The organism is Rugamonas sp., from assembly GCF_025354735.1.
Classification (GTDB): Bacteria; Pseudomonadota; Gammaproteobacteria; order Burkholderiales; family Burkholderiaceae_D; genus Rugamonas.
In genome coordinates this window covers 1-56,819 of record NZ_JANXMI010000230.1, presented here as the reverse complement: position 1 = coordinate 56,819, position 56,819 = coordinate 1, and the positions used below count along the sequence as shown (strand labels likewise).

The window sequence follows — 56,819 nt, the reverse complement described above, 5'->3', positions numbered from 1 at the left end:
AAGGCCAGTTCGATGGTCTTCTCGTACTGCGCCACGGCGATGTCGCGCTCGGCCCGGGCCACGCCCAGGTTGGCGCGGTTGCGGCCGCCGTCGAAGAGGGGCAGCGTCAGCTGCGGCAGGAAACTCCAGGGCGGCTGCCGGCATCGAACAGGCCGGACAGCTCGTTGCTGGCCGAGCCGAACGAGCCGGTCAGCGTGATGCGCGGGAAGAAAGCGGCGCGCGCCACGCCGATGTTGGCGTTCGCCGCGCGCAGCACGGCTTCCTGCTGGCGTATGTCGGGCCGCGCCGCCAGCAGGTCCGACGGCAGGCCGGCAGGCAAGTCCGCCATGACGTGGTCGGATAGCTGCACGGCTTGCGGGCCGGCTTGCCGGGCGGCCGGCGTGGGCGACTGGCCGGCCGTCAGCGACTGGCCGATCAGCACCGTCAGCGCGTTGTCGTCGCGGGCCCGCTGGCGCGTGTTTTGCGCCAGCGCCACGTTGACCGCTTCGAGCAGCGATTCGGACTGGCGCAGATCGTATTCGGAACTGGCGCCCTGCTCGAACAGCTGGCGTTGGCGCTGATGCGATTCGCCGCGGCTGGCCTGGGTTTGACGGCTCAGCTCCAGCAGGCGCTGGTCGGCCAGCACCGCTTCGTAGACCGTCGCCACTTCGCCGATCAGGCTGATCTGGACGCTGCGCCGCGCTTCGCCGGTGGCGGCGTAGCGTTCCAGCGCGGCCTGGCTCAGGTTGCGCACGCGGCCGAACAGGTCGACCTCGAACGAGGGCAGGCCGACGCCGGCGCTGTAGTCGCGCCCGAGGCCGCCGAACCCGCCCGGCGTGACCCGGTCGGGCACGCGCTGGCTGGCGGCGGACAGGCCGGCGTTGAGCGAGGGCAGGCGGTCCGCCGACTGGACCTGATACAGGGCGCGGGCGCGTTCGACGTTCAGCACGGCCACGCGCAGGTCGCGGTTGTGTTCCAGCGCCAGCGCGATGATGCGCTTGAGCTCCGGGTCGCGGAAGAAATCCTGCCAGGCGATGTCGTGCGCGGCGGCCGCGCCGTCGGCCGCGCCGGCGCCGGCCTCGGGCCAGGCCGCGGCGACCGGCAGAGCCGGCCTTTCATAGGTCGGCGCCAGCGAGCAGCCGGCCAGCAGCAGCGCCGTCAGCGCCAGCGGCAGTGTGTATCGATTACGGCGCGTCATGCGGCCTCCTGGGTGGCGGAACGGGAATCGAGCGGGTCGGGCTGGGCGGCCGGCGCGGCGGTGCGGCTCACCTTGAACCACAGCGAATACAAGGCCGGCAGGAACAGCAGCGTCAGCAAGGTGCCGACGCCGACGCCGCCGATCAGCACGTAGGCCAGCGGCCCCCAGAAGCTGGAATGGGTCAGCGGGATGAAGGCCAGCATGGCCGCCGCCGCCGTCAGGATCACCGGGCGGGCCCGGCGCACCGTCGACTCCACCACCGCTTCGTAGGCCGACAGGCCGGCGTCGCGGTCGTGGCGGATCTGGTCGACCAGGATCAGCGTGTTGCGCATCAGGATGCCGGCCAGGCCGATCAAGCCCAGGATGGCGGTGAAGCCGAAGGGCTTGCCGAACGCCAGCAGCGCCGGCACCGCGCCGACCAAGCCCAGCGGCGCGGTGGCGAACACCATCCACATCGTGGCGAAGGAGCGCACCTGGAACATGATGACCACCAGCATCAGGATTATCATCAGCGGGAACAGCTTGGCCAGCGCCAGATTGGCCTTGGCGCTTTCCTCGACGGCGCCGCCGGTGTCGATGCGGTATCCCGTCGGCAACGCGGCCTTCAGCGCTTCGAGCTGCGGCAGCAGCGCCTTGGTGACGTCGGGCGGCTGCACGCCGTCGCGCACGTCGCCCTGCACGGCGATGTAGGATTCGCGGTTGTAGCGTTTGAGCACGGCGTCCTCCATGGCCGGCTCCAGCCTTGCCACCTGCGACAGCGGCACCGTGCCGCCGTTGTCGGTGGTCAGCGTCAGGTTGCCGATGCCGTCCAGGCTCTGCCCTTCGCGGCGCGGACTGCGCAGCAGCACGTCGACCGAGCGCAGGCCTTCGCGCAGCTGGGTGGCGGGCGCGCCGTTGAGCAGCGCCTGCAACTGGGTGGCGGCGTCGCGCGGATTGAGGCCGACCTGGCGCAGGCGTTCCTGGTCCAGCGCCAGATGCAGCGTCGGCGTGCGGTTGCCCCAGTCGAGGTGGACGTCGAGCATGTCGGCGTTGCGCTCCATGACCGCGCGCACCTTGACGGCGATGCCGCGCACCTGGTCGAGGTCGGGGCCGACGACGCGGAACAGCACCGGATAGGGCACGGGCGGGCCGAACAGGAATTGGCTGACGCGCACGCGCGCCTCGGTGAAGCGGCCGTCGGCCACCATCTTGCGGATCTTCAGCTTGAGCGCGTCGCGCGCGGCCGGGCCGTCGGTCAGCACGATGACCTGGCCGAACGCCGGGTTGGGCAGTTCCGGATTGGCCGACAGGAAGAAGCGCGGCGCGCCGGCGCCGACGTAGCCGGAGACGATTTTCGCTTCCGACTCGGCGCCGATGGCCGCTTCGAGCCGGCGCAGCACGGCGTCGGTGGCGGCGAAGGCGCTGCCGGGCGGCAGGTTGACCTCGATGGTCAGCTCGGGCCGCTCGGAATTGGGGAAGAACTGTTTCTGCACCCGGCCCATGCCGACGATGGCCAGCACCAGCAAGGCCAGCGTGACGCCGGCGGCCAGCCATTTGTGGTCGACGCAGCCGCGCACCATGGCGCGCAGGCGCTGGTAGTTCTTGGTGGCGTAGATGGCCTCATGGCCGCCTTGCTTGACCGGTATTTGCGGCAGCAGCTGCACGCCCATGTAGGGAATGAACAGCACCGCCACGAACCACGAGGCGATCAGCGAGAACGCCACCACCCAGAAGATGTTGCCGGCGTATTCGCCGGCCGTGGAGCGGGCGAAGCCGACCGGCAGGAAGCCGATGATGGTGAGCAGCGTGCCCGACAACATGGGCGCGGCCGTGGCGCCCCAGGCGTAGGTGGCGGCGGCCACGCGGTCCATGCCCTCTTCCATTTTCACCACCATCATTTCGATGGCGATGATGGCGTCGTCGACCAGCAGGCCGAGCGAGAGGATCAGCGCGCCCAGCGTGATGCGGTCGAAGTCGCGCCCGGTGGCCAGCATGATGACGAAGACGGCCGACAGCGTCAGCGGCACGGCGGCGGCCACCACCAGCCCGACGCGGAAGCCCAGCGTGACCAGGCTGACCACGATCACCACCGCCAGCGCGACGACGAATTTAATCATGAACTCGTCGACCGAGGCGTCGATGGCCTGCGACTGGTCGGACACCTTGCTCAACACGATGCCGGTCGGCAGCGTGGCGCGCAAATCGTTTTCCTCGGCCGCCAGCGCCTTGCCCAGCTCCAGGCCGTTTTGCCCTTTTTTCATGACGATGGCCAGCATCAGCGCCGCTTCGCCCTGGGTGCGGATCGCATAGCTGGCCGGGTCTTCATAGCCGCGTTTGACGTCGGCCACGTCGCCCAGCTTGAGCGTGCGCTCGCCGGCGGCGATGGGTATGGCCTTGACGGTCTCGACGCTGTCGATGGCGCCGTCGAGCCGCAGTTGCACGCGCGGGCCGCTGGTTTCCACGAAACCGGCGGAGGTGACGTTGTTTTGCCTGGCCAGCGCATCGATCACGGCCTGGGCCTTGATGCCCAGGGTGGCCAGGCGCTGGTAGGAAATCTCGACGAAAATCTTTTGCTGCTGCTCGCCGAGGATGTTGATCTTCTGCACGCCGGGCACGCGCAACAGGCGCTGGCGCACGTCTTCGGCCTGCAACACCAGCTGGCGGTGCGGCACGGACTTGCCGACCAGCGAGAACAGCGAGAAATACACGGCGGAATATTCATCGTTGATGAGGGGGCCGACCACGCCGCGCGGCAGGTTCAGCGCCTCGTCGCCGAGCTTTTTGCGGGCCTGGTAAAACTGTTCCGGCACCTGGTCCGGCAGCGCGTAATCCTTCAGGTACAGCTTCATCGTGACCAGGCCGGGCCGCGCCGCCGTCTCCACGCGGTCGTAGAATTCCAGCTCCTGCAAACGCTTTTCCAGGCGGTCGGCCACTTGCTGCTGCATTTCCTCGGCGGTGGCGCCGGGCCAGACCGCCGAAATCGTCATGATCTTGACCACGAAGCTGGGGTCTTCGGCGCGCCCCAGGCGCAGCAGGGAAAACACGCCGGCCACGGCGATGGCGACGATCAGGAACAGCGTGACGGCGCGTTCGCGTACCCCGAAGGCCGATAAGTTAAAGCCGCTCATGAACCGCGCCCCGTTTTCACCGGCGCCAGCAGCTCGACCTTTTGGCCGGCCTTGAGCAGGTGGCCGCCGAAGGCCACCGCGCGCTCGCCCGCTTCCAGACCTTGCGACAGCCGCGCCTGCTCCTCGCCGAGGCGGGCGATCTTGACGGCGCGCAGGCTGACGGTGGACGTTTTGGCGTCGATCACCCACACGCCGGGGCCCTGGCCCTGGTCGACGATGGCGCTGACCGGCACGCCGATCTGCGGCGCCGCGCCGTCCTGCAGGCGCACGGTGACGGTGGCGCCCAGCGCCGCGGCGCCGGCGGCGCCGCCCAGCGTGTAGCGCGCCAGGTAAGTGCGGGTCTGGGCGTCGGCGACCGACGCCAGTTCGCGCAAGTTGGCCGCGAAGGTCGGACCGGGCTGGCCGTACAGAGCCGCCATCGCCGGACGCCGGGCCAGCGCCAGCGCCGATTCCGGCACGTAGACCAGCGCCTCGCGCGCGCCGTGGCGCGCCAGCTTGACCACGGTTTGGCCGGCGGCCACCACCTGCCCCGGCTCGGCCGGCACTTCCATGACGACACCGTCCGCGTCGGCCAGCAATACCGCATAGTCGTTCTGATGCTCGGTCTGGCGCGCGCGGGCGCGCTCGGCTTCGACCTGGGCATTGGCGGTCTGGGCCGCCGCCTTGGCTTGTTCATAGGCCTGGGTCGAGACGGCGCCGCTGCTCAGCAGCTTGCGCAAACGGGCTTCGTCGGACACGGCCTGGGCCTGGCGCGCCAGCGCCGCGTCGACGGCCGCGTGGGCGGCGCCGGAGGCCAGCACATAGTCGGTCGGATCGAGCCGCATCAGGGGCTGGCCCTTGCGCACGGTGTCGCCGGGATCGGCCAGGCGCTCGACGATCTTGCCGGCGACGCGGAAGCCCAGATTGCTTTCGGTGCGGGCGTGGACCACACCGGTGAAGCTGGCGCTGTCGGCGCCGGCCGGCGCCGCCGTGAACCAGGCCACTTTGGCCGTCGCTGGTGGAGGCGGAGCCGGTTTGCTGCAGGCGGTCAGCGCGGCGACGGCCAGCAAGATGGCGGCGCTGGCCGCGCGGCGCTGCGGCGGACGGTTGAAAATGGTGGACATCGGGTTCTCGCGTGTAGGTTTTATCAAGAGGGACGGAACGTCATTCATGATAAAATTCTGTATGTGGAAAAATACATAGTGACACGGTTTTTTGACTATGTCAAAAAAAACATAGTCAAGCTGCGCCCGCCGCAGGCCATCAGGGAGTCGAAGGTATGAGTGCAACGAAGATAGAAGCGAAGATGGAAACGAAGATGGAAGCGCAGAGTGCCAGCAAGAACGCCAAGCCGGTCAAGGAAAAGGCGCTGCACTATGTGCTGCTGGCCGGCATCTACAACGAGCCGCGCTCCGGTTACGAGCTGACCAAGTGGCTACAGATGGTGGGCCAGCATTGCTGGGCGGTGGAACACAGTTCCGTCTACCCTGCCCTGCGCGAATTGCAGAATGAAGCATGGGTCGAAGCCGAACGCCTGCCCGGCACGCGCGGACCCAAGCGTTCCATCTACAGCATCACGGATCAGGGTAGGGAAAGGTTGACGGCCTGGGTGGCGAACGCGTCGCCGCGCCCCGCCATCAAGGACGAGCAGATACTGCGGGTGCTGTGCTTCGACCTGCTGCCGCGCGACGTCGCGCTACGGCAGATCGCCGAAGTGCGCGCCGGCCACCAGGCCCAGCTTGAGTTCTTCCTGGCGCGGCAAGCGGGGTTGACGCAGGCGCAGCTGGGGGCGCTGATGGTGACCCGGCGCGGCGTGCTGGCCGAGCAGGCCTATGTCGACTGGTGCGATGAAGTGGCGCAAATGATCGCGCTGCGGCCGGACTGAAGCAGCCGACGGCCATGTCGCCGGCCGGCGTTCCTTGCCGGTCAAATTGCCGTCTTCGGTTCCACGGCGACGCCGCCGGCCGCGTGCAGCCCGCTCGGGTCGGGCTGCAGCAACACCGTGTTGTGGAGCGCCGCCAGCGCCTGCTGCGACAGCGCGGCGTCCTGCGGTGTCCGGGCGGGTTTTTTCTGCGCCGCTTGCAGCAGGTCGAGCAAGTCGCGCGTCAGCCGCACGGCGGTCGGCGTGGTCGTGTCCTCGCTCAGCTGACCCATCACATATTTCATCATCCGTGTCGATTGCTGCGCCGTTTGCTGCACGCTCGCCTGCGCCAGCGTGCCCTTGTCGTAGCGGACCTCGGCGTCGCTGCTGGCGTCGTCGCTGATCTGCTCGAAATAATAATTCTGCGACTGCTTGCTGCCGTCCAGGGCGAGCGGCAGGCCGGCCGACAACGGCTGGTGGAAGCTGGCGTCCAGATGGCTGTGCTGTTGCTGGGAAATCGAGCGGTCCGCCGGGCCGTGGCCGCCGACGGTGGTGGTCTGCGAGGTCTGGTAAGAAAAGGTATCGGCCTCGCCGGGCCGCATGGGATTGATATAGCTGGGACGTTCGGTCATCGAGGCGCTGAAATCGGCCAGCCCGGTCATCATGGCGTGGTCGCCGGCGCTCAAGGCGGACGCGGACGCCCGCCCCGTGTCGTGCTGCGGTAGGCTGGCGTTCATTTGCTCGAAGGCGTCCTTGAAGGTCGTCAGCATCGCCGCGTCGGCCTTGCCGCGACTGGCGGCCTGGTCGAATTGCTTCAGATAGCTGTCCATCGCCGCGCTGCGCTGGCGGCTGTCGCCCAGGCCGGCAAGGTGGCTCAGGTCGACGCTGACCTTGATGGCGCCGGCCGGGCCGTCCATGGCGACCGAGCGCTGCGTGCTGTCGGCGTGGAAGTCCATGGTCTGCGACTGGCCGCCGCCCAGCTGCACTTGCGCGTGCAGGTCGAGCGACGACAGCAGCGTCGCGTTGTAGTGGCTCAGGCCGCTGAGGTCGGGCTTGGGCGGCACGGCGCCGATACCGTCGATGGCGCTCTGGAACGCCGCGGCCAGCTGGCCCAGGGCGGCGCGGTCGGCGTCGCTGAGTTTGCCGCTGCTCTTGATTTGCACGGCCAGGCCCTTGTCCTGGCTGCCCAAGGTCACCGTCACCTTGATGCCGTCGGCCGTCTTGATGTCGAGCGAAATCTGGTTGGCGGCGGCGCCATGCAGCGCATTGCTCGACAGCGTGTCCAGGGTGGACGCCGTGGCGCCGGTCGAGGAAGCGGTCGCCGATTGCAGCACCGACTGCGAGTAATCGCCGCCGTCCGTGGCCAGGCGGGTCAGCAGCGCCGCGCCCAGGCCCTGGTAGCGGCCGGACAGCGGCTGGGCCGCGTAGTTCACCGTCATCAGCGAGGTGATGGCGTCGCTCGACTTTTTCTCCCACACCGGCGCGTTGAACACCGGCGGCTGCATGCTCGGCAGGCCGTCGGTGGACGATGCCAAAGATGCGGCGGACGGGCTGAGCGCGACGATGGTGGACGCCGGCGTGATGTCAGCCGGCGGCGCCGGCGTGGCGGCGAGCGCCCTCGCGGCGGCGCCGGACAGGGTCGGCAGCAGGCTGCTCACGGACGATATTGTAGTCATGACGGGGGCATTCGTGGGACTGCGCGGGTTGCTTACCGATCGTGGCGATCGGGCTTGCCAGCGGCGTTGCGGCCGATTGTTGGCCAGGCCATTATAGAAGTCCGGCAGCCGAAATAGGGGTGCCAATTCCCGGGGAAATGGCGGGCCATGTGCTCAGCGCGGCTCGGTGGCCTGGACCAGGCACTTCGACAGCTTGTCGAAATGCAGCAGGGCCGCCTGGGTGAGCTCGATCTGCTTGCGGCGCGTGTCTTCGGTATCGGACAACATGATCCAGCCTTTTTCGCGCATCGACGTCAGCCGCGTGTGCACGGTGGCCGGCGCGCCGAGTTCCTTTTTCGCCATCATGTCGCGCACGGACAGGCGCTGCTGGTCCTGGCCCGCGCGGGCGACGATGGTCAACATGCGCTCCTCCAGCGGGTCGAGCGCCGGCAACGACGGCAAGCCGCGCAAGGCTTCCGTCAGTTGCAGGAAGCGGAGGTAGATATCGGCGGGTCGGGTGGGTATCGTCATGGGGGCACGCAATATATCAGTTGTTTCAGCTTTGTTTCAGCAGCTATTTCAGCTTTGTTTCAGTGCGATTGCTATAAATTTTAGCATACCGCCCGCTTGCGGCCGCGCCCGTGGTGCCGCTCGGCTACCAGCCCTTGGGCAGCGTCCGGGGCGGGCCGGGCAAGAGCGCCAGCAAGCCTTTGCCCGTGTAGAGCACAATCAGGGTGCCGGCCAGGTCGCCGATGAACATCACGCAAAAACCCCGGATTAAATCTGCATCGCCATGCAGGCCGAACCAGATATGGTGCAACAAGGGACTGGCCACCGAACAGCCGACGGCGCAAATGAGCAGGCGTTTGGGCGTCAGGTTCGTCAGCGATGCGCGCAAGCCCAGGCGCTCCTGCGCGATGCGGTAGACCAGATAGGGGCCGATGGCGCCGGCGATCGCTCCCATCGTGGCCCGCAATTCGTCGCCCGGAAAGTAATACCAGTAGCAGGAAAACCAGCCGGTGATGAGCAGGCCGATGGCGCCGGGGCCGCCGAACAGCAGCGTGCATAGCAACCGGGTGCCGGCGGGCAGGTAAATCCAGCCTATGCCCTTGAGGAATTCGGCAGGGATGAAAAACAGTTCGTTCGCCAGCATCATCAAGCCGTGCATGGCGACCGTGGCGAGGATCAGGGACAGGTTCAGGCGCAGTTGCGGAGTGGGTTGATTCATGGTGAAGGCAAATTGCGGCGCGCTGACGGCGGTGTCGGGACTTGGAATTTCCACACCGTAACACAGCAGGCGGCGATCGGCCAGCCAGCGAAATCGCGGCGCGGCTGGCAAGCTTGGCCGCGTTTGGTTAGAATCCTCCCGCGCAGCATACCTCTCACCTTATGAAAGATCGCCCATGTCACCTATCAAACTTGCCATCGTCGGCGTCGGCAAAATCGTCCACGACCAGCACTTGCCGGCGATCGCGGGCAACGCCGCCTACACGCTGCTCGCTTCGGCCAGCCGCAACAACGCCATCGACGGCCTGCCCAGCTTCAAGACCATAGAAGAAATGCTGGCCGCCATGCCCGAGATCGAAGCCGTCTCGCTGTGCATGCCGCCGCAATACCGCTACGCGGCCGCGCACACGGCGCTGTCGGCCGGCAAGCACGTCTTCCTGGAAAAGCCGCCCGGCGCCACCCTGTCGGAAGTGGCCGACCTGGAAGCGCTGGCGGCGGCCAAGGGCGTGACCCTGTTCACCAGCTGGCATTCACGCTACGCGCCGGCCGTCCAGCCGGCCAAGGCCTACCTGGCCCAGCATGCGCCGACGTCCATGCACGTGATCTGGAAAGAAGATGTGCGCCACTGGCACCCTAACCAGGACTGGATCTGGCAGGCGGGCGGACTGGGTGTGTTCGATCCGGGCATCAACGCGCTGTCCATCGTCACCGAAATCCTGCCGTCGCTGATCTTCCTGACCGGCGCGACGCTGGAATTTCCGGAAAACCGCGACGCGCCCATCGCCGCCGACCTGCACTTCCGGAACGCGCAGGCGGTGCCCGTGCACGCCGAGTTCGACTGGCGCCAGACCGGCAAGCAGAGCTGGGACATCATCGTGACGACGGCCGACGGTGAGGTCAAGCTCAGCGAAGGCGGCGCGCGCCTGTCGATCGCCGGCGTCGAGCAGGCGCTGGCCAAGGAAGCCGAATATCCGTCGCTGTATCAGCGCTTCGCCGAACTGGTCGCCGCCGGCCGCTCGGATGTCGACGTGGCGCCGCTGCGCCATGTGGCCGACGCCTTCATGCTCGGCAAGCGCAAGCAGGTCGTCGCCTTCCACGACTAGGCGACCATAGCGGCGACGCCGGCGGTGCTCAGGTTTACGGCGCCGGCGCGAATAAATGCCTGGCCAGGAAATCGATGAACACGCGCAGCTTGGGCGAGTTGTGCTTGTTCGCCGGCCACAGCATGACGAAGGTGAGCTCGTTTTCGAGCATGCCCTCAAGCACCGGCAGCAGCAGGCCGCGTTCCAGCTGGTCCTGCAACACAAAGCGCGGCAGCATGGCGATGCCCAGGCCGGCCAGCGCGCTGTTCATGATGGTCTCCACATTATTGGCGATCATGCCTTCGTAAAACGCCGGCTCGGACTCGCCCGGCTCACGTCGCATCGGCCACGGTTCGATGCGGCCGCTGGTCTTGAACTTGTAGCGCAGGCAGGCGTGGCCGGACAGGTCGGCGGGACGCTTGGGCGTGCCGCGCCGCTTCAGATAGCCGGGCGACGCCACCAGCACATAATCGCAGGTGCCCAGGCGCCGGAACACCAGCCGCGAATCGCGCGGCAAACCGGCCCGGATGACGGCGTCGTAGCCCTCCTCGACGATGTCGACCACGCGGTCCGACAGGTCGATGTCGAGCTGGATCTCGGGATACTGTTTCATGAAGCGGTTCAGCGCCGGCATCAGCATGCCGCTCAGCTGGGGCATGCTCACGCGCAGCCGGCCGGCCGGACTGCCCGAATACTCGGACAGTTCGACTTCGGCGGCGTCGATTTCGCCGAGGATGCGCTTGCAGCGTTCCAGGAATAGCGCGCCCTCCGCCGTCAAGGTGACGCTGCGCGTGCTGCGGTGAAACAGTCGCACTTTCAGGCGCTCCTCCATGCGCGAAATACTCTTGCCGATGGCCGACGACGACACCCCCAGCGCGCGTCCGGCCAGCGTGAAGTTGCGGGTATCGGCCACCTTCACAAAAATACCGATGCCACCCAGGTTATCCATATCGTTCCTCCGTTCATACAGGCTATCTCTGCCTGTAATGTACCGCGCCGTCCCTGAATAATTGGCGCCGTTTTGGTCCGTACTGCTGCGCCGCATCCGGCCTGCATCGCCACGGCGCGGCGCCGGCCGGCGGCCCGTCCGCGCCCACGGACAAATTGTCCGCACTGTTACTCGCCGCCTCCCGTTTATATCGCTTCGATGCGGGTCTATATTGGTCTCACAGCAAAACGCCTCGCCGACAAGCCGGCCGCTGTCCACCTCACTTTTCCGCATAGGAGCAACACCGCATGAACAATCTGAAAAAAAGCCTGACCGGCTTGACGCTGGCCGCCGGCGCCCTGCTGTCGGCGACCGCCTGGGCCGCGCCGCAATTGCTGCACGCCTCGCAGACGGTCGATATCGCCGCCGCCCCGGACCGGGTGTGGGACCTGGTCAAGCATTACAGCGACCTGACGTGGGTGCCGCTGGTCAAGTCGTCGGCCTCGACCAAGGGCAACACCATCGGCTCGGTCCGCACGCTGGACTTGGGCGGCCCCAAGCTGACCGAGGAGCTGGTGAAATACAACGCGCAGGGACACAGCTACACCTACGCGATCCAGAACACGGCGGACAATCAAAAGGTCGTGCCCCTGAGTGATGTGAAGGCCACCATCAGCATCGCGCCGGGCAAGAACGGCGGCAGCCTAGTCACCTGGCAGGCCGAGTTCCACCGCGCCGACCACGCCGACGCGCCCGCCGCCGGCCGCGACGACGCCGCCGCGCAAGGCACCATGGGCGGCGTCATCACCGCCGGATTGGGCGGCCTCAAGGCCAAGGCCGAAGCGCTGTAAGCGCGCCGTCATCCACCATCGTCACCATCGTCACCAAGCGCCACCCATGGCCACCCATCGCCGGCACGCGCCGACGAGGCGCACTGGCGAACTTCATTATTTTAAATTTCAACACTTAAAGGTTATCGAACATGTCTAAGCTCACCAACAAAGTCGCCGTCGTCACCGGCGCATCCAAAGGCCTGGGCGCCGCCATCGCCAAGGCGCTGGCCGCCGAAGGCGCCGCCGTCGTCGTCAATTACGCCAGCAGCAAGGCGGGCGCGGAAGCGGTCGTCGGCGCCATCACGGCCGCCGGCGGCAAGGCCATCGCCGTCGCCGGCGATGTCTCCAAGCCGGCCGACGCCACCGCCATCATGGCCGCCGCCGTCGCCGCCTACGGCAAGATCGATGTGCTGGTCAACAATTCCGGCGTCTACGACTTCCTGCCCATCGAAGCGGTCACCGAGGAGCACTTCCACAAGCACTTCAACGTCAACGTGCTCGGCACGCTGCTGACCACCCAGGCGGCCCTGCCGTTCATGGGCGAAGGCGCCAGCATCATCAACCTGAGCTCGACCGTGACATCGTTCCACCCGCCGGGCAGCGCCGTCTACACGGCGTCCAAGGGCGCCGTCGATGCCATCACGGGCGTGCTGGCCAAGGAACTGGGACCGCGCAAAATCCGCGTCAACTCCATCAATCCCGGCCTGGTTGAAACCGAAGGCACGGTCACGGGCGGCCACATCGGTTCGGACTTCGAGCGCTACCTGGTGTCGCTGACGCCGCTGGGCCGCCTCGGCCAGCCGGAAGACATCGCCTCGGTCGCCGTCTTCCTCGCCTCGGATGACGCGCGCTGGATCACGGGCGAGAAGATCATCACCTCGGGCGGCCTGCGCTAAGCGACACAACAACGGCGCCGGGCTTTTGCAAGCGCGGCGCCGTCAGGCCCTGCCTCATCGCTCGCCCGCTCAGGCGATCTTGGTCAATTTCGACACTTGCACGTCGGCCAGGCCGGCGATGGCTTGCACCAGCGCGGCAAAGTGCGGCGTCGCTTCATGCTGGCGCAAGGCCTCGGCATCGCGCCACTCTTCCAGCACGATGAAACGGCCCGGCAGCTCGTTGTCGCTGTGCAGCTCGTAGCGCGAACAGCCGGCTTCGGCGCGGCTGGGCGGCACCACCCGTTCCAGCGCCGATTTCAAGGTCGCTTCGTGGCCCGGCTTGGCCACCAGCGTGGCCACCACTACCAATAGATTGCTCATTTTTTTTCCTGTTCAATACTGCATGCAAGCGCATGCGGGTTCATATGCAAAGCCCCCATGCGCCGCACGGGGGGCCACCATCATCGCACGCCCTTACGATCCGACTTGATAGCGTTCGAGCCAATGCGCGTACGGCGCCGGCAGCGTCCACGAGGCGCGGTCCACGCCCAGCTTGCGCGCCGCGTGATACGGCCAGTGCGGATTGGCCAGGTGGGCTTTGCCGATCAACACCACGTCGAGCGGTCCGTCTTCAATCGCGCTCTGCGCGATTTCCGGCGTGTCGAAGCCCCACGACGAGGTGATCGGCATGTCGACCTCCTTGCGGAAGCGCGCGGCGATCGGCTTCATGAAGGCCGGCGTGCCCCATGGAATGTTCACGTCCAGCGTGGTGAAGCCCATGCTCACGTCGAGCAAATCGAGGCCACCGCGTTTCATTTCCCTGGCGACGACGATGGCGTCGGCCACGGTCTGCTCGTCCTTGCCGTCGAACTCGATCACGCCCAGGCGCACGCTCAGCGGCAGATGTGCCGGCCACACGGCGCGCACGGCGTTGAAGGTCTCGAGCAAGAAGCGGCGGCGGTTTTCCAGCGTGCCGCCGTAGGCGTCGGTGCGCGTGTTGGCGTGGGCATTGAGGAAGCTGGCGGCCAGGTAGCCGTGGGCGAAATGCAGTTGCAGGAATTCGAAACCGGCGGCCAGCGCGCGCTTGGTCGCGGCGACGTAGTCGGCCTTGACGCGTTCGATTTCGGCCAGCGTGATTTCACGCGGCACCTTGGGCAGCAAGCCGCCCAGGGCGATGGCCGAGGGCGCGATGGTGTCCCAGCCGCGCGGGTCGTCGGCGGCGATGCTGTCGTCGCCTTCCCACGGGCGGTTGGCGCTGGCCTTGCGGCCCGCGTGCGCCAGCTGGATGCCGGGCACGGCGCCCATGGCCTTGATGGATGCGGCGACGCCGGCCAGCTGTCCGGCCTGGGCCTCGTTCCAGATGCCGGTGTCGCCCGGCGTGATGCGGCCTTCCGGCGACACGGCCGTGGCTTCGACGATGACGAGGCCGGCGCCGCCGCGCGCCAGGCTGGCGTAGTGGGCCCGGTGCCAGTCGGTGACGACGCCGTCGACGGCCGAGTAATTGCACATCGGAGAGACCACGATGCGGTTGCGGAATTGGACGTCTTTTAATTGGTAGGTATCAAAAAGGGAGGGCATGGTAATCCTGAAGTAAGTGAGCACGTCGGAGGCATTCCGATGCGAAGAATCGTAGCATCGAACACGCGGCCGATTGACGCGCGCCGGTCCGCACATTGCGTACCCGGGGTCCGCATGGCGGGCCCGCTTCCAGCGGAAAAAGCAGCGCGCCGGCCGGCCTCAGCGCAGGATCAGCAGGGCGCGGAAATCGTTGACGTTGGTGAGCGTGGGACCGGTGACGATGCTGTCGCCGAGCGCCTGGAAGAAGCCGTGGCCATCGTTGTTGTCCAGGCTGTCGGTCGGGCGCAGGCCGCCGGCCCAGGCGCGGCGCAGCGTGTCCGGCCCGATGTGGGCGCCGGCGATGTCCTCCAGGCCGTCGACGCCATCCGTGTCGCCGGCCAGGCCGTGGACGCCCTGCTCGCCTTGCAGCGCGATGGCGCAGGCCAGCAGGAATTCGACGTTCCTGCCGCCGCGCCCGCCGCCGCGCACGGTGACGGTGGTTTCGCCGCCGGACAGCAGCACGCACGGCGCGGCGAACGGCTGGCCGCGGCGCGCCGTTTGCAGCGCGATGGCGGCCATGACCTTGCCGACGTCGCGCGCCTCGCCCTCGATGCCGTCGCCCAGTATGTGCGGCGTGACGCCGGCCTGCGCCGCGACCCGGGCCGCCGCCTCCAGCGCCATTTGCGGCGTGGCGATCATCCTCACTTCGGCACCGGCCAGGCGCGGATCGTCGGGCTTGATGGATTCGCCGCGGCCGCTGCGCAGCACCTCCAATATGTGGTCCGGCAGCGCGATGGCGTAGCGGCCGATGATGGCCAGGGCGTCGGCGCAGGTGCTGGCGTCGCCCACCGTGGGGCCGGACGCGATGTCGCGCGGGTCGTCGCCGGGCACGTCGGAAATGAGCAGCGTGACGACCCTGGCCGGATGGCAGGCGGCGGCCAGGCGGCCGCCCTTGATGGCCGACAGGTGGCGGCGCACGCAGTTCATTTCGCCGATGCTGGCGCCGCAGCCGAGCAGCGCCCGGTTGACCATTTGCTTGTCTTCCAGGCTGATGCCGTCTGCCGGCAGCGGCAGCAGCGCCGAGCCGCCGCCGGAAATGAGGCAGAGCACGGTGTCCTCGGCGCTCAGGCCCTGCACCAGGCCGAGGATGCGGCGGGCGGCGGCCAGGCCGGCGGCGTCCGGCACCGGATGGGCGGCTTCGACTATCTCGATGCGCTCGCACGGCACGGCGTAGCCGTAGCGCGTGACCACCAGGCCGGACAGCGGCCCCGGCCAGTTGCGCTCGACGGCGCGCGCCATGGCGGCCGAGGCCTTGCCGGCGCCGATCACGATCAGGCGTCCCTTGGGCGCCTCCGGCAAGGCGGCCGGAACGCACAGGTCCGGCTGCGCCGCCGCGATGGCCGCGTCGAACATGCGGCGCAGCAGCGCGCGCTCGCCGTCGCCGGCTTTCTCGCTTGGGTGAACACTCATCTTATTCTCCACGCGGCGGCGTCAGGCGCTTGCCTTACGCGCCACCGCCAGTTCGGCCGTCCCATGATCGGCCGTTCCATGATCGGCCGTTCCATAATCGGCGCTCTCATCCGGCGAGTATAGCCCGCGCATTTCCTCGGCGGTCGAATCGCCGTTGAGCACGCGCTGCATGCGGTCGCGGTCCAGCGCGCCGACCCACTGCGCGATGGCCATCGTGCCGACCGCGTTGCCGATGGTGTTGGTGATGGCGCGCGCCTCGGACATGAAGCGGTCGACGCCCAGCAGCAGCACCATGCCCGCCACCGGGATCTTGCCCATCGACGCCAGCGTCGCGGCCAGCGTGATGAAGCCGGAGCCGGTGACGCCGGCCGAGCCCTTCGACGTCAGCATCAGCACGCCCAGCACGACCAGCTGGTCGGTCAGCGTCAGCGGCGTGTTGGTGGCCTGGGCGATGAAGATGGCCGCCATGGTGTAGTAGATGCACTGGCCGTCCGGATTGAAGGTGACGCCGGCCGGCACGACGAGGCCGACCACCGGCTTGGCCACGCCCGCGTGCTCCAGCTTGCGCATCAGCTGCGGCACCACCGATTCCGACGAGCTGGTGCCGAGCACGGTGAAGATTTCATCCTGGATGTAGCGCAGGAACTTGAGCAGGCTGAAGCCGGACACCCGCGCGACCAGGCCCAGCACGACGAACACGAACAGCACGCAGGTCAGGTACATGCAGCCCATCAGCTGCGCCAGCGAGACCAGCGAACCGAGGCCGTACTTGCCGACCGTGAAGGCGATGGCGCCGAAGGCGGCGATCGGCGCGATGCGCATGATCATGCCGACGACGATGAACATGCTGTTGCAGAAGGCGTCGAGGAAATCGACCACGGGCTTGGCGCGCCGTCCCATGTGCGACAGCGCGATGCCGAACACCGTGGCGAACACGAGGATCTGCAGGATGTCGTTCTTGGCCAGCGCGTCGACGGCGCTGGAGGGGATCATGTTGAGCAGGAAGTCCGTCACGCCGGTCGACTTGGCGGCGGCCGCCGTGTAGTTGGCGATGCTGGTGGTGTCGAGCGTGTGGGCGTCGACGTTCATGCCGACGCCGGGCTTGCCGAGGTTGACGACGATGAGGCCCAGCAGCAGCGCGAAAGTCGACATCACCTCGAAATAAATCAGCGCGCGCAGGCCGACGCGGCCCAGCTCCTTCATGCTCTCCATCTTGGCGATGCCGAGCACGACCATCGCGAAGATGACGGGCGCGAACACCATCTTGATGAGGCGGATGAAGACGTCGCCCAGCGGCTTCAGGTCGGCGCCGAGCTTGGGGTAGAAAAAGCCCAGCAGGCCGCCGGCGATGACGCCGATCAGCACCTGGACCTACAGCCTTCCAAAAAATCGCTTAGACATGGTGGTCTCCTGTTATGTCTTGCTACCCGGCTCGCCGCTCGGCTTGCCACTCGGCTTGCCGCCTGGATCGCGCCCCAGCCGCTCTTACGGCGGCTTGGGGCGGACCTGCGCCATCGGCGCGTATATTGTTTGCCGCCGCGCGGTTTATGCCGCCTGCCGCTCCCGGCCCGCGGTCAGGCGATCGCAGACGGCGCGCGTCACCTCGGCGGTGGTGGCATTGCCGCCCAGGTCGCGCGTGTGCAGCGCCGGGTTGGCGGTGACGCTTTCGATGGCCTGCATCACACGCTGCGCGGCGTCGTGCTCGCCCAGGTGTTCGAGCAGCATGACGACGGACCAGAAGGTGCCGACCGGATTGGCCAGGCCCTGGCCCATGATGTCGAAGGCGGAACCGTGGATGGGCTCGAACATCGACGGATAGCGGCGCTCGGGATCGATGTTGCCGGTCGGCGCGATGCCCAGGCTGCCGGCCAGCGCGGCGGCCAGGTCGCTGAGGATGTCGGCGTGCAAATTGGTGGCGACGATGGTGTCCAGCGTGGCCGGACGGTTGACCATGCGCGCCGTGGCGGCGTCGACCAGTTCCTTGTCCCATGTGACGTCGGGGAAGTCGCGCGACACGGCCAGCGCGATCTCGTCCCACATCACCATCGCGTGGCGCTGGGCGTTGCTCTTGGTGACGACGGTCAGCAGCTTGCGCGGCCGCGACCGCGCCAGCGTGAAGGCGTAGCGCAGGATGCGCTCGACGCCGACGCGCGTCATCATCGAGACGTCGGTCGCCACTTCGATCGGATGGCCCTGGTGCACGCGGCCGCCGACGCCGGAATATTCGCCCTCCGAGTTTTCGCGGACGATGACCCAGTTCAGGTCCTCCGGCTTGCAGCGCTTGAGCGGGCCGTCGATGCCGGGCAGGATGCGGGTCGGGCGCACGTTGGCGTACTGGTCGAAGCCCTGGCAGATCTTCAGGCGCAGGCCCCACAGCGTGATGTGGTCGGGGATGTCGGGGTCGCCGGCCGAGCCGAACAGGATGGCGTCCTTGCCGCGCAGCGCGTTGAGGCCGTCGGCCGGCATCATCGCCCCGTGCCGGCGGTAGTAGTCGCCGCCCCAGTCGAAGTCCTCGAAGGCGAACTGGAAGGTGCTGCTGCCGGCGGCCAGCGCGGCCAGCACCTGGCGGCCCGCCGGGACCACTTCCTTGCCGATGCCGTCGCCTGGAATGGTGGCGATTTGGTAGGTTTTCATTTGCTGTCTCCTGGGTGGATGTCTGAGGGTGCAGCCACTGTAAACGGTGGACGAAGCAAAGTAAGCGGCCTAAACTCAATCCATTGTTAACCCACGACTCAACAATCAACATGAGCACGCCCACGGGATTTCAACCCGCCGAACTGGGTTTTATTGTCGCGCTGTCGAACGCGGGCAGCCTGAGCGGCGCGGCGCGCGAGCTCGGCATCACGACCTCGGCCGTCAGCAAGCGGCTGTCGCTGATCGAGGCGCGGATCGGCATCGCGCTGGTGAACCGGACCACGCGGCGCATGAGCCTGACGCCCGAGGGCGAGGTGCTGCTGGAGCACGCGCGCCGCATCCTCGGCGAGATCGCCGATCTGGACCAGCTGCTGAGCACGTCCAAGGGCGTGCCGAAGGGACAGCTGAGGGTCAACGCGACGCTGGGATTCGGCCGCCTGCATATCGCGCCGGTGATTTCGCACTATGTGCTGCGCTATCCGGAGGTGGAGGTGCAGCTGCAGCTGTCGGTCGATCCGCCGGCGCTGACGGACGACCGCTTCGATGTCTGCATCCGTTTCGGCGCGCCGACCGACGCGCGCGTCATCGCCAGGCGGCTGGCGTCGAACCGGCGGCTGCTGTGCGCGTCGCCGAAATATCTGGCCCGGCACGGTGAACCGAAGTCGCCGGCCGACCTGCGGCGGCACAACTGCATCAGCATCCGCCAGGGCGACGAAGCCTACGGCCTGTGGCGTTTGTTTGCCGGGCGGGAATCGGAGCGGGACGCGGAGGCGGTCAAGGTGCGCGGCAACCTGGCCACGAACGATGGCGAAATCGCCGTCAACTGGGCGCTGGACGGCCACGGCATCTTGCTGCGGGCGGAGTGGGACCTGGAGCGCTATCTGAAAAGCGGACGGCTGGTGCAGGTCTTGTCGGGATATCGGACGCCGGACGCGGATATTTATGCGATCTATCCGCAGCGGCATCAGCTGTCGGCCAGGATACGGACGTTTGTCGAATTCCTGGCCCAGCGGTTTGAGCGTTTCGACTGAGCGCGGCGGCGTTCGGCCGCCGCGCCCCGACCTTGGATCAGGCCGGTTTTTTGCCCAGCGCCACCAACAGCAGCGCCGACAGTGCCGCGATGCCCGCGCCGAAATACATGGCGCCGGCGATGCCGCTCATATCGATAATCAAGCCGCCGGCCAGCGAGCCGAGCGCGATCGAAATCTGGAAGTTGGCGACAAACAAAGCCATGCCGCCCTCCGGCACGTCGGTCGCCGCCTTCGCCATCCACACTTGCAGCGCGACCGGCATGGCGCCGTAAGCGAGTCCCCACACCGCCAGCAGGGCGACGGCCCACACCTTGGAGTGGCCCAGCGTCGGCAGTAGCAACAGCGGCAGCAGCACGAACAATATCGTCAGCAGGAAGGTGGTCTTGACGTTGCGGCCGGCGCCGGCGCCGCCGGCGAAGTTGCCCAGCAGGCCGATGGCCGTGTAGCCCAGCAAGATCGAGGAAATCGCCTTGCCGTCGAAGCCGGACACTTGCGCCAGGAACGGCGTCACATAGGTGTAGGTGGCGAATTGTCCGCTCAGTATCAGGAACATGGCGATCAGGCCCACCTTGCCGTTGGCGGTGCGCCAGATGCCGAGCAGGTCGCGCGCGGCGACGCTTTGCTTGACGTGCAGCGGCGGCAGGAAGATAAATTGCAGCACCAGCGCGAAGGCCGACAGCAGCAGCGACACGCCGAAGGCGGGACGCCAGCCGACCAGGTCGCCCAGCAGCGCGCCGGCCGGGCCGCCGATCAACATGCCGATGGAGACGCCGGCGAAGATGATGGAGGTGGCCCGCGCCGCGAATTTTGCCTCGACCAGGCGGCCGCCCAGACCGGCGCCGATGGCCCAGAAGCCGCCCAGGCCGATGCCGAACAGCACGCGGCCGGCGATCAGGACGGCGAAGTTGGGCGCCAGCATGTCCACCAGATTGGAAACCATCAGCAAGGCGCTGAGCACCCACAGCACGAAGCGCCGGTCCAGATTCTTGATCGCCACCGTCAAAAAGGGCGCGGCGATGGCGGCCAGCAAGCCCGGCGCCGTGACCATGTAGCCGGCCGTGCCTTCGCTCACGCCGAGGCCGGCGCTGATGTAGCGCAGGATGCCGACCGGCAGGAATTCGGTGGTGCAAAACACCGCCGCCGTCAGCGCGATGGTGAAGACGGCGACCCAGGCATTGGCCTGGGGTGCGGCGACCGGCGAGCTGGCCGTATCGCGTGCCGGGGATGAGGCGGCTGCTTGTACGTTGGACATGGCATTCCTTTGAAAGTTCTACATGGAAACATCATAGGCTAGGTTTTATTAAAGAAAAACAGCCCGCACTTCCATACACTTCGGACAAAAACAACTTAAATCGACGCCGCTGTCGGCCCAGCCAGCGCCATTTCCAGTCCCAATTCCAAAAACACGTCGAGCGCCTGGCGGTCCTTGGCGACGCGGGCGCGCAGCACGGCGCCGGCCCAGGCGTCGAGGAGGAGGACGGCCAGGTCGTCCGGCGCGTGGGCCGAGGCGATGCTGCCGTCGGCCTTGCCGTCGCGTATGGCGCCGGCGATGGCGTCGGTCCAGATGCGGTAGACGGCGGCCAGGCGCTCGCGGATCAGCGGGCTGCTGTCGCCCAGTTCCGCGCTCAGGTTGCCCAGCAGGCAGCCGTGGATGAAATCGTTGCCGCTGAAGTTGTCGCTCAAACCGCAGAAGTAGTCGCGCAGACGCTGTTGCGGCGCGATCGCCCGGTCGGCCAGCACCAGCCGGCGCGTGCCGCTGGCGCCGTAGCGCTCCACCGCTTCGGCGCCCAGCGCTTCCTTGCTGTCGAAGTAGTGGTAAAACGAGCCCTTGGGCACGCCGGCCGCGCGGGCGATGTCCTGCACGCCGGTGGCGTGGTAGCCGTTCTGGTGAAATAATTTCAGACCGGCATCCAGAATGGCGGTCCTGATATCGAGTTTTGCCATGATGGTTGCACCATTATTAATTGACCGGTCTACTATTGTTGGGAGTTTTTGATGCGGATGCGGGGCGACCCGGCACGGACTCATTACGATCCGCGATGATCCGGCGCCGCCCCGCTGCGCTTACGCAGGCTGGGCCATGATGTCGTTGAACTGGTCGACGAAGGCGTGCTCGTTGACGCCGGCGTTGGCGCGCATGGGCTGGGCGCGTTCGACCAGGATTTCGGTCGCGTCGGTGCTGAGCACGGCGATGGTTTCGGCGATGAATTCCTGCAACGGCATGGCGCGCGGCTCGTCCTTGCTGTCGAGCAGATCGGTCTGCACCCACGGCGGCGACAGTTCCAACACTTTCACCGAGGTGTTTTTCAGGTTCCAGCGCAGCGACATGGTGTAGGAGTGCAAGGCCGCCTTGGTCGACGAATAGACCGCGCTCATCGCCATCGGCACGAAGGCCAGCACCGACGACACATTAATCAGCGTCGCCGACGGTTGCTGTTTCAAGTGCTCGATCAGCGCGCCGGTCAGGCGGATCGGTCCCATCAGATTGGTCGTGATGGTGGTTTGCAGCAGGTCTTCGTCGATGGCGGCGGCGGCGTTGTCGATCTGCATGACGCCCGCGTTGTTGACCAACACATTCAGTTGCGGGAAGTCGGCGATCAGCCTGGCGCTGACGGCGTTGATGCTGGCGACGCTGCTGATGTCGAGCTCGACCGATTTCATGCCCGGATTGGCGGCCGTCACTTCATCGAGCAGGGCCTTGCGGCGGCCGGAGATGATGACCTGGTTATCGAGACGGTGCAGTTCTTCGGCCAGGGCGCGGCCGATGCCCGAGGTGCCGCCGGTGATGAGGATGGTATTTCCGCTGAGTTTCATGATATTTCCTTTATGGATTAAGTAGAAAAAACGTTAAACGCCTGCGCTGTCGGCCTGGTAGACCGGGTAATCGGTGTAGCCCTTGGCCGTGCCGCCGTAGAAGCTGTCACGGTCGTGGCCGCTCAACGGCCAGTTGTTGGCTATGCGCGCCGGCAAGTCGGGATTGCCGATGAAGTGGCGGCCGAAGGCGACCAGGTTGGCGTCGCCAGCCTGCACGATGGCTTCGGCGCTGTCGGGCTCGAATCCGCCGGCGGCGATGATGACGCCGTTGTAGTGCTTGCGTATCAGCTGGGCCGCGACCGGCTGCGGGTTCTTGGCGTCGTCGACGATATTGCCCATCATGCGCGGCTCGATCAGGTGCAGATAGGCCAGGTTCAGTTTCGACAATTGCTGCGCCACGTAGGTGAACAGGGCTTCCGGATTGCTGTCGCCCATGTCGCCGAAGGTGCCGCTGGGGCCGATGCGCACGGCCACCTTGTCGCTGCCCCAGACGTCGATGACCGCCTGCGTCGCTTCGAGCAGGAAGCGGGCGCGGTTTTCATGCGAGCCTCCGTAGAGGTCGGTGCGCAGGTTGCTGTTGTCCTGCAAGAACTGGTCGAACAGATAGCCGTTGGCGGCGTGCAGTTCGATGCCGTCGAAGCCGGCTTCCTTGCCACGGATGGCGGCGCTGCGGAAGCTGGCGACGAGGCCGGCGATGTCGTCCACCGTCAGCGCCCGGTTCGGCGTGTTGGCGACCCAGCCGGAGCTGGTGTAGGCGACGCCGCCGTGCGGCACTTCGGACGGTCCGACCGGCTGCGCGCCGTTCGGCTGCACGTCGACATGCGACTGCCGGCCGGCGTGGTACAGCTGGAGGAAGATGGTGCCGCCCTTGGCGTGCACGCCCTTGACCACTTCTTTCCAGCCGGCGATTTGATTGTCGTCGTACATGCCGGGCGCGCCCAGGTAGCCGTTACCGTTTTCGGCGGCGATGGTGGCTTCGGAGATGAGGAAGCCGCCCTGCGAAGCGCGCTGCGCATAATATTGCGCCATCAGCGGGCCGGGGATGGCGCCGGCTTCGGCGCGCATGCGGGTCAGCGGGGCCAGCACGACGCGGTGCGAAAATTCGTAAGGGCCGACTTTGATGGCAGAGTTCAGTTTAGACATGATGTGCTCCAGTGAGTTCAGGGAATGAGGTTTGCGATGCGTTTTGGGTCTGGGTTTGCGAATTACTTTTGATTCACGGCGGTCATGATGACTTCGACGACCTTGGCCGGTTGCGACATGAACGGCACGTGGCTGCTGTCGATTTCGGTGGTGATGGCGTGCATTTTTTTCGCGAAGTCGCGTTCCATTTCCGGCGCGATCATGCGGTCCTGCTTGGCCACTATGTAGTAATTGGTCTTGGTTTCCCATGCGGCATAAGTCAGAGGCTGGCCCACGCCCTTGACGCTCAGCGGGCCCTGGGTGGCGGCCATCAACCGGGTTTCAGCGGCCGGCAAGTCCTGGGCGAAGTTGGCGGCCAGCGATTCCGGCGTCATGTAGATGAAACCGTTGGCGTCGGGACGGAAGGTGGTCGGGCCGGGGGCGACCGGGTAGCCGGCGCCCAGCGCGCCGACGGCCTCGCCTTTCGACGGTGCGAAGGCGGCCACATACACCAGCGCCTTGATCTTGTCGCTGCTGCCGGCCTGGGTGATCACGGCGCCGCCCCACGAGTGGCCGACCAGCACCACTTTGCCGCTCTGCGCATCGACCACGCGCTGGACGGCGGCGGCGTCGTCGGTCAGCGACGTCAGCGGATTTTGCACGGCCACAACCTTGACGCCCTGGGCTTGCAACAGCGGAATCACCTTGTTCCAGCCCGAACCGTCGGCGAAGGCACCATGGACCAGCACGACGGTGGTATCGCTGGCGGCGGCCTGGGCAGGCAGCGCGGCGGCGCCGGAAATCACAGCGGAAGCGATCAGCAGGTTTTTGATGGTGGTGTTCATGGCGTTATCCTCAGTTAAAAATAATAGACCGGTCGTCTATAAAATGGCTAAAAATAAAAGGTGACGGTGCACCCTGATTCTTTGTTGCTGACTATTTTGCGGACCTTGTTGCTGGCTTTGTTGCAGACCTTGTTGCGCTGGCCATGTGTGAACTATACGACCGGTCGTCTAGTAAATCAAGCACTTTCTGAAAATAATTTCGAGCGCAATGAAAACGGCGCCCGCAGGCGCCGTCGTAATCGCTATCGGCCGCTATCCACCGATCCCGGCCGGCAGCTAGCCAGCCGATGCCGGCGGCCCGCTCAGGCCGCTTGCCGGACCTGCACCGGCGAGGCCGGGCGGCGCTGCGGCCCGCCGGCCACCACCGCCAGCGCCGCGCCGGCGCGCGGGCCCGCCGCGTCGATGGTGAAGAAGCTGACCAGCTGCATCAGATTGCCGGCCTGCGCGTGCATCGCCTCGGCCGTCGCGGCGGCCTCCTCGACCAGCGCCGCGTTCTGCTGGGTGACACCGTCCATGTCGGCGATGGCGCTGTTGACGTGGCCGATGCCGGACTCCTGCTCGGCGCTGGCCAGGCTGATGTCGCCCATGATGGCCGTCACGCGGTGCACGCTGGCGACGATTTCGTCCATCGTGTCGCCGGCCGTGTGGGCCAGCGCGCTGCCGGCGGCGATCTTGTCGGCCGACTCGTTGATGAGCGACTTGATTTCGCGCGCCGCCGTCGCCGAACGCTGGGCCAGGTTGCGCACCTCGCTGGCGACGACGGCGAAGCCGCGGCCCTGCTCGCTGGCGCGGGCCGCCTCGACCGCCGCGTTCAGCGCCAAAATATTGGTCTGGAAGGCGATGGCGTCGATGACGCTGATGATGTCGACGATCTTGCGCGCCGACGCGCTGATCGCATCCATCGTCTCGACCACCGCGCCGACCATGTGCCCGCCCTTGCCGGCCACGTCCGACGCCGACAGCGCCAGCTCGTTGGCCTGGCGCGCGTGGCCGGTGTTTTGCCGGACGGCCGAGGTCAGTTCCTCCATCGACGAGGCGGTCTCCTCCAGCGCGCCGGCCTGGTGCTCGGTGCGGCGCGACAGGTCGCTATTGCCCTTCGACAGTTCGCGCGACGCCGCGTCGATGGTGGCGGCGCCGTCGCGCACCCGGGCCACGGTGCCGGCCAGGCGCGTCGTCATATTGTGCAGCGCGTCGAGCAGCTGGCCGATTTCATCGCTGCGGCGGGGCTGGTCGAAGCGGCGCAGGTCGCCGACCGAAACGCGGGTGGCGATATCGACCGCGTGGCGCAGCGGCAGCACGATGCTGCGCGTGAGGCTCAGCGCCAGCGCCGCGCCGGCGCCCAGCGCCAGCAAGCCCAGGCCGAGCAGCGTGGCGACGCTGGCGCCGTAGTGGCGCGCCGACTCGGCGGCCATGGCTTGCGCGGCGCCGGTCTGGAAGTCCAGCAATTGTTTCAGCGCCGCCGCGTAGGCGGCGAAGCTGGTTTTGAGCGTGGTGTCGGCCAGTTGCTCGACTTCCTGCGTGCGGCCGCCCTCCTTGAAGCCGAACACTTGCTGGCGCACGGCCAGATAGGCTTTGCGGCCGTCGGCGACGGCGCCCAGCAACGCCAGCTCGTCCGCGCCCTGGCGCAACTGGCGCAGCCTGGCCTCCAGCGTCGCGGCCAGCTGGTCGCCGCCGTTCAGCTGGGCCTGGAAATATTCGCCCGCCTCCAGGCTGTCGCTCTTGGCGATGGCCAGCGCGTTGGCGCCGTTGAGCTTGACGGTGCCGAGCAGGTCGGACGTCAGCTGCTGCTTGGCGAATTTGTCCTTGACCAGATATTCCGTGTTGTCGTTGGCGTCGTGCAAGCGCCACAGCGAGGTGCCGGTGAGGCAGGCCATCACGCACAGGATGAGGCCGAAGGACAGCAGGACGCGCGGTCCGGTTTTTAGATTGAGCAATTTCATGGGTGAGCGGGGCTGGGGCTGACGGGTCTATCGAGGAGCCCATTCTAGCGCCGCATTGTGACGTCATAATTACACACAGGAAATTATAATTGTAAAAATTAAAACATTTAATACTTGGTACGACTACGGCACCTGACCCTCGCGGCTGGCGGCGTCGAGCCGCTGCGTGAAATCGGCGGCGCTGCGGGCCAGGTAGCCGCTCTGGTGCATTTTTTGCAGCTGCTCGGCCAGCGCCGGCACCAGTTCGGCGTGCGATTTGTGCAGATAATGGTAGGAGGGCCACGTTTGCAACGGCGTCTCCTGCGAGCGCAAGCCTTTGAATTGCAGGCGCTGCGCTTCCAGCCACGCCGAGCGCGGCAGCACGGCCACGTCGCAGCGGCCCAGCTTGAGCATATTGAAAATGAATGCATACTGGTTCACGCCCAGCACATTGTCCATGCCGACGGTCGCCCTTTCCACCGTCTTGATGCCGCGGCGGATGCAGACCCGGTACGGCTTCAGGCCGGCCCAGTCGGCCACCGCCAGCTCGCGGCCATAGGTGAAGACTACGGCCTCGATGTCGAGCAGCGGCACCGGCACCCGCACCAGATTCGGATACGTCAGTTCCAGCCCCTCGGCGTGCATCACGTCGCCGAAATACTGGCCGCTGTTGACCATCTGGATGGCCCGCTCGCCGGGCAGCTTGATCTGTTCGGCGGCGATGCCGAGGCGCCGATACGCCTCCTTCAAAATCTCGAACGAGGCCGCCGTCAGCGCTTCGTTTTCCGGCTGGGCCAGCTCCACCACGGCCGGCAGCCCTGCGCCGCGGGCGGGCTGGGATGGCAGCGCGGCCGCCAGCAACATGACCATCAAATAGCGCGGCAAAAAGCGCGGCACCGCGTAGACCATCGTATGACTCCTGTTACCACCCCGGGCAGTATACCGCAGCCCCCGTGAGCCATTATCATATTTACCATAAAAATCGGGCGATGAAATCGAAAAAAGCATTTGTCCAAATATAATTCTATAATACGCGGCCAGCTTTCCCACTCCGCCTGCCATCCGATGAAAACCAGCCACCACATCCCGACCGCCTTCAAGAAGGAATTCACCGATCCCGACGTCTGGTGGAGCCGCGCCGCGGTGGTGGCCGCCGCCGCGCTGGCCGGCCTGACCGTGGTCGGCTTCACCTGGCTGTGCGAGCACGCCACGGCGCTGTTCCTGGAGCAGGCGGCGCGGCGGCCCTGGCTGCCGCTGGCATGGACGCCGCTGTGCACCGTCGCCATCGTGTGGCTGACGCGCCGCTACGCGCCCGGCGCCGCCGGTTCCGGCATCCCGCAGGTGATGGCGCCGCTCGACACCAGCGTGGCGCCGCCGCAGCGCGGCCTGTTCGTGTCGCTGAAACTGAGCGTGGCCAAGATGGTGCTGACGGCGGCGGGATTGCTGGCCGGCCTGTCGCTGGGCCGCGAGGGGCCGTCGGTGCAGATCGCGGCCGGCGTCATGCTGGCGGCGCGGCGGGCGCTGCCGCGGCGCTCCGCCGTCACCGCGCACGGCCTGCTGGTGGCCGGCGGCGCCGCCGGCATCGCCGCCGCCTTCAACGCGCCGCTGGCCGGCGTCATGTTCGCCATCGAGGAATTGTCGCGCGCGCCGGAGCAGCGCAGCAGCGGCCTGCTGGTGGCCGCCATCGTGCTGGCCGGGATGATCGCCGTCTCCCTGACCGGCAACGCCACCTATTTCGGCGTGATCCACGCCGCCAATATCGGCTGGTCGCTGCTGCTGCCGGGCTTGCTGGTGGCCCTGGTCAGCGGAGTCGCCGGCGGCCTGTTTTCGCGGCTGCTGATCGCCTCGCTGAGCGGCGCCGCCCAGGACCGCTACAGCCGATTGCGCCGCAACCGTCCCGTGGTCTTCGCCGGCTGCTGCGCGCTGCTGGTGGCCGCCATCGGCGTCGCCACCGGCGGCGACACCTACGGCAGCGGCTACGGCCACACGCGCGCCATGCTCGAAGGCTCGGACAACGCGCCGGCCGTGTATGTGCTGTTCAAATATCTGGCCACCTGGCTGACCGTGTGGTCGGGCGTGCCGGCCGGGATCTTCGCGCCGTCGCTGGCCATCGGCGCGGCGCTGGGCAACGACCTGGCGATGCTGACCCACTATCCGCAGGCGCCGGCGCTGATCGCGCTGGGCATGGTCGGATTTTTGGCGGCGGCCACGCAGGCGCCGCTGACGGCCTTCATCATCGTGATGGAAATGGTCGACGGCCACGAAATGGTATTGAGCCTGATGGCCTGCGCCGTCATCGCCGGCACGGTGTCGAAGGTGCTCGGTCCGCCGCTGTACCACACGCTGTCGCAGTTGCAGCTCAAGCGGCTGCCGGCGCCGCTCACATCGTAAACGGCAAGGGCTGCAAACCATAGCCTTCATCGACCTGCTCGATCACATCGAGCAGCGCCTGCAAGCCCTGGTTCAAATGGCCCAGCCCGCGCGCATCGAGCTTGCCCAGCGCCTCCGGCAGCAGGCCGCGCGCCGGCTTGGGCGCGCGCTGTATCATCGCCTCGCCCTGCGCCGACAGCATCAGCGTGACGACGCGCTGGTCCTGCTGGTCGCGCGCCTTGACCACATAAGCCTTCTTGACCAGGGTATCGATCAGATTACTGGTGGTGGTCTGGTGGATGGCCAGCTTGGCGGCCAGCTCGCCGACGCGCAGGCCGGGCTGCTCCAGCAATTCCTGCATCACCCACAACTGCGCGCCGCTGACGCCGCACTGCTTCTCGACCCAGCTCGAATGGCGCTGGGCGGCGCGGATGACGATGCGCAGCCGCCGCAACGCGTCCACCTGCGACATGCCGACGACCGACGCCGCGTGCGGCGCCGACACCGGCGCGGCGCGCGGCGCGCCGGCGCCCTCGCCCTCGCCCTCGCCCACGGGCGGCTTGCGTTTTGTAACCATGAATAACCCCACTGCCTGCAAAGATACTTTGCGGCGCATTACATTTGCCGCAATATGATTTGTACCAAACTACTTTACAGCGGGATCATATCCTAAGCGGCGCCGCGACGCCGTCCGTTCAAGCGGCGGCGCTCCGGTACTTGGCCAGTTCCAGCTTGCCGATCTGGGCCCGGTGGACTTCGTCCGGGCCGTCGGCCAGCCGCAGCGAACGGGCCGCCGCGTAGGCCGGCGCCAGGAAAGGGTCGGCCATGCCGCCGCCGCCCTGGGCCTGGATGGCCCAGTCGATCACCTGGCACGCCATGTTCGGCGCCGCCACTTTTATCATCGCGATTTCCTTGGCCGCCACCTTGTTGCCGACTGTGTCCATCATGTGGGCCGCGTTCAGCACCAGCAGGCGGGCCTGGTCGATCAGGATGCGGGCCTCGGCGATGCGCTCCACCGTCACACCCTGCTGCGCCACCGGCTTGCCGAAAGCGACGCGGCCCAGCGTGCGCCGGCACATCTGCTCGAGCGCGCGCTCGGCCAGGCCGATCAAGCGCATGCAGTGGTGGATGCGGCCCGGTCCCAGCCGGCCCTGCGCGATTTCAAAACCGCGGCCCTCGCCGAGCAGCATATTGGCCGCCAGCACGCGCACGTTCTCGAACAGCGTTTCGGCGTGGCCGTGCGGCGCGTCGTCGAAGCCGAACACCGGCAGGTGGCGTACGATGCTGAAACCCGGCGTATCGCGCGGCACGATAATCATCGACTGCTGAAGGTGGCGGTTGGCGTGGGCCGCATCCGTCTTGCCCATGAAGATGAAGACCTGGCAGCGCGGATCGCTGGCGCCGGACGACCACCATTTGCGGCCGTTGATGACGTATGCGTCGCCGTCGCGCACGATGCTGCTCTCGATGTTGGTCGCGTCCGACGAGGCGACGGCCGGCTCGGTCATCGCGAAGCAGGAACGGATGCGCCCTTCCAGCAAAGGCGCCAGCCACTGGCGCTGCTGTTCGGCCGTGCCGTAGCGGGCCAGCACTTCCATGTTGCCGGTGTCCGGCGCCGAGCAGTTGAACGCTTCCGCCGACCAGCTGGCGCGGCCCATGATTTCGCACAGCGGCGCGTATTCGAGATTGCTCAGGCCGGCGCCCAGTTCCGACTGCGGCAGGAACAGATTCCACAGGCCGGCGGCGCGCGCCAGCGTTTTCAGTTCCTCCATCACGCGGGTCGGCAGCCACGGGTCGCCGACGGCGCGGTGGGCCGCGATCTCGGCGTGGAAGCGCGCCTCGTTCGGATAAATGTGCTGCTCCATGAAGGCGCTCAGGCGCGCCCGCAGCTGCTCCACCTTGGTGCTGTATGCGAAATCCATGTCGGTCTCCTGTCCTTATCTGTTTTATTTATACGTGATGGCGTCGGCCCCACCCAGCCACTCCAGGTGCGCGTAGTTGTTCAAATAGCCGAGGCCGAGGCGCCCGGAGCGCCGCACCAGCTTCGTCACCGAGCAGTTGGCCAGGGTCCAGCTCATCTCCATCACCTGGCGGTCTTGCAGGCCGAGCACGTGCTGCACCAGCGCCGCAATCACGCCGCCGGACGTGAAGACGATGGTCGATGCCGCATCGGCGGCGCTGGCGCGTTCGAGCGCGGCGACGCAGCGCGCGCGGAAGGCCGGCCACGGCTCGCTGTAATCGGCGTCGTGCGCGCCGTCCATCCAGCGCGTCATGGCGCCGGCGAAAATCTGCTCGAAGGCGCGCTGCGGCTGTTGGTGGCGCGCGGTCAAGCGCCCGAAGGCGGCGGCGTCGCCGAACTCCGGACAGTGGCGCAACAGCACCTGGTGGTGATCGAATTCGGCGAAGTCGGCGTCGGTGTGGAAGTCGGCATCGAGCAGCAGCGCCGGCGGCAGCTGGCCGAGGCAGGTGTCGGCGCTCTGGCGGTGGCGCTGCATGCCGCCGGTGAGCACGCGCTGAAAATCCTGGCGGCAGGTGGCGAACCACTGTCCCAGCAGGCGCGCCTGCTCGAAACCGAGCGCCGACAGCTGATCGTAATTGGCGCTGCCGAACGACGCCTGCCCATGCCGCACCAGATATATATGAGCCATGTGCCCGCCGACGAGAGAAGAATAAGCAGCAGCTTAACCGCCGGCCTATAATTCATCAAATGAATACTTTTAATGAGACTGTATAAATTTCATGCATATATCGCGCGTCGACCTGAATCTGTTCATCGTCTTTGAAGCGATCTACACGGAAGGCAGCATCACGCGCGCCAGCCTGAAAATGAGCTTGACGCAGCCGGCCGTCAGCCATGCGCTGAACCGCCTGCGCCAGCTGTTCGGCGATCCGCTGTTCGAGCGCCAGGGCCACGTGATGGTGCCGACGCCGATGGCGCGTTCCATCATCGAGCCGGTGCGGCAGGCGCTGCGCGGCTTCGAGCTGACGCTGAACGGCGCCGAGCGCTTCGACCCGCCCAGCAGCGACCGCACCTTCACGCTGGCCCTGCGCGACGTGCTCGAGGCGACCGTGCTGCCGCCGCTGATGGCCAGCGTGGCGCTGTCGGCGCCGGGCGTCGGTCTGAACGCGCCGCAGGTCGAACGGCGCGAACTGGAAAGCGAACTGGCCGCCGGCACGCTGGACGCGGCCATCGACGTGCTGCTGCCGCTGTCGGAACAGATCCTGCACACGCGCCTCATCAGCGACAACACCGTGGTCCTGGTGCGCAAGGACCACCCGCAGATACAGGGCGCGCTCGACCTGGCGCTGTATCTGCAACAGGAACACGTGCTGGCCAGTTCGCGCCGGCGCGGGCCGGGGCTGGAGGATTTCGAATTGAGCCGGCTGGGACTGCAGCGCCGCATCCGGCTGCGCTGCCAGCACTACTACGCCGCCAGCCGCGTCGTCAGCCAGACCGACCTCGCGCTGACGATGCCCGAGCGCCTGGCGCGCGTGGTCAACGAACGGTTCGGCAACCAGATGCTGCCCTTCCCCCTGCCGATGCCGGCCCTCGACATCCACCTGTACTGGCACGCCAACGTCGACACCGACCCCGCCAACCGCTGGCTGCGCGAGCAGGTGATGCAGGTTGTTGCATCCACGCCTGTTTAATGCGCTTGGTCTGACCACATCAACTGAATTTATTGGTATATTTGTATTTAGTTGCAAATACGATATTATGAACAAACAATTGATGGAAGTTGTTTGTAGAAATGAACGATTCACCAGCGATCCGCTATAAATTCTGCGCTTTCGCCATATCGGTGCGAGCAAAAAACTCGGGGAAAAGAATAGTGAAAACCAAATCAATCGTAACCATATTGTTGGCCGCGTTCGCCATCTGCACCATCTCCTCCGCCCAAGCCACGAGTTTCACCGAAATCCATGGAGCTCATGAAGATTTCTTTTACGATACTGACTTCTGGGCAGGAACTACGGTATCAGTGACTGGCGACAGCATCGCATTTAATGGCATTCCTGACTTCAGCGCGTCGGTCAACGCGCCCACACGTGGAAGTGGAACAGCTGACGCCGGCTTTTACGATGCTCCCGCTGGATTTGCTGGAGTAGTTGCGATAGCCCACGCGAATTTTACACTGGACGCCAAGATTCATACGAGCTTGGCGGGCACTTACAGCACCCCCGCAGTGGGCGGACGTGCCGAAATTGCAAGTGATAGTTATATTTCCCAAGGCAGTTTCACAGGCGGCTCATACAACAGCGGTCCTCAAATAGGATATGTTGGCTCCTACGCTTACTCCTACTCCAATGGTGCGGCGCAGACAGTCAATGTCCATCTTAACGATGGCAAGGCGACATCAGAGGAAAATTTCCCGGGGCCATCCGGCGGATATTCCATACTTGGAATCGACAGCCTTCTGTCGGTTTATGTCACTCAGTCCGGCATCAATACAGGCACGTCTACAGCCGCGCTGACTGCGGCCAGTTATTCATTTACCGCGACGGCGGTACCGGAGCCTGAAACCTACGCCATGCTGATGGCCGGCCTGGGTCTGATCGGCGTCGCAGCGCGTCGTCGACGTGTTTAAGCCAAGCTGAATCCGCAGGGCGATGCCGGGTCACCGCAAGCCGACATCCGCTGTCAAGCGCATTTGCCCGACGCCGCCGATCTGAAAAGATCGGCGGTTTTGCTTTCAGCAGCCGCCCTGCCCGCCCGCCGCCATCTGCCGCCGGCGTTCGAGATCGCGGCGCCGATGCCGCCGACCGCTGGCTGCGCGAGCAGGTGATGCATGTGGTCGCGTCTACGTCTGCCGGCTGGCTATCGCTTGCGGGCGATTGAAAACTCGGGAATGTCGATCGATGACGGCCCGAACAAGGCGGTCTGACGGTCACGGCCTAAAGCTTTACCACCGAGAGTCACGCGAATGCGCCCCTGAGACGGCGTCACTTCACCGGCAATTGAAGTGTCCATTGAGGCCATTTTGGCGCGCCGGACCGCAGCAGCTAACTTGTAGGGGTTATTGTCGATGAGCGACGTCTTTTTAAGGGCTGTCATGGTTCGATCTCCGGCCGATGAAGTACATCGTACAAATAGTTTAGCAGAATCCTCCAACTGTGGCTGGCAGCGGCCAAGTCGAAGCGCATATCCCGGCCACGGCCATGAGCAGCCCACCAATCCGGATCGGTTGCGATCACTTCCTGGACTGTTCCACACGCGCGCAAGGCATCGGACGGCGCCGCGTTGAGTTCTGCAGGGTTGATGGTGGCATCAAAACCGAACTTCGGCCAGACAGTGAATCCGACTAAGCCATCCGGATCGTCCGGATCAATCGGCCCATTTCCAGCTGCAAAGAGCATGATCCGTCCGGGATCATGAACAACCTGCCGGTCTTGGCTTTGTCAAGGTCTAGCGTCTCGCCGCCAGGCAGGTCGATGATAATGCCCTCAAGGCGTAATCCCTGGCGGTCGTATAGCTCGCCCTGAAAATAAGAGAGCGCGACATCCTGCGCCATCAGCAACTCTTCTGCCTGCGTCAAGTTGTTGCGGTCAAACAGCTCGTTTGGTTTCACTCACCGCCCGATCAGCAACCGCCCTTGCCGCCGCCCGCCATCTGCCGCACGGCTTTCGAGATCGCGGCGCCGACGCGGTTGACGGCGCGGCGGTGGCCGGCCACCAGCGCGTCGTAGCCGGCGCCGACTTTTTCCTCGGCCACACTGCGGCAGGTCAGCACCTGCTCGGTGCCGACTTTGTGCACGCTCCACACGGCGTCGATCAGCGCGTACTGGCCCGGCGCCGATTCGAAGCGCTGCACGCTGGTGCTGATGCGGTAGACCGGCGCGTCCTTCGGCGTCGGCGTGCGGAACACGTCTATCGTTCCCAGCTCGCCGGTGATCGCCAGCGACAGGGCCTGGCCGATTTCGGCGGCCGGCGGCGCCGACCAGCGCTCCTGTTCCTTGACGTCGACCTGGCCGGCGCCGGAGCTGACCAGCATCTGCACGCGGGCCAGCTGCTGCGGCGCCGTCACCGCGGGCAGTTCGATGTAGTAGCCGGGATCGACCTGCGCCGGCGCGGCGCCGGCGCCGCCGCCGATACCATTACTGAGGCTGTAGAAGTGGTCGGTCGGCGCGCTGGCGCAACCGGCCAGCGCCAGCACGGCCGCCGCGACCGCCAGCACACCACGTGCCGCCGACGACGGACGCCCCGCGCAATACGGACGCGCATTCAACATCGGAGCGTCCGATGGCGCGCACGAATGCGAACGCGATTGCGATTGCGATTGCGATTTCGAAGATACGCGCGAAGTTGGGCGCAGCATGGTCATTTTTGATCTCCCTTTTTACCGCGTATCAGCGACTCCGGATGACGCTCCAGATAATCGGACAAGGTGTTCAGCGATTGCAGCGTTTGCGTCAGCTGCTGCAAGGCTTCGCGCAGGTCGGACTGCACCGGCGAATCCTTTTGCAGCACCTGCTCGGCCGCGCCGAAGGTGTGCTGGGCCGCGTGCAGCGTGTCCTTCATTTCCGGCACCACCTGGCCGTCGATCTGCTTGAACAGGGCGTTGGCGCTCTTGAGCGTCGCGTCCAGGCTTTTCAGCGACACATTGAGGTTGTTGCCGATGTCGCCGAACGGAATCTGATCGAGCTTGCGGGCGATGCTGGCGACCTGCGTCTGCAATTCGTCGAGCGTGTTCGGCACCGTCGGCACCTGGACCGGCATCTGGTTCACGTCGACCGTGACCGGCGGCGCTTTCGGGAAGAAGTCGAGCGCGATGTACAACTGGCTGGTCAGCAGATTACCGGTGCGCAGCTGCGCGCGCAGGCCCTGGCCGACCATGCGCTGCAAGACCATCGAGCCGGCGTGGCGGTCGTTCTCGTCGATCAGCGTCTGCTCGAAGCTCTTGCCCAGGCGGCGCGGATAAAGGTCCACCGTGACCGGCATGCGGAAGCTTTTCTTGACCGGATCGAATTCGACGCCGACCGAGCGCACCTCGCCGAGCACGATGCCGCGGAAGTCGACCGGCGCGCCCGGCGACAGGCCGCGCAGCGACTGGTCGAAATAGAACACGGTGGTGATGGGCCGGCCGTCCGGTTCGCGCAGCGCGCTGGCCTGGTCGGCCGCCAGCACGAAGTTGGTGCCCTGCGGCGCCATCGCCGGCGGGCGCTGGCCGTCGATGGACTCGAAGGCGACGCCGCCCACCAGCAGCGCGGCCAGCGATTGCGTATTGAGTTTGAAGCCGCTCGAATCGAGCCGCACGTCGACGCCGCTGGCGTGCCACCAGCGCGTGTCCTTGCCGACGTACTGGTCGTAGGGCGCGTTGACGAACACCGTCATCGTCACGCCGGCGCCGGACGGGTCGAGCGCGTAGTTGACCACCTGGCCGACCGGAATGCGGCGGTAGAACAGCGGCGTGCCGGTGTCGATGGAGCCCAGGCTCTGGCCGTGCAGCGTGTACTGCGTGCCCTTCTGGTCGCCGATAATCTGCGGCACCTGTTCCAGGCCGACGAATTCGCTGGCCTCGTCGCCGGACTTGCCGGCGTCGACGCCGATGTAGGCGCCCGACAGCAGCGTGCCCAGGCCCGACACGCCGGACGCGCCGACGCGCGGGCGCACCACCCAGAAGCGCGTGTCGGCGGTGGTGAAGCGGCGCGCCTCCTTGGTCATGTCGATCGTCACGATCACCTTCGACAGGTCGGGATCGATCTTCACCGAACGCACCAGGCCGATGTCGACGTCCTTGAATTTGACCTTGGTCTTGCCCGGCTCCAGGCCGTCGCCGGTGCGGAAGCTGACCGTCACCGTCGGCCCCTTGTCGAGCACCGAGCGCGCCACCAGGCCGATGCCGATCAGCGCCGCCAGCAGCGGGATCAGCCAGACCAGCGACGGCAGCCAGCGGCTGCCCCGGTCGACGGCCGGCGTGGGCAGCATCAGCGCGGGCTGTTCGCCTTCTTGTTCAGACATGTGGTTCTCCAGATTGTTGCGGTTGATTCGAAGGATGCGGTGGATGCGGCGGGGCCGGTTCGGCGTGGTCCCAGATCAGGCGCGGGTCGAAGGCGCGCGAGGCCAGCATGGTCAGCACCACGACCGCGCAAAACGCCATCGCGCCGGGTCCGGGCGTGATCGTCGCCAGCGATTTGAAGCGCACCAGCGCCACCGTCAGCGTGATGACGAAGATGTCGAGCATCGACCAGCGGCCGACGAATTCGACGATCCGGTACAACATCGTGCGCTGGTGCGGCTGCCATGACGAGCGGCGCTGCGAAGTCCAGGCCAGCAGCGACAGCACGGCGAGCTTCAACAGGGGCACCAGGATGCTGGCCGTGAAGATGATGACCGCCAGCGCCACCGCGCCGGTGCGCCAGAAGTAGACCACGCCGCTGATGATGGTGTCGACCTGGCCGCCCAGCAGCGCGTGCGTGTACAGCACCGGCATCAGGTTGGCCGGAATATACAGGATGGCCGCCGCCAGCAACAGGGCCCAGGTGCGGCCGATGCTGTCGGGACGGCGCCGGTGCAGCGCCTTGCCGCAGCGGCGGCAGCTCTGGCGGCGGATGCCGGCGTCCGCCGCGACGATGCCGCAGGCGTGGCACACCAGCGGCGCCGGGCCGCCGGCCACCGGCCGGTAGTGCAGCGGCGGCGGCGGCGGCACGGCGACGTCGTCGCCGGCGTTCCACAGCCGGCGCGGATCATAGGCCACCACCACGGCCAGCATCACCGTCAGCGCGGCGAACGCGAACAGGCCCGGTTGCGGCGTGATCTTGGCCTGGCCGTGCAGTTTAATCAGCGTGACGAGGATGCCGAGCATCAGCACCTCGGTCATGCTCCAGCGCCGCGCCGCCGCCACCATGCGCAGCAGCGTGTTCAGGCCGGGCGGACGCCAGCCGCCGCGCAGCGCCAGCGTCACATATAAAAGCGCGGTCAGCTCCAGCGCCGGATAGACGATGGTGAACAGGAAGACGACGGCGGCCACCGCCTCCATCTGCTCCGACCACAGCACCCCGATGGCGCCGAACAAAGTGGAGCTGGTGTGCTGGCCGTTGAAGTCGACGCCGACGATGGGACAGAGCTGCGCGATGAGGAAGGTCAGCAAGGTGGCCATGATGATGGCGGCCATGCGATTGAGATCGGCGCCGACGCCGCGATAGAGGATGGACGTGCAGCGCACGCAGCGCGCTCTTTCGCGCGGACGAAGCGGCATCCTGCGATGCAGCAGGCCACATTCGTCACAGCTGATTAGATCATATCGGCGCACAGGGTCAGGGTAGGCTGGTAGTCAAGCCAGCATCATACGATAAAGCGCCGCAATAGAGCGCGTGCGCAGGGACGCCGCCGCCCCTGCTTTCTTTGATGCGCTTATTTGATGCTGCTGTCGAGCGTCACGAAATCGTCGGTCTTGTGCAGCGAGCGCCACGCCGCCAGCAGCGCCGGCGGCGGCGCCACCAGCTTGCGCGCGGCCAGATCGAGCCAGCCGCCGGCGCTGTTGACGCGCGCGGCCAGCTTGCCGTCGGAACGGATCACGTCCGTGCGCAGCATCCAGCGGCTGCCGTCGTCCGACATGCCGGCCACGCCCAGCGTGACCTTGATTTCATCGAGCAGCATCACTTCCTTGAAATACGAGATCTCGTCCTTCATCGCCACCGGGCCGATTTGCAGGCGTTTGAATTCGCTCATCGGAAAACCGTGCTCCGCCAAAAACAGCATGCGCACGTCGCCGGCCTTGTCCAGGAAGGCCGTATTGCGCATATGGCTGTTGAAATCCATGTCGCTCCAACCGGCCATCATCGTCTTCTCAAACATCGCGCCCTCCTCACTTATTTTCAATGCCCGCCATGATAGGGCATAGCCGGCGCGCCTGCAGGAAGCGCCGCGTTCAGGCGGCGAGAAAATCGAACAGCGTCAGCGCCACCACCTTGGTCGCCTTGCGCAAGTCTTCCAGCAGCAGGCGCTCGTCGGCCTTCTTGGCGTTCGACTCCGGCACCGTGCGCGGACCGGCGCCATACAGCACGGCCGGTATGCCATGTTCGCCGTACAGGCGCGCATCGGCGTACAGCGGCGTGCCCTGCGCCGGTATCAGCTCGCCGATCACGCTTTGCGCATTGTGCTGCAAGGCCTCCACCAGCTGCGCGCCGCCCGGCTGCGGCCGCAGCGCCCGCGACAGCAGCAAGCGCCGGATCTCGACCCGGATGCCGGCCATGCCGCGCGCCGCATCCATTATCAGCGCCCGCACCTGCGCCTCCACCGCGACCGGATCTTCTTCCGGAATCATGCGGCGGTCCATCTTCATCACCACTTTTCCCGGCACCACATTGGTGTTGGTGCCGCCGTCGATGCGGCCGACCAGCATCGTCGGCGAGTCTATACCCGGCACGCTGGAATGGATTTTTTTCAGCTCCGGCAGCTGCCCGTAGATCGCGTTGAGGATTTTGGCGGCGGCCTGCAAGGCATCGTGCCCGGTTTCCGGCATGGCGCCGTGGCCGGACTTGCCGTGCACCGTGATCTCCAGTTGCAGGCAGGCGTTGTGCGCGGTGACGATGTTGTAGCTGAAGCCGGCCGCGATGACGAAATCGGGCTTGCTCAACTTTTGCTCCAGCAGCCAGCCCGGTCCCAGCAAGCCGCCGAATTCCTCGTCGTAAGTGAAGTGCAGTTCCACGCCGCCTTTCAGCGGCACGCCCAAGGCTTCGAGCGCGCGCACGGCGAAAATATAAGTGGCGAAGTCGCACTTGGACACGGCGGCCGCGCGGCCGTAGATATAGCCGTCCTCGATCACGCCGCCGTAGGGCGGATAACTCCAGCCGTCGCCGGGCGGCACCACGTCGCCGTGCGCGTTCAGCGCCAGCGTCGGGCCGTCCGCCGCGTACGGACGGCGCACGATCAGGTTGGTGATGCTCTGCATGCCGTAGTCGCGCACCTGCTGCGCCGGCACCGCGTGCTTCTCGGCGTGCCAGCCGAAGTCCTCGACCAGCCCCGCCACCAGCTCCGCGTGCGGCGCATTGTTACCGGGCGGCGTATCGGTCGGCACGCGCAGCACCTGCTGCAAAAAGCCGACCTCCTCGCCGAAGTGGGCGTCGATCCAGTTGACCAGCTTTTCCTTGTTCGCTCTGATGTCCATGCTGTGTCCTTATTTTGCGCCGGCTTCGAACCAGGCGCCGATCTGCGCCCGTTCGGCGTCGGTCATGTTGGTCAGGTTCGCCAGCGGCATCGCCTTCAGCTGGACCGCCTGTTTGTAGATTTTTTCCGCGTTGCGGCGGATCTGGTCAGCGCTGTCGAAGGTGACGCCGAGCGGCGCGGCGGCAAAGCCGGCCTGGGTCGGGTGGGCGGAATGGCAGGACGCGCAGCGCTGCGCGATCACGCCTTGCACCTGCGCGAATTGAGCGGCGGGATCGGCCACCGCCACACCGGCGGCCGGCCGCGCCGGCGCAATGGCCACCGCCACCGCCAGCAGCAGCGCCACGCCGATGGCCGGATAGCGCCACTCGATGCGGCCCTTGTGGCGCAGGTTGAAGAAATGGCGGATGAAGACGCCGGCCGCCATGATAAAGGCCAGCACCAGCCACGCGCGGTCGTTCCGGTACGTCATCGCGTAGTGGTTGGAGATCATGATGAACAACACCGGCAACGTGAAATAGTTATTGTGGACGCTGCGCTGTTTGGCCTTCTGGCCGTGGACGGGATCGGGCAGGCGGCCGGCCTGCATCGCCTCGACCATCTTGCGCTGGCCGGGAATAATCAGCATCAGCACATTGGCGACCATGATGGTACCTATCATCGCGCCGACGTGGATGTAGGCGGCGCGGCCGCTCAGTACATGCGTCAAGCCGTAGGCCACGGCGACGATCAGCGCGAACACGACGACGCCGAACCACAGCTCGCGCCTGGCCAGCGGCGAGCGGCACAACAGGTCATACACGGTCCAGCCGACCACCAGGGTGCCGATGCCGATGCCGATCGCCTGCCAGCTGCCGATGTCGGCCACCGACTTATCGACCATCATCGCCTGCGCGTTGAAGTAGTAGGCGATGGTCAGCAGCGCGAAGCCGGACAGCCAGGTGGAATAAGCCTCCCATTTGAACCAGTGCAGCTGCTTCGGCAGTTCGGCCGGCGCCACCAGGTATTTTTGCGGGTTGTAGAAACCACCGCCGTGCACCGCCCACAACTCGCCCGACACGCCCTTCTTCGCCAGGTCGGACCCGGGCGCCGGCGGCCGGATCGAATTATCGAGCCAGACGAAATAAAACGAGGCGCCGATCCAGGCGATACCGGTGATGACATGCAGCCAGCGCACGATCAGGTTGAGCCACTCAAGGCCGTACGGGATCAGATAGGCAAAGACGCTCATGGATTCCTTGAAAAATAGGACGGTCGAATTTACAGAAGATAAAGGTTTTTACCCCATTGAACATGAAAAATATCGTATATTCAACATATTCAAGCACATATATTTCATCATGTCCGCCCTGCCGCAACATCTGGATCTGCACCTGATCCGCATCCTCTACATGCTGCTGGTCGAGAAGAACGTCTCGCGCGTCGCGCTCAAGCTCAATCAGCCGCAGCCCTCGATCTCGGCCTCGCTGCGCAAGCTGCGCGAGCTGACCGGCGATCCGCTGCTGGTGCGCGGCGCGCGCGGCATGGTGCCGACCCAGCACGGCGAAAGCCTGCTGGCGCCGGCCAAGCGCATCCTCGACGAGACCGAGAACCTGTTCGTCAAGAAGTCGCCCTTCGTGCCGCACGAGGAGGCGCGCACCTTCCACATCGCCGCCCCCGATTATCTGGACAGCCAGTTCCTGCCCAACGTGGTGGCGCTGCTGCGCCGCGGCTCGCCGAAAAGCCGCGTCGTCATCCACAGCCTGGGACCGGGCGTCGACTATATCCGCATGCTGTCGGACGGCGACATGGACCTCGTCATCGCCAACTGGGACGAGCCGCCGCAGCACCTGCACACGTCCAAGCTCTTCGAGGATCCCATCGTCTGCATCATGCGCAACGACAGCGCGTATGCGATGCGCACCGCCAGCGACGCGATGACCATCGACGATTATCTGAGCCTGCCGCACGTGGCGCCGTCGCAGCTGGTGCCCGGCTACTACGGCGTGATCGACGCGTTTTTGGAGCGCCAGGATTTGAAGCGCAACGTGATGGTGGAATCGGCCTATTTCGGACTGATTCCGTACATGTTGACGCAGACGGACCTGGTGCTGACCACCGGCCGCCAGTTCGTGCGCTACTATGAAAAGACACTGCCGCTGAAGACCTACGCGGTGCCGGTGAAATTCCCGGCGATGCGCTTTTACCAGCTGTGGCACGAGCGCGTGCACCAGGCGCCGGAACACAAATGGCTGCGCGACCAGGTCAGCGCGGCCGCCAAGGCGCTGGCGACGAAGTAGTCCGCAGCCGGAAGGCCGCGGAAACCGGGGTCACGGAGCGGGCACGCTAGCCGGCCCGGCTAGCGTGCATCGCTTCAAAATATGCGGCATCACGGGCCGCATATACATTCCAGCGGCGCCGCGATATATGATCGAAGTCTGCACGCATCGGACCACGCCATGACCACACTGACTGAGTTGAACCACTGCGACGCCGCCGCGTTCACCGAGCGCCTGCGCGGCATCTACGAGCACTCGCCGTGGATACCGGAACGCGCCGCAGAGCAGCGCCCCTACGCCAGCGCCACCGCGCTGAAACTGGCGCTGCAAGCGGCCGTCGCCAACGCCACGGTCGACGAACAACTGGGCCTGATCCGCGCCCACCCCGAGCTGGCCGGCAAGGCCGCCATCGCCGGCCAGCTGACGGCCGAATCGACGCAGGAGCAATCGGCCTCCGGCCTGCACCTGTGCAGCGCCGCCGAATTCGCCGCGCTGCATCAGCTCAACGCCGACTACAAGGCCAAATTCGGCTTCCCCTTCATCCTCGCCGTCAAGGGCCCCGACGGCAAGGGCTACACGCGCCAGCACATCATCGCCACCTTCCAGCGCCGCCTGAGGCATCAACGCGCCGACGAAATCGCCGAGTGCCTGCGCCAGATCCACCGCATCGCCGAACTGCGCCTGAATGAGCTGCTGGGCACCGTGCTGGCATTCGGCCCCACCATCATGGCTCAATCGGACCTGCTCGCGGCATGGAGCGACAGCGCCGACCATCTCACCTGCGCCTACATGACGCAAGCCCACCGCCAAACGGCGGCGCAACTGGCCGAGTGGATGCGCGACGCCGGCATGCAGGTGCGGATCGACGCCGTCGGCAACGTCAGCGGCCGCTATCTGTCCGACGTCGCCGGCGCCAAAACGCTGATGACCGGATCGCACTACGACACGGTGCGCAACGGCGGCAAGTACGACGGCCGCCTCGGCATCCTGCTGCCGATCGCCATCGCGGCCCACCTGCACGGTCGCGGCGAAAAACTGCCCTTCCACTTCGAGATCGTCGGCTTCGCGGAGGAGGAAGGCGTGCGTTTCAAGAGCACTTTCTTGGGCAGCAACGCCGTCACCGGCCGCTTCGACCCGGCGCTGCTCGATCAGACCGACGCCGACGGCGTCACCATGCGCGACGCGCTGGCCGCCGCCGGCCATGACGCGGCGGCGATACCGGCCATCGCGCGCGATCCCACCGAGCTGCTGGCCTTCGTCGAAGTCCATATCGAACAAGGCCCGGTATTGCTGGAGCGCGGCCTGGCGCTCGGCGTGGTGACGGCCATCGCCGGCAGCTCGCGCTATCTGGTCGAGCTGACCGGCCTGGCCAGCCACGCCGGCACCACGCCGATGACGATGCGCAAAGACGCGGCGGCGGCGGCGGCGGAAATCGTGCTGCTGGTCGAGCGCCGCTGCGGCCAGGGCGGCTCGCTGGTCGGCACCGTCGGCCAGTTGCAGGTGCCGGACGGCTCGGTCAACGTGATCGCCGGCACCTGCAAATTGTCGCTCGATATACGCGCCGCCGACGACGCGGAGCGGCTGGCGGCGGTGCGCGACATCATGGACGGCATCGCGGCGATCTGCGCGCGGCGCCAGGTCGAGGTGGCGATGCAGCAGGTGGTCGACGCGGCGGCCGCGCCGTGCGCGCCGTGGCTGATGCGGCAGTTGGGCGACGCCGTGCAGCGCGCCGGCCTGCCGCGCCACGAGCTGCTGTCCGGCGCCGGCCACGATGCGATGGCGATGGCCGCCATCACCGACGTCGCCATGCTGTTCACGCGCTGCGGCAACGGCGGCATCAGCCACAATCCGCTGGAGACGATGACGGCCGACGACGCCGACATCGCGGCCCGGGTGCTGCTCGATTTTTTACGCGCATTCAAGCCGGAATTCAAGCCAGCATAAACAAGGGCCGATCAGGCGGCAGGCGCGGCGCGCGCCGTCAGCGCCAGCGCCGCCGCGACATCGGCGATGACCGCGTCCCACCCGCCGCTGTCGATGGCGCCGGCGCGCTGGCGGAACAAGCGCATTTGCGGATACCACGGCGTGTCGGCGCGCCCGCTCAGCCAGCGCCAGTCGGTGCGATAGTCGGGCAGCAGCAGCCAGCACGGCTTGCCGAGCGCGCCGGCCAGATGCGCCACCGCCGTGTCGACGCTGATGACGAGATCGAGGCTGGCGATCAGCGCCGCCGTCGCCGCAAAATCCGTCAAGCCGGCGGCGGCCGGATACAGGTCCATGCCGCGCGGCGGCTGCTCGGCCTCCGCTTCGCCTGGCCCCTTTTGCAGACTGACGAAACGCACGCCGGCCACCGCACCCAACGGCGCCAACGTCTGCAAGGAGGGCAGCGAACGGTCGCCGTCATTCTCGAAGTTGGGGTTGCCCTTCCACGCCAGCCCCACGCGCAAGCCGTGCCGCGGCAGCGCCGCCGACCATGTCCGTGTCAGCGCCGAATCGGCCGACAGATACGGTATCGGCGCATGGACATGATCGATGCGGGTGTCGAAAAACTTCGGCAAGCCCATAGGCAGGGTCCAGAAATCCCAGCCATCGGCCGGCACGTCGTCATCGGCGCCGTAGACCTGGTCGACGCCGGCCAGCGTCTGGAATAAAGTCGTCAATCCCGGCTGGCAGACGACGGCGACGCGCGCCGCGCCCAGCGCCTTGACGCAGGCGGCGTAGCGGCAGAAGTGGATCATGTCACCATGCCCGGCCTCGAAGCCGATCACGATGGCCTTGCCGGCCAGCGGCTCGCCGTTCCAGCGCGGGCAGTCGAAGCGATGGATGGTCGCGTCGAACTGCCAGCGCAGGTCCAGCAGCGGCCAGCCTTCGGACCAGCGGCCCTGGCGCAGCAGCAGGTAAGCGAGGTTGTAGCGCGCCTTGGCGTAGTCGGCGTCGAGCGCGATGGCGCGCCGGTGGCATTGCTCGGCCTCCGCTTCGCGCCGCACGCAGGCCAGCAGCACGCCCAGGTTGGACCATCCTGCGGCCGACCGCGGCGCCAGTTCGATGGCGCGGCGGCCGACCAGCTCCGCCTCGCCGAAACGCTTGCGTGTCCACAGCAGCACGCCGAAGTTGCGATGCAGTTGCGCGTGCTCCGGCAGCGCGGCGACGGCGCGGCGATACAGCGCTTCCGCCGCTTCCAGCGCGCCGCCCTGCTCCTTCAGCCACGCCAGATTGGCCAGCGCCGCGCCCTGCTCCGGCGCCAGCGCCAGCACGCGCGCGTAGCAGTCTTCGGCGCCGGCCAGGTCGCCGGAGGCCAGGCGCTGATTGCCTTGCTTGAACAGGACTTCAGCTTCGTCGACGGGCAGGGACATGGGATCGCGGACACGAAAGTAAAAACGCTGACAGCATAGCACCGCCCGGCCGGCGGCAGCACCGCGTCAACGGGCGCTGGCCGCGACGGCGCGCGCGATGTCGGCGAACAGCACGTCGCGCTGCGGCTTGGGCATCGCCGTATCTTTCAGGAAGACGGCCATGGCGTAGCGGCGGCCGTCGGCCAGCGTCATGATGGCGATATCGTTCCAGGCCGCGTTCTTGCCGGCGACCGTGCCGGAGGTGCCGGATTTATCGGCGAAATCGGCGCCGGCCGGAATGCCGCCGCGCAGACGGAAGGGGATGGTCTGCCTGCGCATCAAGTCGATCAGCAGCCGCGTCGATGGCGGCGACAGCAGCTCGCCGGCGGCCAGCTTGCGCAGGAAATCGGCGGCGGCCGCCGGCGTGCCGTGGTTGCGCGGATCGGCCAGCAGGTCGGCGTAGCCGAGCTTTTTCCGACGCAGCGTTTGCGCCGCCGTTTCGTGCGCGGGGATCGTCTCGCCCGGTCGCAGATGGTCGGCGACGCGTCCGATTTCGCCCTCGCCCGTTTCCACATGCAGACCGGTGATGCCGTGACCACGCAAATAGGCGCCCACCGCTTGCGGACCGCCCAGCACTTTGATCAGCGCATCGACGGCCGTGCTGTCGCTCTGGCTGACGGCGCCCACCAGCAGTTCGCGCACGGTAAAGACGGTGCGTCCCGCCGCCAGCTGGTCGCCGATGGACGGCACCGCCGAGCCTTCGACCAGGTCGGCCTGCGTCAGCGTGACGCTGCGGTCGAACGTCAGGCGGCCGGCGTCGATCTGCGCCAGCACGGCGGCGCTGACGGGCGCCTTGAATACGCTCATCAGCACGAACGACGCGTCGGCATCGACGCCCCAGCTTTTGGCGCCGGCCAGATCGAGCACCGCGATGCCCAGCTGCGCAGGCTTGGCCCGGCGCGCCAGCGTGTTCAATGTAGACTGAAGCGCGTCCGGGGTCGACGCGGCGGCGACCGGCGCGGCATGCGGCGCGGCCGCCGCCAGTACCGTCAACACCATCGCCAAGGGGAAGGAAAATAATCTGGCGCTCATTTTGGCGCTCAATGACATGCCGGGCATCGCTGACGTCCTGTCCTGTTTGAAAAAGATGGCTACCGTATCACGGATGGCCGTCAAAATAAAACCGGCGAATGAAATTACATGCGGGGCCGCGCCGGGGCGCGCGGCCGGGCGATGAATTCGGCCAGCGCCGCTTCCGGCAAGGGCTTGCTGAGCAAATAGCCCTGGTAGGCCTGGCAGCCCTCGGCGACGATGAAGGAAAACTGGCTGTCCGTTTCGACGCCCTCGGCCAGCACCGTCATCTTCAGCGCCTTGCCCAGTGCGACGATGATGCGCACGATGGCCGCGCCGTGGCCTTCGCGGAAGGCGTCCCAGATAAAGGTGTGGTCGATCTTGAGCTGGTCCAGCGGCAGCCGGTGCAGATAGGACAGCGACGAATAGCCGGTGCCGAAATCGTCGAGCGCGAAGCCGACGCCGATCTGTTTGAGGCGCTTCATTTTTTCGATCGTGCCATCGACATCCTTGAGCAGCAGGCTTTCCGTCAGCTCCAGTTTTAATCGGCTCGGCCGCGCCCCGCTTTCCCGCAGCACCGCCAGCACCGTCTCGACAAAGTCGGCGCGGTGGAACTGGTAGGCGCTGACGTTGACCGCCATCTCCAGCATGTCGGTGGCGCGGCTGGCGCCCCAGCGCGCCAGCTGGCGGCACGCGGTCTCCATCACCCAGCGCCCGAGCGGGATAATCAGGCCGGTCTCCTCGGCGATGGCGATGAATTCGGACGGCGGCACCAGCCCGCGCCGGGGATGCTGCCAGCGCACCAGCGCCTCGGCGCCGCACAGCCGGCCGTCGACGGCGGCCTGCGGCTGGTAGTGCAGCACGAATTCCTGATGCGCCAACGCCTGCCGCAGGTCGGCCTCCAGCGCCACCCGCGCCGACACCCTGGCCTGCATGTCGGGATCGAAGAAGGAGATGCCGTTGCGGCCGCCGGCCTTGGACTGGTACATCGCCATGTCGGCGCGTTTGAGCACGTCGTCGACGCTGCCGGAGCCGCCGTCGAAAATGGTGATGCCGACGCTGGGTGTGCTGTATTCCGCGACGCCGGCGATATCGAACGGCGCGCCGAACGCCGCCAGCACCTTGCCGCCGATGGCCTGCGCGCCGGCCGCCGCCTCGACGTCGGTGACGCCGAGGTCTTCGAGCAGGATCACGAATTCGTCGCCGCCGAAACGCGCCACCGTGTCGCTGTCGCGCACCACGCCGCGCAGGCGCCCGGCCACCAGTTGCAGCAGGATGTCGCCCTTGTCGTGACCGCGCGTGTCGTTGATGGCCTTGAAGTTATCGAGATCGATAACCAGCAGCGCGCCGGGACGCGCGACGCGGCGGCACAGTTCCAGCGCGTGCTCGACGCGGTTGAGCAGCAACTGCCGGTTCGGCAGGCCGGTGAGCTTGTCGTAAAAGGCCAGCGCGTGGATTTCGGCCTCGCTGGCCTTGCGCTGGCTGATGTCGAGGAAATAGATCGCCAGCCCTTCCTGCGACGGATAGGCGCGGATTTCAGTCCACAGATCGAGTGGCTCGTAATACTCCTCGAACGAGACCGAGGTATTGGTTTCCATCGCCTTGTGATAGGCGCGGTAATACGGGCCGCCGACGGCCTCCGGAAAACTGGTCCAGACATTGACGCCGACGACGTTCTCGCGCGTGCATTGCAGCAGCCGTTCCGCTTCGCTGTTCAGGTACGTCAGGGTCCAGTCGCGGTCCACCATCAAAAAGGCGTCGGTGATGCTTTCGAGTGTAGTCGTCAGGCGCTCGCTCAGTTGCGAGGCGCTGAACTCGAGCGCCTTCTTGTCGCTGATGTCCTGGCAGGCGCCCTGCACCTGCAACAGCGCGCCGTCGGCGTCGCGCACGGCCTCGCCGATGGCGCGCACCCAGACCACGCGGCCGCCGCTGGTGAGGATCTGCATCTCCTCGTCGAACGGCGCGCCCTCGCGCAGGCAGCGCGCATACAGCTGCTCGGCCTTGGCGTGCCAGCCGGGCGGATAGTAGCGCATCGCCTGTTCCAGCGTGAGGACGGTGCCGTGCGGGACTTCGTGTATGTCGCACACTTCGTCGGACCACAGCACGCGGTCGGTGGCGACGTCGATCATCCAGCCGCCCAGGCGCGCGATGCGGCCGGCGGTCTGCAACAGCGCGGCGCTTTGCAGCAGGCGGCGCTGGGAGATGCTGTAAGTGGCGGAGGCGGAAGGCGTCGCTTGCATCTTTAAAGGCCCGGTCAGAGCATCCACGCGCCACGGGATCGCCGATACGATGCGCGCAATGACTGATCCGATAATAAACATTAACGCATCGTCATGCGACCGAAAACTGCGCGCCGCGCAGGAAAACAACAGCGGGACGAGGGATGGCGGGCGGCGGCCGGACCTGCGCGCCGCCGTTTTACATGCCGCCTCCTACACGATCCCGGCGCGCTCCAGCATCGCGTGCAGCAGCACGTTGCAGCCGGCTTCGAGGTGCTCGGACTTGGCGTCCTCGATTTCGTTGTGGCTGATGCCATCCTTGCAGGGCACGAATATCATGCCGGCCGGCGCCAGCCGCGCCGCGTAGATCGCATCGTGGCCGGCGCCGGACACCACGTCCATCGTCGAGTAGCCCAGCTTGGCGGTGGCGTTGCGCACCGCGTCCACGCATTCGGGATGGAAGGGGCATGGCGGATAATAGGACACGCGTTCGACGGTGATGCCGAGTCCCGTTTCGCTGCGGGTCCGGTCGATAAAGGCCAGCATCTCGCCGTGCATGGTGTTGAGCAGCTCATCGTTCACGTTGCGCAGGTCGATGCTGAATTTGACTTCGCCCGGAATCACGTTGCGGCTGTTCGGGAACAGCTGCACCATGCCGACCGTGCCGCGGCCATAGGGCGGATAGCGGTTGGCGATGGCGACCACTTCCTGCATGATTTTGGTCGACACCTGCAAGGCATCCTTGCGCAACCCCATCGGCGTCGGGCCGGCGTGCGCCTCCATGCCGGTGACGACGCAGTCGTACCACGACAGGCCCATCACGGCCGGCACCACGCCGATCACCTTGTCGGCGTCTTCCAGAACCGGGCCTTGTTCTATATGGGTTTCGAAGTAGGCGCCGATCGGATGCTGGCCCGGCACCTGCTCGCCCTTGTAGCCGATGCGCGCCAGTTCTTCGCCGACGGTTTTGCCTTCGGTGTCCCTGGCGGCATAGGCGGTCTCCAGACTGAAGGCGCCGCAGAACACGCCGGAGCCCATCATCACCGGCACGAAGCGCGAGCCTTCCTCGTTGGTCCAGAAGGCCACTTCGATCGGCGCCTCGGTCTTGATCTTCAAATCGTTCAGCGTGCGCACCACTTCCAGCCCGGCCAGCACGCCGTAGTTGCCGTCGAATTTGCCGCCGGTCGGCTGGGTGTCGATATGGCTGCCCGTCATCACCGGCGGCAGCGCGTTGTTGGCGCCGTCGCGGCGCATGAAGACATTGCCGATCTGGTCGACCGTGATGCTCATGCCGGCCTCCCGGCCCCAGCCGACGACGAGGTCGCGGCCCTGCTTGTCCAGGTCCGTCAGCGCCAGGCGCTTGACGCCGCCTTTCGGCGTCGCGCCTATCTGCGCCAGTTCCATCAGCGCCGACCACAGACGTTCGCCATTGATACGCATATCGCTCATCGTCCCACTCCTTGAAATTTGTCAGCTTGCCGATACCGGCGTGAAGGCGGGACGGTCGATGTGGCGGCCCCCGCCCTCCACCGCCATCAGCACGCCGCGATGGAACACCACGTTGCCGGCGGCCAGCGTGGTGCTCGGAATGCCGCGCACCGTGCGGCCCTCGAAGACGTTGAAGCCGCCCTTGGCGAATTGCGTCTTGGCCGAAATGGTGCGCGTGCCTTCCGGGTCCCAGACCACGATGTCGGCGTCGGCGCCGACCGCGATCACGCCCTTGCGCGGATACATATTGAAAATCTGGGCGGCGTTGGCCGACGTCACGCGCACGAATTCGGAAGGCGTCAGCAGGCCGGTGCGCACGCCCGCGTCCCACACCACCGACATGCGGTCTTCGACGCCGCCGCAGCCATTCGGGATCTTGGTGAAGTTGTCCTTGCCGGCCGCCTTCTGCTCGGCGCAGAAGGTGCAGTGGTCGGTCGCCGTGGTGTGCAGATTGCCGGCCTGCAGGCCGTGCCACAGCGCGGCCTGATGGTGCTTGCCGCGGAAGGGAGGACTCATCACGTGGGCCGCCGCGAATTCCAGGTCCTTGCTTTGATAGACGCTGTCGTCGATCACCAGGTGTCCCGCCAGCGCCTCGCCGTACACGCGCTGGCCGTTGGCGCGCGCGCGGGTGATGGCATCGAGCGATTCGGCGCACGACACGTGGACGATGTAGACCGGCGTGTTGAGCACATTGGCGATGGCGATGGCGCGGTTGGCCGCTTCCGCTTCGACGGCGGGAGGCCGCGACAACGGGTGCGAACTCGGTCCCGTCAAGCCCTGCTTGAGCAGGTCTTGCTGGAGCTGATAAACGAGCTCGCCGTTTTCCGCGTGCACGGTCGGAATGGCGCCCAGCTCCAGCGAGCGGCGGAAGCTTTTCACCAGCGTCTCGTCGTCGGCCATGATGGCGTTTTTATAGGCCATGAAATGCTTGAAGCTGTTCACGCCATGGTCGCGCACCAGCGTGCCCATGTCGCGGTGCACGGTCTCGTCCCACCACGTGATGGCGACGTGGAAGGTGTAGTCGCCGGCCGCCTTCTGGGCCCAGCCGCGCCAGTTGCGGTAAGCCTCCATCAGCGACTGCTTGGGATCGGGGATCACGAAATCCATGATGGTGGTGGTGCCGCCGGCCAGGCCGGCGGCGGTGCCGGTGAAGAAATCGTCGGCCGTCACGGTGCCCATGAACGGCAAGTTCATATGCGTGTGCGGGTCGATGCCGCCGGGGATCACGTACTGGCCGCTGGCGTCGATCACCTTGGCCGAATGCGGCGCGTCCAGGCTCTCGCCGACGGCGACGATCTTGTCGCCGTAGCACAGCACATCGGCGCGAAAAGCGCGGTCCGCATTGACGACGGTGCCGCCGCGAATAATGGTTGTCATGGACATCTCCTGAAACGGTGGTGGCTATCGAGGACTAAGCCGCTGGCTGTAACGCGGGTAGCGCTTTGCCCTTCATCATAACCGCATACACCAGCGCCGAAATAACGATTCCGACAAACCAGGCATACGTGTAAATCGTTTTGAAAATATCGGCCACGTCGGGGACGGAGGCCGGAAAAGCGGCGTTCAAAAAGCCGGGGACGTTGGGCAGCACGCCGATCACGAAGGCCACCAGCGCCGCCATGTTCCAGCCGCCGCCATAGGAATACTGGCCGCCTTCGCGGTACAGCTGCGCGACGTTCAATTCGGTCTTGCGCACGAAGTAGTAATCGATGATGAGGATGCCGGCGATGGGGCCGAGCAGCGCCGAATAACCGATCAGCCACGTGAAGATATAACCCTGCGTGGATTCGAGTATTTTCCACGGCATCATCAGGATGGCGATCGAGGCGGTGATATAGCCGCCCGTCTTGTAGGAGATCTGCTTCGGCGCCAGCGAGGAAAAATCATAGGCCGGGCCGACCAGATTGGCCGCCAGGTTGACGCTGACGGTGTCGACCAGCAGCACGATCAGGGCGATCAGCACGGCCGCGCCGGTCATGCGGCTGGCCAGGTCGACCGGGTCCCAGATCGCCTTGCCGTACAGGACGACGGTGGCCGAGGTGACGATCACCGCCAGCATCGCCAGCAGGCCCATCGGCACCGGCAGGCCGACCGACTGGCCGATGATCTGGTCGCGCTGCGTCCTGGCGAAGCGGGTGAAGTCGGGGATGTTCAGCGCCAGGGTGGCCCAGAAGCCGACCATCGCCGTCAGCGAGGGCCAGAAGACGCTCCAGAACTGGCCGGCCTTCTTGCCGCCGGCGACGAACTGCGAAGGCTGCTCGAACAGCGGGCCGAAGCCGCCGGCCTTCTCGTTGACCCAGGCCAGCAGCACGAAGCAGATGGCGATCTTCAGCGGCGCCGTGTAGGTTTCCAGCTTGCGGATCGCTTCCATGCCGTGCAGGATGTAGTAGAACTGGATGCCCCAGAAGGCCAGGAAGCACAGCAACTGGCTGGCGTTGATGCCCAGGCCGGCGATTTTTTCGCCGCCCAGCTCATGGCCCAGCAGCACGCCCACCAGGGTGTAGATCATCTGCCCGCCGAACCAGGTCTGGATGCCGTACCAGCCGCAGGCGACGATGGCGCGCATCAGCGCCGGCAGGCGCGCCCCGGAGGTGCCGAAGGAGGCGCGCGCCAGCACCGCGTAGGGGATGCCGTACTTGGTGCCGGCGTGGCCGATCAGCAGCATCGGCAGCAGCACGATGGCGTTGGCGAGGAACACCGTCAGCACCGCCTGGTAACCCGACATGCCGCTGTCGATCAGGCTGGCCGAGAGCGTGTAGGCGGGGATGCACATCACCATGCCGACCCACAGGGCGGCGAAGTGGTACCAGCGCCAGGTGCGCTGCGCGGCGCTGGTCGGCGCCAGGTCTTCGTTCCACAACTGGGTGTTGGCTGACAGATCGTTATTCACAGGTTTTTCTCCATTTTTTTATTCAGCCAGGGGGCCGGGGCGGTATTGTAAAACCAAAGGCGCCGCGCCGCGCCCGGAACGCGGCCCGGGCGCATTCAGTTTATAACAAATAGCCCCCTCATCGCGGCCCGGCGCGCGGATTCCTCGGGTCCTGCGTCCAGTTCATATACGGCTGGCCGGTATCCTGCGCCAGCATCGTGATGCAGCCCTGCACCGGGCAGGTGATCTCGCACAGATTGCAGCCGACGCACTCCGCCTCGATGATCTCGTAACTGCGCGCGCCGGCCGCGTCGATCAGTTGCGCGATCGACTGGTGCGAGGTGTCCTCGCAGGCCACGTAGCATTTGCCGCAGCCGATGCAGTCGGCCTGATTGATGCGCGCCACCACCCGGTAGTTCATGTCCAGGTATTTCCAGTCGGTGGTGTTGGCGACGGCCTTGCCGGAGAACTCGCTGATCGACTGGTAGCCCTTCTCGTCCATCCAGCGCGACAGGCCGTCCTTCATCTCCTCGACGATGCGGAAGCCGTGCAGCATGGCGGCCGTGCAGACCTGCACCGAGCCGGCGCCCAGGGCGATGAATTCGGCCGCGTCGCGCCAGTTGCCGATGCCGCCGATGCCGGAAATGGGCAGGCCGCGGGTCTGCGGGTCGCGGGCGATTTCGGCCACCATGTTCAGCGCGATCGGCTTCACGGCCGCGCCGCAGTAGCCGCCGTGCGTGCTGCTCGAACCCACCGTCGGCAACGCCACCATGCGGTCCAGGTCCAGCGAGGTGATCGAGTTGATGGTGTTGATCAGCGAGACGGCGTCGGCGCCGCCGGCCAGCGCGGCGCGCGCCGGCAGGCGCACGTCGGTGATGTTCGGCGTCAGCTTGACGATCACCGGCAGGCGCGAATGCTTCTTGCACCAGGCGGTGACCATCTGCACGTACTCCGGCACCTGGCCGACGGCCGCGCCCATGCCGCGCTCCGGCATGCCGTGCGGGCAGCCGAAATTGAGTTCGATGCCGTCCGCGCCGGTCGCCTCGACCAGCGGCAGGATGTCGGCCCAGAGCCGCTCCTCGCAGGGCAGCATCAGCGAGACGATGATGGCGCGGTCCGGCCAGTCCTTCTTCACCTGGGTGATTTCGCGCAGATTGATGTCCAGGCTGCGGTCGGTGATGAGTTCGATGTTGTTGAAGCCGATCACCTCGCGGTTCTTGCCGTACAGCGCGGAGTAGCGCGAGGAGACGTTGACGGCGGCCGGGTCCTCGCCCAGCGTTTTCCACACCACGCCGCCCCAGCCGGCCTGGAAGGCGCGCACCACGTTGTAGGCCTTGTCGGTGGGCGGCGCGGAGGCCAGCCAGAAGGGATTGGGCGACTTGATGCCGCAGAATTCTATGCTCAGATCAGCCATTACGCAGCCTCCGCAATCGATTGGATATCGCGATCAATGGCCAGCGCGGCCAGCTTGCCGTGCTGCACCGCCTGCACCGTCAAATCCTGCCCCGGCGCGACGCAGTCGCCGCCGGCGTAGACGCCCGCCAGGCGGGTGCGGAACTGCGCGTCGACGGCGATCTTCTCGCCCGCGTGCTCGAGCGCCGGCGCCAGCGGATCGTCCAGGCACTGGCCGATGGCCTTGAAGATGGCGTCGGCGCCGATGTCGAAGGTGAGGCCGTTGCCGGCCAGGCACCCGTCCACCATCGCCGTGCGCTCGAAGCGCATGCCGGCCACCCGCCCGGCGCTGTTGAGCATCACCTCCTGCGGCTGGGCCCAGGCGATCAGGCGCACCTGGTTGGCCTTGGCGATGTCCTGCTCGTGGCCGGTGGCCGTCATCGCCTCGAAGCCGCGCCGATACACCAGCGTCACCTCGCGCGCGCCCAGGCGGGCGATCTGCACCGCCATGTCGATGGCTGTGTTGCCGGCGCCGATGACGATGGCGCGCGCCGGCACCGGCAGGGTGGACAAATCGTCGCACTGGCGCAGCGCGGCGATGTAGTCCACCGCCGCCAGCAGGCCGGGCGCGTCCTCGCCCGTCAGGCCGAGGCGCCGGCTGGCGCCCAACCCCAGGCCGAGGAAGACGGCGTCGTAGCGCGCCTGAAGGTCATGCAGTTGCAGATTGCCGCCCAGGGTCTGTCCATAACGGATTTCGATGCCGCCGACGCCGAGCAGGAAGGCGATTTCCTTCTGCGCGTAGTCGTCGCACAACTTGTATTTGGCGATGCCGTATTCGTTCAGGCCGCCGGCCTTGACGCGCGCCTCGTAGACGACCACCTCGTGGCCCAGCAGCGCCAGGCGGTGCGCGCAGGACAAGCCGGCCGGACCGGCGCCGACCACGGCGACGCGCTTGCCGCTGGCCGGCGCGCGCGCGAAGGGATGGCTGGAAAAGCGCATGTGGTCGACGGCGTAGCGCTGCAGGGCGCCGATCTTCACCGGCGCGCCCTCGGCGTCGTGGTTGCGCACGCAGGCGTCCTCGCACAGGATCTCGGTCGGACAGACGCGCGCGCAACTGCCGCCCAAAATATTCTGCTTCAGGATGCCGGCCGCCGCGCCGTTGATGTTCTTCTCGTGGATGTTGCGGATGAAACTGGCGACGTCGATCTCCGACGGGCAGATGCGCGTGCACGGCGCGTCGTAGCAGTACAGGCAGCGCGCGCTTTCGATGGCCGCCTGGCGCGCGCTCAGCGGCGGCGCCAGATCGGTGAAGCGCCCGGCCAGCGCGGCGGCCGGCTCGGCCGGGCGCGGCAGGTGTTGGAGGGATTCGATCATCATAGCGGCTCCTGCGTGACGTGGGTCGGGAAATACGCAATGCCTGCTGCCGCCGCCCTCGTTGAACGAGTGCGGCGGCCCTTCCTGCCTTACTTCCTTACTTCCTTACTTCATCTGAGGGAAAGCAAATTCCACGCCCGCGCTGGCGGTGTTCGGCCAGCGCTGCATCACGGCCTTGTGGCGCGTGTAGAAACGCACGCCTTCCGGACCGTAGGCGTGGTGGTCGCCGAACATGCTGCGCTTCCAGCCGCCGAAACTGTTGAAGGCCATCGGCACCGGCAGCGGCACGTTGACGCCCACCATGCCGACCTGGATCTGCCGCACGAACTCGCGCGCCACGCCGCCGTCGCGGGTGTAGATGGCGACGCCGTTGCCGTACTCGTTGTCGTTGATCAGGGCCACGGCGCTGGCCACGTCCGGCGAACGCAGCACGCACAGCACCGGCCCGAAAATCTCCTCCTTGTAGATCGACATCTGCGGCGTCACATGGTCGAACAGGGTGCCGCCGACGAAGAAGCCGTTCTCGCGCCCCGCCACCTGGTGCCCGCGGCCGTCCACCAGCAGGGTCGCGCCCTGCTCGACGCCCTCGCCGATCAGGCGCTCGATGCGCTGCTTGGCGGCGGCCGACACCACCGGCCCCATTTCGGCGCCGGCCGCCATGCCGTCGCCTATTTTCAGTGCGGCCGTGCGCCGCGCCAGTGCGTCGATCAGCTTGTCGCCGGCGTCGCCCACCGCCACCACCACGGAGATGGCCATGCAGCGCTCGCCGGCCGAACCGTAGGCGGCGCCGATCAGCGCGTCCACGGTCATCTCCATGTCCGCGTCGGGCATCACCACCATGTGGTTCTTCGCCCCGCCCAGGGCCTGCACGCGCTTGCCGGCGGCGCTGCCGCGGGCGTAGATGTATTCGGCGATCGGCGTCGAGCCGACGAAGCTGATCGCCTGCACCAGCGGATGGTCGAGCAGCGCGTCGACCGTCACCTTGTCGCCCTGGACGACGTTGAAGACGCCGTCCGGCAGGCCGGCCTCCTTGAGCAGCCGGGCGTGCAGCAGCGAGGCCGAGGGGTCGCGCTCGGACGGCTTCAGCACGAAGGTGTTGCCGCAGGCGATGGCGACCGGGAACATCCACATCGGCACCATCACCGGGAAGTTGAACGGCGTGATGCCGGCCACCACGCCGAGCGCCTGGCGCATCGACCAGGCGTCGATGCCGCGCGAGATCTGGTCGGT

Annotated in this window: 50 protein-coding genes and 1 pseudogene (1 of these 51 running past the window's edge); 10 read left to right on the top strand and 41 right to left on the bottom strand. The window is 66.4% G+C overall.

Annotation, left to right across the window (positions count from 1 at the left end):
• From Q0S71_RS18745 to Q0S71_RS18735, 3 genes and pseudogenes are all read right to left on the bottom strand, one after another.
• A pseudogene (locus Q0S71_RS18745) lies at window positions 1–1,177 on the bottom strand (efflux transporter outer membrane subunit); it reaches 325 nt to the left of the window's first position.
• The gene (locus tag Q0S71_RS18740; protein ID WP_295999244.1) at window positions 1,174–4,284 is read right to left on the bottom strand and encodes an efflux RND transporter permease subunit; all 3,111 of its coding nucleotides are present in this window, start codon (window positions 4,282–4,284) and stop codon (window positions 1,174–1,176) included. The pseudogene Q0S71_RS18745 and the gene Q0S71_RS18740 overlap by 4 nt, the downstream one beginning before the upstream one ends.
• The gene (locus Q0S71_RS18735; protein WP_295999241.1) at window positions 4,281–5,387 is read right to left on the bottom strand and encodes an efflux RND transporter periplasmic adaptor subunit; all 1,107 of its coding nucleotides are present in this window, start codon (window positions 5,385–5,387) and stop codon (window positions 4,281–4,283) included. Before Q0S71_RS18735 ends, Q0S71_RS18740 begins: the two co-directional genes overlap by 4 nt.
• 155 nt (window positions 5,388–5,542) lie before the next feature.
• Between Q0S71_RS18735 and Q0S71_RS18730 the strand changes: the two genes are divergently transcribed.
• Entirely contained in the window at window positions 5,543–6,148 is a 606-nt protein-coding gene (locus Q0S71_RS18730; RefSeq protein ID WP_295999238.1) for a PadR family transcriptional regulator, read from the top strand.
• A 41-nt stretch (window positions 6,149–6,189) separates the two neighbouring features.
• Here the strand turns inward: Q0S71_RS18730 and Q0S71_RS18725 are convergent, their stop codons facing one another.
• The 3 genes from Q0S71_RS18725 to Q0S71_RS18715 form a co-directional block, all read right to left on the bottom strand.
• Window positions 6,190–7,800, bottom strand: coding sequence for a hypothetical protein (locus Q0S71_RS18725; protein ID WP_295999236.1), 1,611 nt, complete (start codon window positions 7,798–7,800; stop codon window positions 6,190–6,192).
• A gap of 153 nt (window positions 7,801–7,953) precedes the next feature.
• Complete coding sequence (locus Q0S71_RS18720) at window positions 7,954–8,310, bottom strand: winged helix-turn-helix domain-containing protein (RefSeq protein ID WP_295999233.1); 357 nt, start codon at window positions 8,308–8,310, stop codon at window positions 7,954–7,956.
• A 124-nt stretch (window positions 8,311–8,434) separates the two neighbouring features.
• Window positions 8,435–9,007, bottom strand: a complete 573-nt coding sequence (locus tag Q0S71_RS18715; RefSeq protein WP_295999231.1) for a hypothetical protein — start codon at window positions 9,005–9,007, stop codon at window positions 8,435–8,437.
• A gap of 175 nt (window positions 9,008–9,182) precedes the next feature.
• Here Q0S71_RS18715 and Q0S71_RS18710 point away from each other — a divergent pair, with 175 nt between their 5' ends.
• Window positions 9,183–10,109: a Gfo/Idh/MocA family oxidoreductase gene (locus Q0S71_RS18710; protein ID WP_295999228.1), complete on the top strand. Its 927-nt coding sequence runs from the start codon at window positions 9,183–9,185 to the stop codon at window positions 10,107–10,109.
• Between the two features lie 34 nt (window positions 10,110–10,143).
• On the opposite strand, the gene Q0S71_RS18705 is transcribed toward Q0S71_RS18710, so the two are convergent.
• On the bottom strand, window positions 10,144–11,037 hold the full coding sequence (locus Q0S71_RS18705) for a LysR family transcriptional regulator (protein WP_295999224.1): 894 nt from the start codon (window positions 11,035–11,037) through the stop codon (window positions 10,144–10,146).
• Between the two features lie 287 nt (window positions 11,038–11,324).
• Here Q0S71_RS18705 and Q0S71_RS18700 point away from each other — a divergent pair, with 287 nt between their 5' ends.
• Together Q0S71_RS18700 and Q0S71_RS18695 are read left to right on the top strand one after the other, a co-directional pair.
• A complete protein-coding gene (locus Q0S71_RS18700) occupies window positions 11,325–11,867 on the top strand; it encodes an SRPBCC family protein (protein ID WP_295999221.1) in 543 nt (180 codons plus the stop codon).
• A 131-nt stretch (window positions 11,868–11,998) separates the two neighbouring features.
• Window positions 11,999–12,745: a glucose 1-dehydrogenase gene (locus Q0S71_RS18695; protein WP_295999218.1), complete on the top strand. Its 747-nt coding sequence runs from the start codon at window positions 11,999–12,001 to the stop codon at window positions 12,743–12,745.
• Between the two features lie 69 nt (window positions 12,746–12,814).
• On the opposite strand, the gene Q0S71_RS18690 is transcribed toward Q0S71_RS18695, so the two are convergent.
• From Q0S71_RS18690 to Q0S71_RS18670, 5 genes are all read right to left on the bottom strand, one after another.
• Window positions 12,815–13,105, bottom strand: a complete 291-nt coding sequence (locus Q0S71_RS18690) for a putative quinol monooxygenase (protein ID WP_295999215.1) — start codon at window positions 13,103–13,105, stop codon at window positions 12,815–12,817.
• A 93-nt stretch (window positions 13,106–13,198) separates the two neighbouring features.
• Entirely contained in the window at window positions 13,199–14,302 is a 1,104-nt protein-coding gene (locus Q0S71_RS18685) for an NADH:flavin oxidoreductase/NADH oxidase (protein ID WP_295999212.1), read from the bottom strand.
• Between the two features lie 159 nt (window positions 14,303–14,461).
• Window positions 14,462–15,751 (bottom strand): glycerate kinase, encoded by a 1,290-nt coding sequence (locus tag Q0S71_RS18680; protein WP_295999209.1) that lies wholly within the window; start codon window positions 15,749–15,751, stop codon window positions 14,462–14,464.
• Between the two features lie 21 nt (window positions 15,752–15,772).
• A complete protein-coding gene (locus Q0S71_RS18675; protein WP_295999205.1) occupies window positions 15,773–17,116 on the bottom strand; it encodes a dicarboxylate/amino acid:cation symporter in 1,344 nt (447 codons plus the stop codon).
• Between the two features lie 180 nt (window positions 17,117–17,296).
• Window positions 17,297–18,385: a tartrate dehydrogenase gene (locus Q0S71_RS18670; RefSeq protein ID WP_295999201.1), complete on the bottom strand. Its 1,089-nt coding sequence runs from the start codon at window positions 18,383–18,385 to the stop codon at window positions 17,297–17,299.
• A 110-nt stretch (window positions 18,386–18,495) separates the two neighbouring features.
• On the opposite strand from Q0S71_RS18670, the gene Q0S71_RS18665 reads away from it, so the two are divergent.
• The gene (locus Q0S71_RS18665) at window positions 18,496–19,416 is read left to right on the top strand and encodes a LysR family transcriptional regulator (RefSeq protein WP_295999197.1); all 921 of its coding nucleotides are present in this window, start codon (window positions 18,496–18,498) and stop codon (window positions 19,414–19,416) included.
• 37 nt (window positions 19,417–19,453) lie between these two features.
• Here Q0S71_RS18665 and Q0S71_RS18660 read toward each other — a convergent pair whose 3' ends face one another.
• The 7 genes from Q0S71_RS18660 to Q0S71_RS18630 form a co-directional block, all read right to left on the bottom strand.
• The gene (locus Q0S71_RS18660) at window positions 19,454–20,668 is read right to left on the bottom strand and encodes an MFS transporter (RefSeq protein ID WP_295999193.1); all 1,215 of its coding nucleotides are present in this window, start codon (window positions 20,666–20,668) and stop codon (window positions 19,454–19,456) included.
• A gap of 95 nt (window positions 20,669–20,763) precedes the next feature.
• Entirely contained in the window at window positions 20,764–21,360 is a 597-nt protein-coding gene (locus Q0S71_RS18655; RefSeq protein ID WP_295999190.1) for a TetR/AcrR family transcriptional regulator, read from the bottom strand.
• 120 nt (window positions 21,361–21,480) lie between these two features.
• Window positions 21,481–22,230, bottom strand: a complete 750-nt coding sequence (locus Q0S71_RS18650) for an SDR family oxidoreductase (RefSeq protein WP_295999188.1) — start codon at window positions 22,228–22,230, stop codon at window positions 21,481–21,483.
• Between the two features lie 33 nt (window positions 22,231–22,263).
• Window positions 22,264–23,373 carry an alkene reductase gene (locus tag Q0S71_RS18645; protein WP_295999185.1) on the bottom strand — a complete coding sequence of 370 codons (1,110 nt, stop codon included), beginning with the start codon at window positions 23,371–23,373 and terminating at the stop codon, window positions 22,264–22,266.
• 62 nt (window positions 23,374–23,435) lie between these two features.
• The gene (locus Q0S71_RS18640) at window positions 23,436–24,197 is read right to left on the bottom strand and encodes an alpha/beta hydrolase (protein ID WP_295999183.1); all 762 of its coding nucleotides are present in this window, start codon (window positions 24,195–24,197) and stop codon (window positions 23,436–23,438) included.
• Between the two features lie 302 nt (window positions 24,198–24,499).
• Complete coding sequence (locus Q0S71_RS18635) at window positions 24,500–26,137, bottom strand: methyl-accepting chemotaxis protein (protein WP_295999180.1); 1,638 nt, start codon at window positions 26,135–26,137, stop codon at window positions 24,500–24,502.
• A gap of 123 nt (window positions 26,138–26,260) precedes the next feature.
• Complete coding sequence (locus tag Q0S71_RS18630; RefSeq protein ID WP_295999177.1) at window positions 26,261–27,025, bottom strand: ABC transporter substrate-binding protein; 765 nt, start codon at window positions 27,023–27,025, stop codon at window positions 26,261–26,263.
• A 156-nt stretch (window positions 27,026–27,181) separates the two neighbouring features.
• Between Q0S71_RS18630 and Q0S71_RS18625 the strand changes: the two genes are divergently transcribed.
• Window positions 27,182–28,507, top strand: coding sequence for a chloride channel protein (locus tag Q0S71_RS18625; protein WP_295999174.1), 1,326 nt, complete (start codon window positions 27,182–27,184; stop codon window positions 28,505–28,507).
• Here the strand turns inward: Q0S71_RS18625 and Q0S71_RS18620 are convergent.
• From Q0S71_RS18620 to Q0S71_RS18610, 3 genes are all read right to left on the bottom strand, one after another.
• Entirely contained in the window at window positions 28,497–29,063 is a 567-nt protein-coding gene (locus Q0S71_RS18620; RefSeq protein WP_295999172.1) for a MarR family winged helix-turn-helix transcriptional regulator, read from the bottom strand. The two genes, Q0S71_RS18625 and Q0S71_RS18620, sit on opposite strands and share 11 nt — an antisense overlap.
• A gap of 118 nt (window positions 29,064–29,181) precedes the next feature.
• Window positions 29,182–30,408, bottom strand: a complete 1,227-nt coding sequence (locus tag Q0S71_RS18615) for an acyl-CoA dehydrogenase family protein (protein ID WP_295999169.1) — start codon at window positions 30,406–30,408, stop codon at window positions 29,182–29,184.
• 24 nt (window positions 30,409–30,432) lie between these two features.
• Window positions 30,433–31,134: a histidine phosphatase family protein gene (locus Q0S71_RS18610; protein WP_295999166.1), complete on the bottom strand. Its 702-nt coding sequence runs from the start codon at window positions 31,132–31,134 to the stop codon at window positions 30,433–30,435.
• Window positions 31,135–31,225: 91 nt separating this feature from the next.
• Between Q0S71_RS18610 and Q0S71_RS18605 the strand changes: the two genes are divergently transcribed.
• Window positions 31,226–32,137, top strand: coding sequence for a LysR family transcriptional regulator (locus Q0S71_RS18605; protein WP_295999163.1), 912 nt, complete (start codon window positions 31,226–31,228; stop codon window positions 32,135–32,137).
• 101 nt (window positions 32,138–32,238) lie between these two features.
• On the top strand, window positions 32,239–33,075 hold the full coding sequence (locus tag Q0S71_RS18600) for a PEP-CTERM sorting domain-containing protein (RefSeq protein ID WP_295999159.1): 837 nt from the start codon (window positions 32,239–32,241) through the stop codon (window positions 33,073–33,075).
• Window positions 33,076–33,128: 53 nt separating this feature from the next.
• On the opposite strand, the gene Q0S71_RS18595 is transcribed toward Q0S71_RS18600, so the two are convergent.
• The 10 genes from Q0S71_RS18595 to Q0S71_RS18550 all read right to left on the bottom strand — a co-directional run bounded on the left by Q0S71_RS18595 (window position 33,129) and on the right by Q0S71_RS18550 (window position 40,820).
• Window positions 33,129–33,278, bottom strand: coding sequence for a hypothetical protein (locus tag Q0S71_RS18595; protein ID WP_295999157.1), 150 nt, complete (start codon window positions 33,276–33,278; stop codon window positions 33,129–33,131).
• Window positions 33,279–33,305: 27 nt separating this feature from the next.
• On the bottom strand, window positions 33,306–33,542 hold the full coding sequence (locus Q0S71_RS18590) for a hypothetical protein (protein WP_295999154.1): 237 nt from the start codon (window positions 33,540–33,542) through the stop codon (window positions 33,306–33,308).
• On the bottom strand, window positions 33,539–33,844 hold the full coding sequence (locus Q0S71_RS18585; RefSeq protein WP_295999151.1) for a hypothetical protein: 306 nt from the start codon (window positions 33,842–33,844) through the stop codon (window positions 33,539–33,541). Before Q0S71_RS18585 ends, Q0S71_RS18590 begins: the two co-directional genes overlap by 4 nt.
• The gene (locus Q0S71_RS18580; RefSeq protein WP_295999149.1) at window positions 33,790–34,056 is read right to left on the bottom strand and encodes a hypothetical protein; all 267 of its coding nucleotides are present in this window, start codon (window positions 34,054–34,056) and stop codon (window positions 33,790–33,792) included. Before Q0S71_RS18580 ends, Q0S71_RS18585 begins: the two co-directional genes overlap by 55 nt.
• Before the next feature lie 11 nt (window positions 34,057–34,067).
• Complete coding sequence (locus tag Q0S71_RS18575; RefSeq protein WP_295999146.1) at window positions 34,068–34,715, bottom strand: PqiC family protein; 648 nt, start codon at window positions 34,713–34,715, stop codon at window positions 34,068–34,070.
• Between the two features lie 89 nt (window positions 34,716–34,804).
• Window positions 34,805–36,445, bottom strand: coding sequence for an MlaD family protein (locus Q0S71_RS18570; RefSeq protein ID WP_295999144.1), 1,641 nt, complete (start codon window positions 36,443–36,445; stop codon window positions 34,805–34,807).
• Complete coding sequence (locus tag Q0S71_RS18565) at window positions 36,438–37,736, bottom strand: PqiA/YebS family transporter subunit (protein ID WP_295999141.1); 1,299 nt, start codon at window positions 37,734–37,736, stop codon at window positions 36,438–36,440. Before Q0S71_RS18565 ends, Q0S71_RS18570 begins: the two co-directional genes overlap by 8 nt.
• A 101-nt stretch (window positions 37,737–37,837) precedes the next feature.
• Window positions 37,838–38,281 carry a thioesterase family protein gene (locus Q0S71_RS18560; RefSeq protein ID WP_295999138.1) on the bottom strand — a complete coding sequence of 148 codons (444 nt, stop codon included), beginning with the start codon at window positions 38,279–38,281 and terminating at the stop codon, window positions 37,838–37,840.
• A 73-nt stretch (window positions 38,282–38,354) separates the two neighbouring features.
• Window positions 38,355–39,593, bottom strand: a complete 1,239-nt coding sequence (locus Q0S71_RS18555; protein ID WP_295999136.1) for a M20/M25/M40 family metallo-hydrolase — start codon at window positions 39,591–39,593, stop codon at window positions 38,355–38,357.
• 9 nt (window positions 39,594–39,602) lie between these two features.
• Window positions 39,603–40,820, bottom strand: coding sequence for a urate hydroxylase PuuD (locus Q0S71_RS18550; RefSeq protein ID WP_295999133.1), 1,218 nt, complete (start codon window positions 40,818–40,820; stop codon window positions 39,603–39,605).
• 109 nt (window positions 40,821–40,929) lie between these two features.
• Between Q0S71_RS18550 and Q0S71_RS18545 the strand changes: the two genes are divergently transcribed.
• Window positions 40,930–41,868 carry a LysR substrate-binding domain-containing protein gene (locus Q0S71_RS18545; RefSeq protein WP_295999130.1) on the top strand — a complete coding sequence of 313 codons (939 nt, stop codon included), beginning with the start codon at window positions 40,930–40,932 and terminating at the stop codon, window positions 41,866–41,868.
• Window positions 41,869–42,027: 159 nt separating this feature from the next.
• Window positions 42,028–43,791: an allantoate amidohydrolase gene (locus Q0S71_RS18540; RefSeq protein ID WP_295999128.1), complete on the top strand. Its 1,764-nt coding sequence runs from the start codon at window positions 42,028–42,030 to the stop codon at window positions 43,789–43,791.
• 11 nt (window positions 43,792–43,802) lie between these two features.
• Here the strand turns inward: Q0S71_RS18540 and Q0S71_RS18535 are convergent, their stop codons facing one another.
• The 9 genes from Q0S71_RS18535 to Q0S71_RS18495 all read right to left on the bottom strand — a co-directional run.
• Window positions 43,803–45,197, bottom strand: a complete 1,395-nt coding sequence (locus tag Q0S71_RS18535) for a tetratricopeptide repeat protein (protein WP_295999125.1) — start codon at window positions 45,195–45,197, stop codon at window positions 43,803–43,805.
• A gap of 66 nt (window positions 45,198–45,263) precedes the next feature.
• Entirely contained in the window at window positions 45,264–46,268 is a 1,005-nt protein-coding gene (gene bla / locus Q0S71_RS18530; protein ID WP_295999122.1) for a class A beta-lactamase, read from the bottom strand.
• A 104-nt stretch (window positions 46,269–46,372) separates the two neighbouring features.
• Window positions 46,373–48,487 (bottom strand): bifunctional diguanylate cyclase/phosphodiesterase, encoded by a 2,115-nt coding sequence (locus tag Q0S71_RS18525; RefSeq protein WP_295999119.1) that lies wholly within the window; start codon window positions 48,485–48,487, stop codon window positions 46,373–46,375.
• Between the two features lie 192 nt (window positions 48,488–48,679).
• Window positions 48,680–49,915 (bottom strand): Zn-dependent hydrolase, encoded by a 1,236-nt coding sequence (locus Q0S71_RS18520; protein WP_295999117.1) that lies wholly within the window; start codon window positions 49,913–49,915, stop codon window positions 48,680–48,682.
• A gap of 21 nt (window positions 49,916–49,936) precedes the next feature.
• Window positions 49,937–51,331 carry a dihydropyrimidinase gene (gene hydA, locus Q0S71_RS18515; RefSeq protein WP_295999113.1) on the bottom strand — a complete coding sequence of 465 codons (1,395 nt, stop codon included), beginning with the start codon at window positions 51,329–51,331 and terminating at the stop codon, window positions 49,937–49,939.
• Between the two features lie 34 nt (window positions 51,332–51,365).
• Window positions 51,366–52,844, bottom strand: coding sequence for an NCS1 family nucleobase:cation symporter-1 (locus tag Q0S71_RS18510; RefSeq protein WP_295999109.1), 1,479 nt, complete (start codon window positions 52,842–52,844; stop codon window positions 51,366–51,368).
• A 118-nt stretch (window positions 52,845–52,962) separates the two neighbouring features.
• Window positions 52,963–54,237: an NAD-dependent dihydropyrimidine dehydrogenase subunit PreA gene (gene preA / locus Q0S71_RS18505; RefSeq protein WP_295999106.1), complete on the bottom strand. Its 1,275-nt coding sequence runs from the start codon at window positions 54,235–54,237 to the stop codon at window positions 52,963–52,965.
• Window positions 54,237–55,592, bottom strand: coding sequence for an NAD(P)-dependent oxidoreductase (locus Q0S71_RS18500; RefSeq protein WP_295999103.1), 1,356 nt, complete (start codon window positions 55,590–55,592; stop codon window positions 54,237–54,239). The genes preA and Q0S71_RS18500 overlap by 1 nt, the downstream gene beginning before the upstream one ends.
• A 102-nt stretch (window positions 55,593–55,694) precedes the next feature.
• The coding region (locus tag Q0S71_RS18495; RefSeq protein ID WP_295999101.1) for a CoA-acylating methylmalonate-semialdehyde dehydrogenase at window positions 55,695–56,819 on the bottom strand (1,125 nt) is incomplete at its 5' end.

Coding starts and splice junctions, on each gene's coding strand:
- Q0S71_RS18550 (WP_295999133.1), bottom strand. CDS start 40,820: ATGAGCGTCTTTGCCTATCTGATCCCGTACGGCCTTGAGTGGCTCAAC.
- Q0S71_RS18555 (WP_295999136.1), bottom strand. CDS start 39,593: ATGGACATCAGAGCGAACAAGGAAAAGCTGGTCAACTGGATCGACGCC.
- Q0S71_RS18615 (WP_295999169.1), bottom strand. CDS start 30,408: ATGGATTTCGCATACAGCACCAAGGTGGAGCAGCTGCGGGCGCGCCTG.
- Q0S71_RS18635 (WP_295999180.1), bottom strand. CDS start 26,137: ATGAAATTGCTCAATCTAAAAACCGGACCGCGCGTCCTGCTGTCCTTC.
- preA (WP_295999106.1), bottom strand. CDS start 54,237: ATGGCTGATCTGAGCATAGAATTCTGCGGCATCAAGTCGCCCAATCCC.
- Q0S71_RS18520 (WP_295999117.1), bottom strand. CDS start 49,915: ATGAGCGATATGCGTATCAATGGCGAACGTCTGTGGTCGGCGCTGATG.
- Q0S71_RS18680 (WP_295999209.1), bottom strand. CDS start 15,751: ATGAGTGTTCACCCAAGCGAGAAAGCCGGCGACGGCGAGCGCGCGCTG.
- Q0S71_RS18640 (WP_295999183.1), bottom strand. CDS start 24,197: ATGAACACCACCATCAAAAACCTGCTGATCGCTTCCGCTGTGATTTCC.
- Q0S71_RS18735 (WP_295999241.1), bottom strand. CDS start 5,387: ATGTCCACCATTTTCAACCGTCCGCCGCAGCGCCGCGCGGCCAGCGCC.
- bla (WP_295999122.1), bottom strand. CDS start 46,268: ATGAGCGCCAGATTATTTTCCTTCCCCTTGGCGATGGTGTTGACGGTA.
- Q0S71_RS18525 (WP_295999119.1), bottom strand. CDS start 48,487: ATGCAAGCGACGCCTTCCGCCTCCGCCACTTACAGCATCTCCCAGCGC.
- Q0S71_RS18690 (WP_295999215.1), bottom strand. CDS start 13,105: ATGAGCAATCTATTGGTAGTGGTGGCCACGCTGGTGGCCAAGCCGGGC.
- Q0S71_RS18700 (WP_295999221.1), top strand. CDS start 11,325: ATGAACAATCTGAAAAAAAGCCTGACCGGCTTGACGCTGGCCGCCGGC.
- Q0S71_RS18540 (WP_295999128.1), top strand. CDS start 42,028: ATGACCACACTGACTGAGTTGAACCACTGCGACGCCGCCGCGTTCACC.
- Q0S71_RS18575 (WP_295999146.1), bottom strand. CDS start 34,715: ATGTTGAATGCGCGTCCGTATTGCGCGGGGCGTCCGTCGTCGGCGGCA.
- Q0S71_RS18725 (WP_295999236.1), bottom strand. CDS start 7,800: ATGACTACAATATCGTCCGTGAGCAGCCTGCTGCCGACCCTGTCCGGC.
- Q0S71_RS18730 (WP_295999238.1), top strand. CDS start 5,543: ATGAGTGCAACGAAGATAGAAGCGAAGATGGAAACGAAGATGGAAGCG.
- Q0S71_RS18715 (WP_295999231.1), bottom strand. CDS start 9,007: ATGAATCAACCCACTCCGCAACTGCGCCTGAACCTGTCCCTGATCCTC.
- Q0S71_RS18650 (WP_295999188.1), bottom strand. CDS start 22,230: ATGAAACTCAGCGGAAATACCATCCTCATCACCGGCGGCACCTCGGGC.
- Q0S71_RS18605 (WP_295999163.1), top strand. CDS start 31,226: ATGCATATATCGCGCGTCGACCTGAATCTGTTCATCGTCTTTGAAGCG.
- Q0S71_RS18590 (WP_295999154.1), bottom strand. CDS start 33,542: ATGACAGCCCTTAAAAAGACGTCGCTCATCGACAATAACCCCTACAAG.
- Q0S71_RS18500 (WP_295999103.1), bottom strand. CDS start 55,592: ATGATGATCGAATCCCTCCAACACCTGCCGCGCCCGGCCGAGCCGGCC.
- Q0S71_RS18685 (WP_295999212.1), bottom strand. CDS start 14,302: ATGCCCTCCCTTTTTGATACCTACCAATTAAAAGACGTCCAATTCCGC.
- Q0S71_RS18655 (WP_295999190.1), bottom strand. CDS start 21,360: ATGGCAAAACTCGATATCAGGACCGCCATTCTGGATGCCGGTCTGAAA.
- hydA (WP_295999113.1), bottom strand. CDS start 51,331: ATGACAACCATTATTCGCGGCGGCACCGTCGTCAATGCGGACCGCGCT.
- Q0S71_RS18570 (WP_295999144.1), bottom strand. CDS start 36,445: ATGTCTGAACAAGAAGGCGAACAGCCCGCGCTGATGCTGCCCACGCCG.
- Q0S71_RS18595 (WP_295999157.1), bottom strand. CDS start 33,278: ATGCATCACCTGCTCGCGCAGCCAGCGGTCGGCGGCATCGGCGCCGCG.
- Q0S71_RS18630 (WP_295999177.1), bottom strand. CDS start 27,025: ATGGTCTACGCGGTGCCGCGCTTTTTGCCGCGCTATTTGATGGTCATG.
- Q0S71_RS18695 (WP_295999218.1), top strand. CDS start 11,999: ATGTCTAAGCTCACCAACAAAGTCGCCGTCGTCACCGGCGCATCCAAA.
- Q0S71_RS18720 (WP_295999233.1), bottom strand. CDS start 8,310: ATGACGATACCCACCCGACCCGCCGATATCTACCTCCGCTTCCTGCAA.
- Q0S71_RS18670 (WP_295999201.1), bottom strand. CDS start 18,385: ATGAAAACCTACCAAATCGCCACCATTCCAGGCGACGGCATCGGCAAG.
- Q0S71_RS18610 (WP_295999166.1), bottom strand. CDS start 31,134: ATGGCTCATATATATCTGGTGCGGCATGGGCAGGCGTCGTTCGGCAGC.
- Q0S71_RS18740 (WP_295999244.1), bottom strand. CDS start 4,284: ATGAGCGGCTTTAACTTATCGGCCTTCGGGGTACGCGAACGCGCCGTC.
- Q0S71_RS18620 (WP_295999172.1), bottom strand. CDS start 29,063: ATGGTTACAAAACGCAAGCCGCCCGTGGGCGAGGGCGAGGGCGAGGGC.
- Q0S71_RS18560 (WP_295999138.1), bottom strand. CDS start 38,281: ATGTTTGAGAAGACGATGATGGCCGGTTGGAGCGACATGGATTTCAAC.
- Q0S71_RS18600 (WP_295999159.1), top strand. CDS start 32,239: ATGAACGATTCACCAGCGATCCGCTATAAATTCTGCGCTTTCGCCATA.
- Q0S71_RS18705 (WP_295999224.1), bottom strand. CDS start 11,037: ATGGATAACCTGGGTGGCATCGGTATTTTTGTGAAGGTGGCCGATACC.
- Q0S71_RS18545 (WP_295999130.1), top strand. CDS start 40,930: ATGTCCGCCCTGCCGCAACATCTGGATCTGCACCTGATCCGCATCCTC.
- Q0S71_RS18665 (WP_295999197.1), top strand. CDS start 18,496: ATGAGCACGCCCACGGGATTTCAACCCGCCGAACTGGGTTTTATTGTC.
- Q0S71_RS18645 (WP_295999185.1), bottom strand. CDS start 23,373: ATGTCTAAACTGAACTCTGCCATCAAAGTCGGCCCTTACGAATTTTCG.
- Q0S71_RS18660 (WP_295999193.1), bottom strand. CDS start 20,668: ATGTCCAACGTACAAGCAGCCGCCTCATCCCCGGCACGCGATACGGCC.
- Q0S71_RS18585 (WP_295999151.1), bottom strand. CDS start 33,844: ATGCTCTTTGCAGCTGGAAATGGGCCGATTGATCCGGACGATCCGGAT.
- Q0S71_RS18625 (WP_295999174.1), top strand. CDS start 27,182: ATGAAAACCAGCCACCACATCCCGACCGCCTTCAAGAAGGAATTCACC.
- Q0S71_RS18535 (WP_295999125.1), bottom strand. CDS start 45,197: ATGTCCCTGCCCGTCGACGAAGCTGAAGTCCTGTTCAAGCAAGGCAAT.
- Q0S71_RS18710 (WP_295999228.1), top strand. CDS start 9,183: ATGTCACCTATCAAACTTGCCATCGTCGGCGTCGGCAAAATCGTCCAC.